The sequence below is a fragment of the Pseudomonas sp. NY15374 genome, assembly GCF_048068255.1.
Lineage (GTDB): Bacteria > Pseudomonadota > Gammaproteobacteria > Pseudomonadales > Pseudomonadaceae > Aquipseudomonas > Aquipseudomonas machongensis.
In genome coordinates this window covers 57,672-115,342 of record NZ_JBLUPZ010000011.1, presented here as the reverse complement: position 1 = coordinate 115,342, position 57,671 = coordinate 57,672, and the positions used below count along the sequence as shown (strand labels likewise).

48 protein-coding genes and 1 pseudogene (2 of these 49 cut by a window edge) are annotated in these 57,671 nt (G+C 62.9%); 18 read left to right on the top strand and 31 right to left on the bottom strand.

The window, feature by feature from the left end:
- Positions 1-422 carry the 3' portion of a protease HtpX gene (htpX, locus tag ACNFHO_RS21615; RefSeq protein ID WP_402763611.1) on the top strand. Its footprint begins 466 nt before the window's first position, so 422 of the gene's 888 nt are visible here — the last part of the coding sequence; the start codon falls outside the window, past its left edge; the stop codon is at positions 420-422.
- A gap of 74 nt (positions 423-496) precedes the next feature.
- Here the strand turns inward: htpX and ACNFHO_RS21610 are convergent, their stop codons facing one another.
- Positions 497-1,144, bottom strand: coding sequence for a thiopurine S-methyltransferase (locus ACNFHO_RS21610; RefSeq protein ID WP_416767311.1), 648 nt, complete (start codon positions 1,142-1,144; stop codon positions 497-499).
- A 102-nt stretch (positions 1,145-1,246) separates the two neighbouring features.
- Here ACNFHO_RS21610 and ACNFHO_RS21605 point away from each other — a divergent pair, with 102 nt between their 5' ends.
- Entirely contained in the window at positions 1,247-2,014 is a 768-nt protein-coding gene (locus ACNFHO_RS21605; protein WP_416767309.1) for a DODA-type extradiol aromatic ring-opening family dioxygenase, read from the top strand.
- 70 nt (positions 2,015-2,084) lie between these two features.
- Here the strand turns inward: ACNFHO_RS21605 and ACNFHO_RS21600 are convergent.
- Both ACNFHO_RS21600 and ACNFHO_RS21595 read right to left on the bottom strand, forming a co-directional pair.
- A pseudogene (locus tag ACNFHO_RS21600) lies at positions 2,085-3,798 on the bottom strand (DEAD/DEAH box helicase).
- 399 nt (positions 3,799-4,197) lie between these two features.
- Positions 4,198-4,953, bottom strand: coding sequence for a spermidine synthase (locus ACNFHO_RS21595; protein ID WP_416767308.1), 756 nt, complete (start codon positions 4,951-4,953; stop codon positions 4,198-4,200).
- A gap of 117 nt (positions 4,954-5,070) precedes the next feature.
- On the opposite strand from ACNFHO_RS21595, the gene ACNFHO_RS21590 reads away from it, so the two are divergent.
- Complete coding sequence (locus ACNFHO_RS21590; protein WP_416767306.1) at positions 5,071-6,417, top strand: class II 3-deoxy-7-phosphoheptulonate synthase; 1,347 nt, start codon at positions 5,071-5,073, stop codon at positions 6,415-6,417.
- Here the strand turns inward: ACNFHO_RS21590 and ACNFHO_RS21585 are convergent.
- On the bottom strand, positions 6,398-7,651 hold the full coding sequence (locus tag ACNFHO_RS21585; RefSeq protein ID WP_416767304.1) for a winged helix-turn-helix domain-containing protein: 1,254 nt from the start codon (positions 7,649-7,651) through the stop codon (positions 6,398-6,400). The two genes, ACNFHO_RS21590 and ACNFHO_RS21585, sit on opposite strands and share 20 nt — an antisense overlap.
- Positions 7,652-7,754: 103 nt before the next feature.
- Here ACNFHO_RS21585 and ACNFHO_RS21580 point away from each other — a divergent pair, with 103 nt between their 5' ends.
- Together ACNFHO_RS21580 and ACNFHO_RS21575 are read left to right on the top strand one after the other, a co-directional pair.
- On the top strand, positions 7,755-8,171 hold the full coding sequence (locus ACNFHO_RS21580) for a Spy/CpxP family protein refolding chaperone (protein WP_416767303.1): 417 nt from the start codon (positions 7,755-7,757) through the stop codon (positions 8,169-8,171).
- Between the two features lie 69 nt (positions 8,172-8,240).
- Positions 8,241-9,572 carry a sensor histidine kinase gene (locus tag ACNFHO_RS21575; protein WP_063543796.1) on the top strand — a complete coding sequence of 444 codons (1,332 nt, stop codon included), beginning with the start codon at positions 8,241-8,243 and terminating at the stop codon, positions 9,570-9,572.
- Positions 9,573-9,632: 60 nt separating this feature from the next.
- Here ACNFHO_RS21575 and ACNFHO_RS21570 read toward each other — a convergent pair whose 3' ends face one another.
- Entirely contained in the window at positions 9,633-10,190 is a 558-nt protein-coding gene (locus ACNFHO_RS21570; RefSeq protein ID WP_054893256.1) for an NAD(P)H nitroreductase, read from the bottom strand.
- Between the two features lie 177 nt (positions 10,191-10,367).
- On the opposite strand from ACNFHO_RS21570, the gene ACNFHO_RS21565 reads away from it, so the two are divergent.
- A complete protein-coding gene (locus tag ACNFHO_RS21565) occupies positions 10,368-11,822 on the top strand; it encodes a TrkH family potassium uptake protein (RefSeq protein ID WP_063543794.1) in 1,455 nt (484 codons plus the stop codon).
- Here the strand turns inward: ACNFHO_RS21565 and ACNFHO_RS21560 are convergent.
- Positions 11,779-12,834 (bottom strand): AraC family transcriptional regulator, encoded by a 1,056-nt coding sequence (locus tag ACNFHO_RS21560; RefSeq protein WP_054893258.1) that lies wholly within the window; start codon positions 12,832-12,834, stop codon positions 11,779-11,781. The two genes, ACNFHO_RS21565 and ACNFHO_RS21560, sit on opposite strands and share 44 nt — an antisense overlap.
- A 154-nt stretch (positions 12,835-12,988) precedes the next feature.
- Here ACNFHO_RS21560 and ACNFHO_RS21555 point away from each other — a divergent pair, with 154 nt between their 5' ends.
- Positions 12,989-13,300 (top strand): DUF962 domain-containing protein, encoded by a 312-nt coding sequence (locus ACNFHO_RS21555; protein WP_054893259.1) that lies wholly within the window; start codon positions 12,989-12,991, stop codon positions 13,298-13,300.
- A gap of 21 nt (positions 13,301-13,321) precedes the next feature.
- Here the strand turns inward: ACNFHO_RS21555 and ACNFHO_RS21550 are convergent, their stop codons facing one another.
- A complete protein-coding gene (locus tag ACNFHO_RS21550; protein WP_416767302.1) occupies positions 13,322-14,134 on the bottom strand; it encodes a UDP-2,3-diacylglucosamine diphosphatase in 813 nt (270 codons plus the stop codon).
- Positions 14,135-14,307: 173 nt separating this feature from the next.
- Here ACNFHO_RS21550 and ACNFHO_RS21545 point away from each other — a divergent pair, with 173 nt between their 5' ends.
- The gene (locus ACNFHO_RS21545) at positions 14,308-15,069 is read left to right on the top strand and encodes a helix-turn-helix transcriptional regulator (protein WP_063543790.1); all 762 of its coding nucleotides are present in this window, start codon (positions 14,308-14,310) and stop codon (positions 15,067-15,069) included.
- Between the two features lie 114 nt (positions 15,070-15,183).
- A complete protein-coding gene (locus tag ACNFHO_RS21540; RefSeq protein ID WP_112897738.1) occupies positions 15,184-16,074 on the top strand; it encodes a DMT family transporter in 891 nt (296 codons plus the stop codon).
- Here the strand turns inward: ACNFHO_RS21540 and ACNFHO_RS21535 are convergent, their stop codons facing one another.
- Positions 16,075-16,356, bottom strand: a complete 282-nt coding sequence (locus ACNFHO_RS21535; protein ID WP_112897737.1) for a SelT/SelW/SelH family protein — start codon at positions 16,354-16,356, stop codon at positions 16,075-16,077. It lies immediately after the preceding gene.
- A 68-nt stretch (positions 16,357-16,424) separates the two neighbouring features.
- Here ACNFHO_RS21535 and ACNFHO_RS21530 point away from each other — a divergent pair, with 68 nt between their 5' ends.
- Positions 16,425-18,611, top strand: coding sequence for a patatin-like phospholipase family protein (locus tag ACNFHO_RS21530; protein WP_063543784.1), 2,187 nt, complete (start codon positions 16,425-16,427; stop codon positions 18,609-18,611).
- Positions 18,612-18,692: 81 nt separating this feature from the next.
- Here the strand turns inward: ACNFHO_RS21530 and ACNFHO_RS21525 are convergent, their stop codons facing one another.
- Positions 18,693-19,130, bottom strand: a complete 438-nt coding sequence (locus ACNFHO_RS21525; RefSeq protein WP_054893265.1) for a MarR family transcriptional regulator — start codon at positions 19,128-19,130, stop codon at positions 18,693-18,695.
- Positions 19,131-19,310: 180 nt separating this feature from the next.
- The gene (gene recQ / locus ACNFHO_RS21520) at positions 19,311-21,458 is read right to left on the bottom strand and encodes a DNA helicase RecQ (RefSeq protein WP_151924192.1); all 2,148 of its coding nucleotides are present in this window, start codon (positions 21,456-21,458) and stop codon (positions 19,311-19,313) included.
- Positions 21,459-21,701: 243 nt separating this feature from the next.
- On the opposite strand from recQ, the gene ACNFHO_RS21515 reads away from it, so the two are divergent.
- Positions 21,702-22,289: a YecA family protein gene (locus tag ACNFHO_RS21515; protein ID WP_054893267.1), complete on the top strand. Its 588-nt coding sequence runs from the start codon at positions 21,702-21,704 to the stop codon at positions 22,287-22,289.
- Between the two features lie 9 nt (positions 22,290-22,298).
- Positions 22,299-22,661: a YbaN family protein gene (locus ACNFHO_RS21510; RefSeq protein WP_416767301.1), complete on the top strand. Its 363-nt coding sequence runs from the start codon at positions 22,299-22,301 to the stop codon at positions 22,659-22,661.
- A 30-nt stretch (positions 22,662-22,691) separates the two neighbouring features.
- Here ACNFHO_RS21510 and ACNFHO_RS21505 read toward each other — a convergent pair whose 3' ends face one another.
- Positions 22,692-29,846, bottom strand: coding sequence for a retention module-containing protein (locus tag ACNFHO_RS21505; protein ID WP_416767299.1), 7,155 nt, complete (start codon positions 29,844-29,846; stop codon positions 22,692-22,694).
- A gap of 479 nt (positions 29,847-30,325) precedes the next feature.
- Between ACNFHO_RS21505 and ACNFHO_RS21500 the strand changes: the two genes are divergently transcribed.
- The 3 genes from ACNFHO_RS21500 to ACNFHO_RS21490 all read left to right on the top strand — a co-directional run bounded on the left by ACNFHO_RS21500 (position 30,326) and on the right by ACNFHO_RS21490 (position 35,321).
- Positions 30,326-31,699, top strand: coding sequence for a TolC family outer membrane protein (locus ACNFHO_RS21500; RefSeq protein WP_054893269.1), 1,374 nt, complete (start codon positions 30,326-30,328; stop codon positions 31,697-31,699).
- Between the two features lie 76 nt (positions 31,700-31,775).
- Positions 31,776-33,911: a type I secretion system permease/ATPase gene (locus ACNFHO_RS21495; protein ID WP_416767365.1), complete on the top strand. Its 2,136-nt coding sequence runs from the start codon at positions 31,776-31,778 to the stop codon at positions 33,909-33,911.
- Between the two features lie 54 nt (positions 33,912-33,965).
- The gene (locus ACNFHO_RS21490; RefSeq protein WP_063543774.1) at positions 33,966-35,321 is read left to right on the top strand and encodes an HlyD family type I secretion periplasmic adaptor subunit; all 1,356 of its coding nucleotides are present in this window, start codon (positions 33,966-33,968) and stop codon (positions 35,319-35,321) included.
- Between the two features lie 24 nt (positions 35,322-35,345).
- On the opposite strand, the gene ACNFHO_RS21485 is transcribed toward ACNFHO_RS21490, so the two are convergent.
- The 3 genes from ACNFHO_RS21485 to ACNFHO_RS21475 form a co-directional block, all read right to left on the bottom strand.
- Entirely contained in the window at positions 35,346-35,945 is a 600-nt protein-coding gene (locus ACNFHO_RS21485) for a tRNA-uridine aminocarboxypropyltransferase (protein WP_414155025.1), read from the bottom strand.
- 284 nt (positions 35,946-36,229) lie between these two features.
- On the bottom strand, positions 36,230-37,795 hold the full coding sequence (locus ACNFHO_RS21480) for a methyl-accepting chemotaxis protein (RefSeq protein WP_063543770.1): 1,566 nt from the start codon (positions 37,793-37,795) through the stop codon (positions 36,230-36,232).
- A 140-nt stretch (positions 37,796-37,935) separates the two neighbouring features.
- Positions 37,936-38,829 (bottom strand): LysR family transcriptional regulator, encoded by an 894-nt coding sequence (locus ACNFHO_RS21475; protein WP_054893274.1) that lies wholly within the window; start codon positions 38,827-38,829, stop codon positions 37,936-37,938.
- 227 nt (positions 38,830-39,056) lie between these two features.
- Between ACNFHO_RS21475 and speB the strand changes: the two genes are divergently transcribed.
- Positions 39,057-40,007 (top strand): agmatinase, encoded by a 951-nt coding sequence (gene speB, locus ACNFHO_RS21470; protein ID WP_063543768.1) that lies wholly within the window; start codon positions 39,057-39,059, stop codon positions 40,005-40,007.
- A gap of 141 nt (positions 40,008-40,148) precedes the next feature.
- Positions 40,149-41,528, top strand: coding sequence for a sodium:solute symporter (locus ACNFHO_RS21465; protein WP_063543766.1), 1,380 nt, complete (start codon positions 40,149-40,151; stop codon positions 41,526-41,528).
- A 144-nt stretch (positions 41,529-41,672) separates the two neighbouring features.
- Here ACNFHO_RS21465 and ACNFHO_RS21460 read toward each other — a convergent pair whose 3' ends face one another.
- Together ACNFHO_RS21460 and ptrR are read right to left on the bottom strand one after the other, a co-directional pair.
- Entirely contained in the window at positions 41,673-41,801 is a 129-nt protein-coding gene (locus ACNFHO_RS21460; protein ID WP_256093825.1) for a PA1414 family protein, read from the bottom strand.
- A gap of 124 nt (positions 41,802-41,925) precedes the next feature.
- Entirely contained in the window at positions 41,926-42,819 is an 894-nt protein-coding gene (ptrR, locus tag ACNFHO_RS21455) for a putrescine utilization regulator PtrR (RefSeq protein WP_054893277.1), read from the bottom strand.
- 106 nt (positions 42,820-42,925) lie between these two features.
- On the opposite strand from ptrR, the gene ACNFHO_RS21450 reads away from it, so the two are divergent.
- Complete coding sequence (locus tag ACNFHO_RS21450) at positions 42,926-44,098, top strand: YbfB/YjiJ family MFS transporter (protein WP_416767295.1); 1,173 nt, start codon at positions 42,926-42,928, stop codon at positions 44,096-44,098.
- A 258-nt stretch (positions 44,099-44,356) separates the two neighbouring features.
- On the opposite strand, the gene ACNFHO_RS21445 is transcribed toward ACNFHO_RS21450, so the two are convergent.
- The 15 genes from ACNFHO_RS21445 to ACNFHO_RS21375 all read right to left on the bottom strand — a co-directional run.
- Positions 44,357-44,518, bottom strand: a complete 162-nt coding sequence (locus tag ACNFHO_RS21445; protein ID WP_416767293.1) for a hypothetical protein — start codon at positions 44,516-44,518, stop codon at positions 44,357-44,359.
- Between the two features lie 402 nt (positions 44,519-44,920).
- Positions 44,921-45,847: a DMT family transporter gene (locus ACNFHO_RS21440; RefSeq protein ID WP_416767291.1), complete on the bottom strand. Its 927-nt coding sequence runs from the start codon at positions 45,845-45,847 to the stop codon at positions 44,921-44,923.
- Positions 45,848-45,946: 99 nt separating this feature from the next.
- Positions 45,947-46,351, bottom strand: a complete 405-nt coding sequence (locus tag ACNFHO_RS21435) for a hypothetical protein (protein WP_054893282.1) — start codon at positions 46,349-46,351, stop codon at positions 45,947-45,949.
- 199 nt (positions 46,352-46,550) lie between these two features.
- On the bottom strand, positions 46,551-46,814 hold the full coding sequence (locus tag ACNFHO_RS21430; RefSeq protein ID WP_416767364.1) for a hypothetical protein: 264 nt from the start codon (positions 46,812-46,814) through the stop codon (positions 46,551-46,553).
- Positions 46,815-47,057: 243 nt separating this feature from the next.
- Positions 47,058-47,405, bottom strand: a complete 348-nt coding sequence (locus ACNFHO_RS21425; RefSeq protein WP_416767290.1) for a hypothetical protein — start codon at positions 47,403-47,405, stop codon at positions 47,058-47,060.
- A gap of 10 nt (positions 47,406-47,415) precedes the next feature.
- Complete coding sequence (locus ACNFHO_RS21420) at positions 47,416-48,504, bottom strand: hypothetical protein (protein ID WP_416767288.1); 1,089 nt, start codon at positions 48,502-48,504, stop codon at positions 47,416-47,418.
- Positions 48,505-49,094: 590 nt separating this feature from the next.
- A complete protein-coding gene (locus tag ACNFHO_RS21415) occupies positions 49,095-49,442 on the bottom strand; it encodes an immunity 8 family protein (RefSeq protein ID WP_416767286.1) in 348 nt (115 codons plus the stop codon).
- 8 nt (positions 49,443-49,450) lie between these two features.
- A complete protein-coding gene (locus ACNFHO_RS21410) occupies positions 49,451-51,616 on the bottom strand; it encodes a DUF637 domain-containing protein (protein ID WP_416767363.1) in 2,166 nt (721 codons plus the stop codon).
- A 26-nt stretch (positions 51,617-51,642) separates the two neighbouring features.
- The gene (locus ACNFHO_RS21405; RefSeq protein WP_416767285.1) at positions 51,643-51,885 is read right to left on the bottom strand and encodes a hypothetical protein; all 243 of its coding nucleotides are present in this window, start codon (positions 51,883-51,885) and stop codon (positions 51,643-51,645) included.
- Between the two features lie 266 nt (positions 51,886-52,151).
- A complete protein-coding gene (locus tag ACNFHO_RS21400) occupies positions 52,152-52,406 on the bottom strand; it encodes a hypothetical protein (protein WP_416767283.1) in 255 nt (84 codons plus the stop codon).
- Positions 52,403-52,804 (bottom strand): hypothetical protein, encoded by a 402-nt coding sequence (locus ACNFHO_RS21395; protein WP_416767367.1) that lies wholly within the window; start codon positions 52,802-52,804, stop codon positions 52,403-52,405. Before ACNFHO_RS21395 ends, ACNFHO_RS21400 begins: the two co-directional genes overlap by 4 nt.
- The gene (locus tag ACNFHO_RS21390) at positions 52,716-52,901 is read right to left on the bottom strand and encodes a hypothetical protein (protein ID WP_416767281.1); all 186 of its coding nucleotides are present in this window, start codon (positions 52,899-52,901) and stop codon (positions 52,716-52,718) included. Before ACNFHO_RS21390 ends, ACNFHO_RS21395 begins: the two co-directional genes overlap by 89 nt.
- Positions 52,902-52,976: 75 nt before the next feature.
- Positions 52,977-53,177: a hemagglutinin repeat-containing protein gene (locus ACNFHO_RS21385; protein ID WP_416767362.1), complete on the bottom strand. Its 201-nt coding sequence runs from the start codon at positions 53,175-53,177 to the stop codon at positions 52,977-52,979.
- An 81-nt stretch (positions 53,178-53,258) separates the two neighbouring features.
- Positions 53,259-53,504 carry a hypothetical protein gene (locus tag ACNFHO_RS21380; RefSeq protein WP_155738197.1) on the bottom strand — a complete coding sequence of 82 codons (246 nt, stop codon included), beginning with the start codon at positions 53,502-53,504 and terminating at the stop codon, positions 53,259-53,261.
- Positions 53,501-57,671, bottom strand: the 3' portion of a protein-coding gene (locus ACNFHO_RS21375) for a filamentous hemagglutinin N-terminal domain-containing protein (RefSeq protein WP_416767279.1). Its footprint extends 10,061 nt past the window's final position; 4,171 of the gene's 14,232 nt are visible here — the last part of the coding sequence; its start codon lies off the right edge, out of view; its stop codon occupies positions 53,501-53,503. Before ACNFHO_RS21375 ends, ACNFHO_RS21380 begins: the two co-directional genes overlap by 4 nt.

The window sequence follows — 57,671 nt, the reverse complement described above, 5'->3', positions numbered from 1 at the left end:
ACATGGTCACCCTGGCACTGGTCCAGGGCGTGGTGAACACCTTCGTGATGTTCTTCGCACGTATCATCGGCAACTTCGTCGACAAGGTGATCTTCAAGAACGAAGAAGGCCAGGGCATCGCCTATTACGTCGCAACCATCGTCGCCGAGCTGATCCTGGGCATTTTGGCCAGCATCATCGTCATGTGGTTCTCGCGCCGCCGCGAGTACCGCGCCGACGAAGCCGGGGCACGCCTGGCAGGCACTGGCGCGATGATCGCTGCCCTGCAGCGCCTGCGCTCGGAACAAGGTATGCCGGTGCACATGCCCGATACGATGAAGGCCTTCGGCATCAACGGCGGCCTCAAGCAGGGCCTCGCCGGCCTGCTGATGAGCCACCCGCCGCTGGAAGACCGTATCGATGCACTGCGTCGTCGCGGTTGATTCAACGCGGCAATTGGAAAGGGCGACTCAGGTCGCCCTTTTCTTTGCTCGTATTCTGGCCAGAAGAAGGCCGATCATCGCTGCAACCGATAGACCCGCTCCACCAGACTACCGACTCCCGCCTTCTGGAATTTGGGACTGTCCTCGATAATGTCCGGCGCCTCCAACTCGGCCACTTCTTGCCATCCAGCAAATCCGCGCCGGACTTCGTCATCCGGCACCGAGAACGGCGGCCCATCCAGACGCGACTGATCGTAGTCCAAGGTGACCATCAGCCCCTGGCAAGCAGCCGGCAGGCAGGCAGAAAGCAACTCAAAGTAACGGGTACGCAGCGCCTGCGGTAGTGCAATCACCGCAGCACGGTCATAGAGCCCCGCGCACTGTGCCAGATCTTCCGCCTGCAACGCGAAGAAGTCACCACACCACAACTCCACCAGGCCGCTGCGCCAAATCTCGAAGGCGCCATGGCGGGACACCTCGGCCTCAAGGCTGTGCTCCCGGAAGAAATCCGCCACCGCACGTTGCGACACTTCCACCCCTAGCACCCCATACCCCTGCCCCGCCAACCAGGCGACGTCCAGGCTCTTGCCGCACAAGGGCACCAGCACCTGGCTGCCGGGGGCCAGCATGGGCCAGTGTGCCTGCAGGTACGGGTTCACCTGCGACTGGTGAAAGCCGATCTGGTTGTCCGCCCACCGCTTGTGCCAGAACGCTGGCTCCATGACTCCTCCGATTTTTTCGATAGATAACTTGCAAAACTTATATTGGATGTCGATCGGTAACTGATCGAAGATGGCGGCATCTTAACCGCTCAGGACCCCGCCATGCTGCCTAGCCTGTTCATTTCCCATGGTTCGCCCATGCTTGCCCTGCAACCCGGCGCCAGTGGACCGGCACTGGCCCGCCTGGCGGCAGGCCTGCCGCGGCCGAAGGCGATCGTGGTGGTTTCCGCGCACTGGGAGAGCCAGGGACTGTCGGTGATGAGTGGCGCCCAGCCCCAGACCTGGCACGACTTTGGCGGCTTCCCTGCTGCGCTGTACGCCGTGCAGTATCCGGCCCCTGGCGCTCCCGAGCTGGCACGCCAGGTAGCAGGCTTGCTCGGTGACGCCGGGCTGCCCGCCCAGCTCGATGCACAACGCCCCTTCGACCACGGCACCTGGGTGCCACTGTCGCTCATGTACCCGGATGCTGGCATCCCGGTAATCCAGGTTTCGCTGCCCAGCCGCCAGGGCCCGGCCCTGCAGTTGCAGGTTGGCGAGGCCCTTGCCGGCTTGCGCGCCCAGGGCATACTGCTGGTCGGCTCCGGCAGCATTACCCACAACCTGGGCGAACTGGACTGGCATGCCGGGCCAGACGCCATCGAGCCCTGGGCACGCGCGTTCCGCGACTGGGTGGTCGAGAAATTGAAGGCAGAGGATAGGGCCGCGCTGGAAGACTATCGGCAGCAGGCACCTTTCGCGGTGCGCAACCACCCGAGCGATGAGCACCTGCTGCCCTTGTTCTTTGCCATGGGCGCAGGCGACAGGTTCGGGATCGTGCACCAGGGCTTCACGATGGGAGCACTGGGAATGGATATCTACAGGTTCGACTGATTTCATACACCCCAATCGGCAGGCAAAAAAAATCCCCGGCAAAGCCGGGGATTTTTCATTGCTGCAGGACTCAGTCCTCGCGATAGCGGCGCAGCTTCAGTTGCTTGCCGGCCACGCGGGTGTCCTTGAGCTTGGACAGCAGACGCTCCAGGCCCTCTTCCGGCAGCTCGACCAGGCTGAAGCTGTCGCGCACCTGGATGCGACCGATAGCGTCACGGGCCAGGCCGCCTTCATTGAGAATCGCACCCAACAGGTTCTTGGCGGCGATACCATCACGGGCACCCAGGGCGGTACGGCAACGCACGCGGCCTTCGGCCAGCGGCATCGGCGCGCGACGCTCGCGGTCACCGCGCTCGCTGCGCTCACCACGATCACTGCGCTCGCCGGTGCGCTCACGCGGCGTGTAGGTCGGCACCAGCGGTTGCTCGCGCTCGACGGCAGCCAGGTCCAGCGGCTGGCCATTGGTGGCCTTGCGCAGCAACGCGGCAGACAGCGCGCGAGCCGAGCAGCCCAGGTCGGCGGTCAGGCGGTCGAACAGCTCACCATGGGTGGCCTCAGCTTCAGCCACCAGCGGTGCGAGGCTTGCGGTCAGCTTCTTGATACGCGCATCCAGCACGGCCTGCGGGCCAGGCAGACGAGCCTCGGCAACCTTCTGCCCGGTAACACGCTCGATCACCTGCAGCATGCGACGCTCACGCGGCGTCACCAGCAGCAGTGCGCGCCCATCGCGACCAGCACGACCGGTACGGCCGATACGGTGTACGTAGGATTCCGGATCGTATGGCATGTCCACGTTGAACACGTGGGTGATGCGCGGTACGTCCAAGCCACGGGCAGCGACGTCGGTAGCGACGACGATGTCCAGGCGACCGTCCTTGAGCGAGTCGATGACGCGCTCACGCTGGTTCTGGGCGATATCGCCGTTCAGCGCAGCAGCCTTGTAGCCCTTGGCTTCCAGCGCGGCGGCCAGGTCCAGGGTGGCTTGCTTGGTACGCACGAAGGCGATCAGCGCGTCGAATTCCTCGACTTCCAGCAGACGCAGCACAGCCGGGATCTTCTGGTCGGCGTGGACCATCAGGTGGGCCTGCTCGATCGCGGTGACGGTCTGGGTCTTGCTCTGGATCTTGACGTGCTTGGGCTCGCGCAGGTGACGCTCGGCGATCGAACGGATCGACGACGGCAAGGTCGCGGAGAACAGCACGGTCTGGCGGGTGGCAGGGATGGCGTCGAAGATCACTTCGAGGTCGTCCATGAAGCCCAGCTTGAGCATTTCGTCGGCTTCGTCGAGTACCAGGTACTGAACGGTGGACAGCACCTTCTCGTCACGACGCAGGTGGTCGCACAGACGGCCAGGCGTGGCGACGACGATCTGCGCACCGTTACGGATGGCACGCAGTTGTGGGCCCATTGGGGCACCACCGTACACAGCCACCACGTTAACGCCCGGCATCTGCTTGGCGTAGGTTTCGAAAGCGGTGGCTACTTGCAGCGCCAACTCACGGGTTGGCGCCAGGATCAGGGCTTGCGGTTCGCGCTTGCTCACGTCGATCTTGTTGAGGATCGGCAGGGCGAAGGCAGCGGTCTTGCCGGTGCCAGTCTGCGCCTGGCCGATCATGTCATGACCGGCGAGGATGATCGGGATCGACTGTTGCTGGATGGCCGACGGCTCTTCATAGCCGGTGGCCAGAACGGCGGCAACGATGTTCGGATGAAGATCGAGAGCGGCGAATCCGCCGGTTTCCTGGGTCATGGGTCTGCCTCTATGTGCATCCGCAAAGACCCATGCTCCAAAGCTGCACATGCCTTGAAAGACCCGGAGGTCACCCAGGCAGCTTTGGCGGCGGGGATTTGCGAAAACGATTGAAAAAGAATTACGTGGGAAAGGTCCGCCTAGCGGACGTGCAGCCGAAGCTGGACTCGGAGGGTTTGCACCACCTGATTTTGAGGTCCGCTAAAAGACCGGCGCGTACTATATACGAATTCGCGTTGATCTGTGAGAACTTTTTCACAGGCAGCGGCCATTATAAGGCCATCATTTAATCGAAAACTGAAACGTTTTTTCACGAGCGGCGGCGACTGCTTCGCGGGTAAACCCGCTCCCACAGGGTCGGCGCCACGCTCAAGGGCAGCGCTGCCCCTGTGGGAGCGGGTTTACCCGCGAAGGGTACGCCGCAGCTTTACGATCAGCTCGCCGGCCGAACTTCGCGAATCAGGAAGTCCAGCGAATAGCCCAGCCGCGCTGCCAACGCCTCGGCCCGCGCCCGCAACCCCTCCAGATCCAGTGCCTGCTCCAGATCCGCCGGCACCAGCAGGATCACGTTGCCCTCCTTCACCGGCAGCTCCCAGTAATGCCGGTGATACAACCCACGCAACAATGCCGCACCCAAAGGCCGACCATCGTCGCCGGCCCACTGGTTGATCACCAGCCAGCCTCCCGGATTGAGCTGCTGCTGGCACTGTTCCAGAAAGCCCCAGGCCAGATGGCCTACGCCCGGGCCATGATCGGTATAGAGATCGACGAAGATCAGGTCGGCCTTCTCAGCCGTGGGCAGCAGCTCCAGGGCATCGCCAACGCGCACGTACAAGCGCGGATCATCGTCGAGCCCCATGTATTCCATGGCCAGACGCGGCACGTCCGGGCGCAGCTCGATGGCCTCGACATCCTCCAGCGGCAGGAACTTCAAGCAGGCCTGGGTCAGGGTACCGGCCCCCAGCCCCAGGAACAGCGCGCTCTCCGGCTGCGGATGGCAGAGTGCACCGACCAGCATTGCACGCGTGTAGTCGTACTCCAGCCAACTGGGGTCGGCGGTGAAGGTACAGCTCTGCTCGATGGCGTCACCGAATTCGAGGAAGCGATAATCCTCGACCTCGTACACACTGATGACCCCGTAGGCATCTTCCACCCGGGCCAGCAGCCGTTCTTCCCGCTCCGTCGCCATCGCCTGCCACCTGCACACACAAAAACCGGCATTGTCCGCCAATGCCTGCGGTGCAACAAGCGCGCTGCCAACTGTTACCATGGCAGCTACGCCTGAACCGACCACATCGAGCCCGTGATGAACCGACCCTGGACCCCCGACAGCTGGCGCGCCCTGCCAATCCAGCAACAACCGACCTACCCCGACGCCGCTCACCTGCTCAAGGTCGAGCAGACCCTGGCCAGCTACCCGCCGCTGGTGTTCGCCGGCGAAGCCCGCGAGTTGCGCCGCCAGTTCGCCGAGGTCACCCAGGGCCGCGCCTTCCTGCTGCAAGGTGGCGACTGCGCCGAGAGTTTCGCCGAGTTCTCCGCCGCGAAGATCCGCGACACCTTCAAGGTGCTGCTGCAGATGGCCATCATCATGACCTTCGCCGCTGGCTGCCCGGTGGTGAAGGTCGGGCGCATGGCCGGGCAGTTCGCCAAACCGCGCTCGGCCAACGACGAAACCATCGGCCAGGTCACCCTGCCCGCCTACCGCGGCGACATCGTCAATGGTATCGGCTTCGACGCCGCCAGCCGCGTCCCCGACCCTGAGCGCCTGCTGCAGGCGTACCACCAGGCCACCGCCAGCCTCAACCTGCTGCGCGCCTTCGCCCAGGGCGGCTTCGCCGACCTGCACCAGGTGCACAAGTGGAACCTGGATTTCATCGCCAACTCGGCGCTGGCCGACAAATACCATCAGCTTGCCGATCGCATCGACGAGACCCTGGCCTTCATGCGTGCCTGCGGCCTGGACAGCGCACCGCAACTGCGCGAGACCAGCTTCTTCACCGCCCACGAGGCGCTGCTGCTCAACTACGAGGAAGCCTTCGTACGCCGCGACAGCCTGACGGGGGACTACTACGACTGCTCGGCGCACATGCTGTGGATCGGCGACCGCACCCGCCAGCTCGACGGTGCCCACGTGGAGTTCCTGCGGGGCGTGCACAACCCGATCGGGGTCAAGGTCGGCCCAAGCATGAACACCGAGGATCTGATCCGCCTGATCGACGTGCTCAACCCGGACAACGACCCCGGCCGCCTTAACCTGATCGTGCGCATGGGGGCGAACAAGGTCGGCGATCACCTGCCCGGGCTGATCCGCGCCGTCGAGCGCGAGGGGCGCCAGGTGCTGTGGAGCTCCGACCCGATGCACGGCAACACCATCAAGGCCAGCAGTGGCTACAAGACCCGCGATTTCGCGCAGATCCTCGACGAAGTGCGGCAGTTCTTCCAGGTGCACCAGGCCGAAGGCAGCCACGCCGGGGGTATCCACATCGAGATGACCGGGCAGAATGTCACCGAATGCATCGGCGGCGCCCGACCGATCACCGAAGATGGCCTGTCGGACCGCTACCACACCCATTGCGACCCCCGGATGAACGCCGATCAATCACTGGAACTGGCCTTCCTGATCGCCGAAACCCTCAAGCAGGTGCGTCGCTGAGGGCCTGACGCAACGGCCCTGCCGACTCGCGCGCGCAATCCAGGCGCACCCGCTCCAGGCCCAGCCACCCCGCCAGCCGTTCCAGACTGCGGGCCAGGGCCTGGAAGCCCTCTTCATCCAGTCCCTGGACCTCCTCATGCACGGCATGCACCGCCAGCTCACCGCGTGCTCGCTCTGCACGCAGGTCCAGGCGCGCGGCGATACGGCCGTCGTGCAGGAACGGCAACACGTAGTAGCCATAAACCCGCTTGTGCGCCGGGGTGTAGATCTCCAAACGGTAGCGAAAGTCGAACAGCCGCTCGGTACGGGCCCGCTCCCAGACCAACGAATCGAACGGCGAAAGCAAGGCACTGGCCTCCACTCGCCGGGGAATGCGCGGCGTGCCGGCGCAGTACGCCGGCTGCTTCCAGCCCTGCACCGTGCAGTGTTGCAAGCGACCCTCGGCGAGCAGTTGCGCCAGGGCAGCCCGCGCCTGCGCAGGCGTGAGCCTGAAATAGTCGCGCAGGTCTTGCTCGGTCGCCACGCCCAAGGCCGTGGCGGCTTGCAGCAACAGTCCTTGCTGGGCTTCGCTGTCGGATAGCTCGGGCTGATCGAGGATCGCCGCCGGCAGCACGCGCTCCGGCAGGTCGTACAGGCGCTCGAACCCGCGGCGCCCGGCGACGGTGACCCGCCCGGCAGCGAACAGCCACTCCAGGGCATGCTTCTCCTCGCTCCAGTCCCACCATGGGCCGGCGCGCTCTTGCCGGGTCGACAGGCTTCCGGCGCCCAAGGCGCCCTGGTCACGCACCGCAGCCAGCACGCGGGAAATGACATCCTGACGCTCGCGGCCGAACTGCGCCAACTGCCGGTAGATACCCTCGCCCTGTTGCGCCCGCGCCATGCGCCAACGCATCAGCGGATAGAGCGACAGCGGCAGCAAGGACGCCTCATGCCCCCAATACTCGAACAACTGGCGCTGACGCCCACGGCCCCAGGCCAACTGGTCGAGCAATTCGGTCGGGTAGTCGCCCAGGCGTGAGAACAGTGGGAGGTAGTGCGAGCGCACCAGCGCATTGACCGAATCGATCTGCACCACGCCCAGACGCTGCAGCATGCGCTTGAGCGCAGCCGGCGTCGCGGCCTGGGGCTTACCGAAGCCCTGCGCAGACAGGGCCAGGCGTCGGGCCTGCTTGAGGGAAAGGCTGAAGGTCACGGCAAGAGCTCCACGGCAAGTCGGGTCACAGTGTAGCGCCATGACCGTCTTTACCCAGCCTTTACCCTGCCCTGACCGCCCTTGACCTTGATCTCCCTAGACTGGGCTCATCCGGTAACCACCGGCCTCAGAAAGGAGAAACACCATGCGCAAGACCCTTATCGCCCTGATGTTCGCCGCAGCCCTGCCGACCGTAGCCATGGCCATGCCAGACGGCGGCCCACGCGGTGACGGCCCGCATCACCGCGGTGACGCGCCTTTCGCGCCGCTTGACCTGACCCGCGACCAGCGCCAGCAGATCGGCAAGTTGATGGGCGAGCAGATGAAGCAGCGCCGCGACGTCACCGAACGCTACCTGGCCAAGCTGCCGGCGGCGGACCAGAAAGCCATGCAGGACGAGATCAAGGCCGGTCACGACAAGACCCAGAGCCAGATCCGTGCCCTGCTCAAGCCAGAGCAACAGAAGCAGTTCGACGAACTGCAGAGCAAACGCGCGGCAGACAAGGCTGAATGGCAGCAGTTCCAGGCCTGGAAAGCTGAAAAAGCCGCCAAGGCCCAGTAAGCTGTCCGACCGGTGCCCGGCTCGCGGTAATGCGGGCCGGGCCTTTCTCGTGTGTGGGAGGTACTCGTCTTGCGTTCATTGTTCTGGCGCATCCTGGCCAGTTTCTGGCTGGCCATCGCCCTGGTTGCGGGCCTGTCGATCCTGCTTGGCCACATGCTCAACCAGGACGCCTGGATTCTCAGCCGCCACCCCGGCCTGAACACCCTGGCCAGCCGCTGGGTACAGCACTATGAACAGGAAGGCCTGGAGGCATCGCAGCGCTTTCTGGAACGACGCAAGCAGCGCTACAAGATCGACGTCCAGGTGCTCGACGACAGCGGCGATGCCGTGGTGCCCGGAACCTTCCCGCGTCGCGCCGAAGACTTCGAGCGACGCCAGCACAACGACGAGCGGCGCCTGCCCTGGCGCCGCCTCACCGAGGAGTACACCAGCCCTGCCACGGGCGAAACCTACCTGCTGATCTACCGCATTCCCCACCCGGAGCTGATGGCCTGGCACCGTGAAAGCCTGATCTGGCCGCTCAGCGCCCTGGGAATCGCCCTGGTGGTGCTGACCCTGTTCAGCTTGCTGGTGACCCTCTCGATCACCCGCCCTCTCAGCCGCCTGCGCGGTGCGGTGCATGACCTGGGCCAGACCAGCTACCAGCAGAACAGCCTGGCGCGACTGGCGGTACGCCGCGACGAGTTCGGCGTCCTGGCCAACGACTTCAACAAGATGGGCGCCCGCCTGCAAAGTCTGATCGGCAGCCAGCGCCAATTGCTCCGTGACGTATCCCACGAACTGCGCTCGCCGCTGGCGCGCCTGCGCATCGCCCTGGCCCTGGCCGAACGCGCCGAGCCCGAACAGCGCCAGGCCCTCTGGCCGCGCCTGACCCGCGAGTGCGACCGACTGGAAGACCTGATCAGCGAAATCCTGGTGCTCGCCAGGGTCGATGCCGAGCAGGCGCATGCCGAGCCCGTCGATCTCAACGCACTGCTCGGCAGCGTGCGCAAGGATGCCCAGCTCAGCGTGCCGGAACAGGAAGTACGCCTGGAGGCCGAGCCAGGGCTGACCCTGCAGGGCTGGCCAACCTTACTGGAGCGGGCGGTAGACAACCTGGTGCGCAATGCGCTGCGCTTCAGCCCGGCAGGGCAGCCCATCGAGATTCGCGCCAGCCGCGAGCAGGAACACCTGCTGCTGAGCGTGCGCGACCACGGCCCCGGTGTGGCGCCAGAACACCTTGCGCAGCTGGGTGAGCCGTTCTTCCGCGCGCCGGGGCAGGACGCGCCGGGCCACGGGCTTGGCCTGGCGATCGCCCGGCGCGCGGCCGAGCGACATGGCGGGACGCTGGTGCTGGAGAATCATCCGCAGGGGGGCTTTGTCGCGCGGCTGGAGCTGCCGGTGGCCCAGGCAACGGCTTGAGCGTGCAAGAGCCGATGTGCCACGCGACTGGGCTGCGCAGCAGCCCAACACCCCCTCCGATCACTCGCCCCAGGCGCTGACGAACTCGGCCGTCTCCAGCACTGGCGGGGTACGCGGTTCATTGATCGGCGTGCCCAGGTACAGGTAACCGATCAGTTCTTCGTTCTCGGCCAGGCCCAGGCCTTTGTTCACATGGGCATCGAACGCCATGTCGCCGGTGCGCCACACCGCGCCGATCCCCTGGGCATGTGCCGCAATCAGAATGCCGTGGGCAGCGCAGCCTGCCGCCAGGCGCTGCTCCGACTTCGGCACCTTGAAGTGATCCTGTAGACGGGCAATGACCACGATCAGCAAGGGCGCGCGCAGCGGCATGGCCCGGGCCTTGTCCAGTGCCGCCTGGCTGGCATCGCCTTTGGCCTGCACGGCTTCGGCGAACAGCTCGCCGAGCTTCTCGCGCCCCTGCCCTTCGATGGTCAGAAAACGCCACGGCCGCAGCTGGCCGTGGTCCGGCGCACGCAGCGCCGCCTGGAACAACCCCTCGCGTTGGGCGGCATTGGGCGCGGGTTCAGTCAGGCGTGGCACGGAAACACGGTTGAGCAATGCGTCGAGAGCCTCCATCGGCTACCCTCCTGGCAGAAGAAATGTGCCGCCATTCTAAAGGACCTCGCGCACATGTGGAGTCGACTTGCCCGCGATCGCGATCAAAAGTCCGCCCCCCACCGCCGGGCACACGTTTACATCCCGCGACCCACAGGTAGAATGGCGCCCTTTCCGTTTCGAGTCAGAGCAGATCACATGGCGTTGCCGACCTTAAGGATCATTGGTTTCATCATCGGCATCTTCCTGATCACCCTGGCGGTGAGCATGGTCGTGCCCATGGCGACCCTGCTGATCTTCGAGCGCACCGGCGACCTGCCGTCGTTCCTCTGGTCGAGCCTGATCACCTTCATCGCAGGCCTGGCGATGGTCCTGCCGGGCCGCCCGGAACACGTGCACCTGCGCCCCCGCGACATGTACCTGCTGACCGTCAGCAGTTGGCTGGTGGTCTGCGTGTTCGCCGCCCTGCCCTTCCTGCTGACCCAGCACATCAGCTACACCGACGCCTTCTTCGAAAGCATGTCCGGCATCACCGCCACCGGCTCCACGGTGCTCAGCGGCCTGGACAACATGTCGCCGGGCATCCTCATGTGGCGCTCGATGCTGCACTGGCTCGGCGGTATCGGCTTCATCGGCATGGCGGTCGCGATCCTGCCGTTGCTGCGCATCGGTGGCATGCGCCTGTTCCAGACCGAGTCCTCGGACCGTTCGGAAAAGGTCATGCCGCGCTCGCATATGGTCGCCAAGTTCATCGTCGCGGTGTACGTCGGCATCACCGTACTCGGCAGCCTGGCGTTCTGGTGGGCGGGGATGAGCCCCTTCGACGCGATCAACCACGCCATGTCGGCGATTTCCACCGGCGGTTTCTCCACCTCCGACCTGTCGCTGGCCAAGTGGGACATTCCTGCGGTGCACTGGGTCGCGGTGGTGGTGATGATCCTTGGCAGCGTGCCCTTCACCCTTTACGTGGCCACCCTGCGCGGCAATCGCCGGGCGCTGATCCGCGACCAGCAGGTACAGGGGCTGCTCGGGTTGCTGGTCGCCACCTGGGTCGTGCTCGGCACCTGGTATTGGGCCACCACCGACCTGCACTGGCTCGACGCCTTCCGCCACGTGGCACTGAACGTCACCTCGGTGGTCACCACCACCGGATTCGCCCTGGGCGACTACAGCCTGTGGGGCAACTTCTCGCTGATGCTGTTCTTCTATCTCGGCTTCATCGGCGGCTGCTCCGGCTCGACCGCCGGTGGCATCAAGATTTTCCGCTTCCAGGTCGCGTACATCCTGCTCAAGGCCAGCCTCAACCAGCTGATCCACCCGCGCGCAGTGATCAAGCAGAAATACAATGGTCACCGCCTCGACGAAGAAATCGTACGCTCGATCCTGACCTTCTCGTTCTTCTTCGCCGTGACCATCTGCGTCATCGCCCTGTTGCTGTCGCTGCTGGGCGTGGACTGGATGACCGCCCTGACCGGCGCGGCCAGTACCGTTTCCGGCGTGGGGCCGGGCCTGGGCGAGGTGATCGGCCCGGCCGGCAACTTCGCCAGCCTGCCGGATGCCGCCAAGTGGATTCTCGCCGGCGGCATGCTGCTCGGCCGCCTGGAGATCATCACGGTGCTGGTGTTGTGCATGCCTGCGTTCTGGCGTCACTGACCACTGACGCCTCCAGGCGCGCGCGGTACTCGCTGGGCGTGACGTCGAACCAGCGGCGGAAGGCCCGGTAGAAATTGCTCGGATCGGCAAAACCCAGCAGATAAGCGGTTTCCAGCAGGGTCATGCCTGGCTGCGCCAGGTATTGCTCGGCCAGCTCGCGCCGGGTGTCGTCCAGCAGGGTCTGGAAGCTGGTGCCTTCCTCCTGCAAGCGCCGCTGTAGCGTGCGCTGGGACAGGTGCAAGGCCTGGGCCACGGTTTCGCGCTTGGGTTCGCCCTGGGGCAGGATACGGCACAGGGTCTGGCGCACCCGATGGGTGACGCGACTTTCCGAGAAGCGCGCCAGGTATTCGCCCGCAAATCGATCATGGAGAATTGCCATCGCTTCGTTGGCGGTGGGCAGCGGCGCTTCCATGTCGGCTCGCTCGAGCACCAGCGCATCGTGGGGAGCCCCAAATACCAGTGGCGCGCGGAACGCGACCCGATAAGGCTCGACATTCCTGGGTTGCGGCCCCTGGATCAGCACCCGGCGCGGCTGTACCGGACGACCACTGAGCCAGCTGCACAGCGACAGCGCGCAGGCCAGCGAGGCTTCCGAGCTGTGCCGGGTCGGCGGCAGGTGATCACCGTGGACGGTAAGAATCAGCGAATAGCCCTCAGGCCCGAGACGAAAGCTCAGGTCGGAGCTTTCGGCGATGATGCGCTGATAACGCACCAGTCGCTCGAAACCTTCGGCCAGCGTACGACTGGACATCAGCGCATAGCCGACCACGTGGAAGGACGCCGGCCGCACCACTCGCGCCATGTTCAGGCCAATGGCCTCGTTTCCCGACAGCTCCACCGCCAACTGCCAGAGGCGGGTCATGGCGTCCTGGGGGAAGCGCGCATCCGGATCATCGAGGGCGGCGAAGTCCAGCCCGAGCTGCTTGAACATGGCACGACAGTCGAGCCCTTCCAGCTCGAGCGCCTTGACGATCCCTGATGCCCAGCTGGCTGACGTGGTTCTTTCACTCATGACAGGCTTCTTGTGCTGACCGCTCCAGCGGTGAATCGAAAGGATATTCAATTGGCGCCAATTGTCACTGGTAGCCACTCCCAGTGACTCTAGACTCGAAACAGGCTCCACGCCGTGTATCCTGAACAAAAACGCACCTGCGGGAACACAGCCCATGAACAGCACAGCGCAGTTTCGCAGTTTTGCCGAATTCTACCCCTACTACCTCGGCGAACACGCCAACCCTACCTGCCGACGCCTGCACTTCGTCGGCACCAGCCTGGTCATCGCCCTGCTGGCCTACACCATTGGCAGCGGCAACTGGCTGCTATTGCTGGCCATACCGTTCGCCGGGTACGGCTTCGCCTGGGTCGGACACTTCTTTTTCGAGAAGAACCGACCGGCAACCTTCACGTATCCGCTGTATAGCCTGATTGGTGATTTCGCGATGTTCCGCGATATCTTGCGAGGCAAGATCAGTCTTTGAGAGGCCTGCGGCCGCGCCGCATTACGCTGGCTCGCGCAATGCCGCGACGCGCTCGGTCTCCCGCGCCTGAGCATCGGCCAGACGGTACAGCTCGATGTGGCCATCCCAGTGCTCGATCAACGCCGTGCACGATTCCACCCAGTCTCCGCAGTTGAGGTACTCGACCTCGCCCACCTTGCGGATCTCGGCGTGGTGAATATGCCCACACACCACGCCCTGCAACCCCCGGCGTGTGCACTCATGGGCAATCGCATCCTCGAAGTCGCTGATGAAATTCACCGCACCCTTGACCTTGTGCTTGAGGTACGCCGACAACGACCAGTAGCCATACCCGTAGCGGGCACGCCAATGGTTGAGCCAGCGATTGAGCACCAGGGTGAATTCATAGGCGCGGTCGCCCAGAAACGCCAACCAGCGGTGATAGCGGGTGATCACATCGAACTGGTCACCGTGCACCACCAGCAGGCGCCGACCATCGGCGGTAAGGTGCTCGGCCTCGTCGACCAGTTGGATGTTGCCCAGGATCAGCTTCGAATAACGGCGCAGGAACTCGTCGTGGTTGCCGGTGACGTAGATCACCTCGGTACCGCGCTTGCTCATGGTCAACAGGCGACGAATCACATTGGTATGGGCTTGCGGCCAATAGATACCGCTACGCAGCTTCCAGCCGTCGATGATGTCGCCGACCAGGTAGACGCGGTCGGCCTGATAGCCCTTGAGAAACTGCGACAAGTGCTCGGCCTGGCAATCCCGGGTGCCCAGGTGCACATCGGAGATCCACAGGGTGCGCACCCGCTGCTTGCGTGACGGACGGACAAGTTCGGCATGTGTCATGGGGCGGCCTCCGGCGCTGTTTGCAGGAGACTGGCAGGTGCGCATGACAGATCGGTGGCAGTCGTGTGACGAGTGGTCGGGCGCGGATTGCGCACTGTTTACCTTTCGCGGCTAAAACCGCTCCCCCTGCGCGGCACTGCGATACACTGCTCCCCTGCCCCAAGGATGCTCCCATGGTCGGTCCGATCCTGTCCCTGCGCCATTACCGCGACGAGTTGCTCGCCCACAGCCACGAACACCCGCAACTGGTGTTCGGCCTGCGTGGGCACCTCGATTTCGAGGTACAGGGCCGAGGCACGCGTATCGACCGCCAGGGGCTCATCGTGGTCCCCGCTGGTTTTCACCACACCTGCGCCAGCGACGCGGGCAGCCACTGCCTGGTGCTGGATATTCCAGGCGAACACTGGCTGCGCGAACAGATGGGCGGCCACGCCGAGGCCAGCCACCGCCTGCTCGAACGCCCAGCGGCGCTGCTGCTCGACGGCCGCCAGCAGCAACTGGTGGACTGGCTCGCAGCGAGCGCGGTGGACGATCCGCTGATCAGCCGCCAAGGCGCACTCCTGCTGCTGGCCAGCCTGAACACCGCCGCCGCCCCCACCACGCCCAGCAAACGCCTGCCCTACGCAGCCTTCGATGCACATATCGAGCGTCATGCCGCACACCCTCTGCAAGTCGCCGACCTGGCCAGGCTGGCCGGTTTGTCAGGTGCTCGTCTGCACGCACGCTTCGTCGAGGAATGCGGCATGACACCGATGGACTACATCCGCCAGCGGCGTTTGCTCAAGGCGCGGCAACTGATCGTCCTTACCTCGCTGCCGATGGGCGAAATCGCCGCACAGGTGGGTTACAGCTCGCAGAGTGCGTTTTCGGCGGCGATATTGCGGGCGTTCGGCCTTACGCCGCTGGCGCTGCGACGAGAGTCTGGCGACAACTGACGCCAGGATGACGACAGAATCTGTTCTCCCCCGGCTCTACACTGTGCCTGTGCCAGCCTGTGGGTAAGGTCTACCCGCGCAAGTGCCAGCAAAGATCTCGAGCAAGGACTCACCATGAACCACCGTACTGCCCTCGGCGCCCTGCACATCGGCGCGCTGTTCTTCGGCCTCACCGGCGTCTTCGGCAAACTGGCCGCCAGTGCCACGCCCTCGATCATCGTCTTTGGCCGCGCACTCTTCGCGGTGCTCGCCCTGGCCCTGTTCGCCGGCCTCGCCCGCAAGGGCTGGCAGCGACTCAGGGCTCAGGACCTGGGGCGCCTGCTGCTTGGCGGCATATTGCTGGCCGGGCACTGGGTGAGCTTCTTCATCGCCGTGCGGGTCGGCGGCGTTGCCATCGCTACCCTCGGCTTTGCCAGCTTTCCAGCGTTCACCGTGATCCTCGAAGGCGTGCTGTTCCGCGAGCGCATCCGTCGCAACGAAGCCCTGCTGGTACTGCTGGTAAGCATCGGCCTGGTGCTGGTCACCCCGGCGTTCAACCTGGCCAGCGAGGCTACGGGCGGCCTGCTTTGGGCCTTGCTTTCGGGCCTGCTGTTCTCGCTGCTGTCGCTGACCAATCGAGCCGGCTCCGGCCGCGTGCCTGCGGTACAGGCTGCGCTGTGCCAGAACCTGGTGGTCGGTGTGTGCCTCCTGCCCTTCGCCTTGCCGGGGCTCGGCGCGGTGAAGCCCATGGACTGGCTCTGGATCGCCCTGCTCGGCATCTTCTGCACCGGGGTGGCGCACAGCCTGTTCGTCGCCAGCCTGGCAGTGATCAAGGCCCGCACCGCCTCGGTGGTGTTCGGCATGGAACCGGTCTACGGTATCGCCGTGGCCTGGATGGTGTTCGCCGAGACGCCCACCCTGCGCATGCTCGCTGGCGGAGCGCTGATCATCTTCGCCATCGTGCTGTCCAGCCGCCTGTCTGCCGAACCACCGTCAAGGAGGGAACGCCTGGCCGAAGGCGCATGATCAACGGTCGTTGTGGCCCAGGTCTCGCTGCGGGTCGATCTGGTCACGCACCCGCTGCTTGAGCACCTTGGCCTCGGGGAAGCCACCATCGAGCTTGCGCTCCCAGATCTGCGCGCCGTCGCAGGTGATTCGAAACACCCCACCGGTGCCCGGTTCCAGGGCCACTCGCGCAAGATCGTCGCCAAAGGTGCTGAGCAGCTCCTGAGCCAGCCAGGCAGCACGCAGCAGCCATTGGCACTGCGTGCAATACGTGATGACAACTTCTGGCTTGGTATCGGCCATGTGGAGACAGTTCCTGGTGAGTGAGCCGCTTATACTAGCGGTCTTTGCCCATCGCGTTGAGACTCACGATGCATCATCTGCTGTTATGCCTGTTGCTGGCGCTCACCTCGTTCACCGCCCTGGCCGTGGAGCCGCCTCGGCCCAAGGTCGGCCTGGTGCTGTCGGGGGGTGCTGCCCGCGGCCTTGCGCATATCGGCGTGCTCAAGGCCCTGGAGGAACAAGGCGTGCACATCGACGCCATCGCCGGGACCAGCATGGGCGCGGTGGTTGGCGGCCTGTATGCCTCCGGCTACAGCATCGAGGAGCTCGAACACCTGGCCCGTACCCTCGACTGGCAGCAGGCACTTTCCGACGCTCCGCCGCGCAAGGATGTGCCGTTTCGCCGCAAGCAGGACGACCGCGATTTCCTGGTCAAGCAGAAGCTGAGCTTTCGCGATGACGGCAGCCTTGGCTTGCCGCTGGGGGTGATACAGGGCCAGAACCTGTCATTGCTGCTGGAAAGCAAGCTGGCCCACACCGCTGACATTCGTGACTTCGACAAACTGCCGATCCCGTTCCGCGCCGTTGCCACCGACATCGCCAGCGGTGAGAAGGTGGTGTTCCGCCGTGGTCACCTGCCTCAGGTGGTGCGCGCCAGCATGTCGATTCCGGCAGTGTTCGCCCCGGTCGAGCTCGATGGGCGCCTGCTGGTGGACGGTGGCATGGTCGACAACATCCCGCTGGATGTGGTGCGCGAAATGGGCGTGGACATGGCTATCGTCGTCGATATCGGCACCCCGCTGCGCAGCCGCAAGCAACTGGCCACGGTCGTGGACGTGCTCAACCAGTCGATCACCCTGATGACCCGGCGCAACTCCGAGGAACAACTGGCCAGCCTGCACCGCGACGACATCCTGGTACAGCCAGCACTGGCAGCCTTTGGCGTGACCGACTTCGGCCGTGCCCAGGACATGATCGACGCCGGCTACCGCGCCACCCGCGCCCTCGACGCACGCCTGGCGGTGCTGCGCCAGGCTGGCGGCGACAGCCAGTTGGCCGTGGCACGCTCTGCGCAACAGCGCACGCCCATCATCACGGCGATCAAGGTGGAGAACGATTCAAAGGTCAGCGATGACGTGATCCGCTACTACATCCGCCAGCCCCTGGGCGAGCCGCTGGAGCTGGAGCGCCTGCAAACCGATATGGGTACCCTCTACGGCCTGGACTACTTCGACCGGGTGCAGTACCGCGTGGTGCACAAGGGCGAGGAAAACACGCTGGTGATCAACGCCCGGGGTAAACGCGGCGGTACCGACTACCTGCGCCTGGGCCTGAACCTGTCCGATGACATGCGCGGCGACAGTGCCTTCAATCTGGGTGCCAGCTATCGGATGAACGGCATCAATCGCCTGGGCGCCGAATGGCTGACCCGGGCACAGATCGGCGATCAGCAGGAGCTCTACAGCGAGTTCTACCAGCCGCTGGACGTCGGCTCGCGCTACTTCGTCGCCCCGTACCTGTCGCTCGGCTCGCAGAACATCGAAGCGACCCTGGACAACGACCCGGTGGCCGAGTACCGCCTGGAACGCTACGGCTTTGGTCTGAACCTGGGTCGACAGATCGGCACCTACGGGGAAGTACGCCTGGGCGTAGGCAAGGCCTGGGGTGAGGCGGAAGTGCGCATCGGCGACCAGGACCTGCCAAAGGTCAGCTTCAATGAAGGCTTCTACGAACTGAAATACTCCTTCGACACCCTCGACAACGTGTACTTCCCCCACAGCGGCGAAGACATCGGCCTGACCTTGCGCAAGTACGACCGCTCGCTGGACTCGGACAGCGACTACCGACAGTGGCAGTTCAACATCGACAAGGCGTTGAGCTATGGGCCGAACACCTGGGTATTCGGCGGCCGCTATGGCCGCACCCTGGACGATACCGAGGTGGTGACCTCCAGCTTCGTGCTTGGCGGCGCTCGGCAGCTATCGGGCTTTCGCCAGGACTCGGTGTCGGGGCAGAACATCAGCCTGATGCGCGTGGTCTACTACCGTCGCCTGACACCGCGCGCCTACCTGCCGCTGGACTTCCCGCTGTACCTGGGCGGGTCGCTGGAGCGTGGCCGCGCCTGGAACAACGACAACGAGTTCGACAGTGGCTATATCAACGCCGCGAGCATCTTCCTCGGGCTGGACACGCCGCTTGGGCCGCTGAACATCAGTTATGGCGCCAACACCGAGCACCAGAAGGCGGTGTACCTGAATCTGGGACACACCTTCTAGAGCGTACGAAGGCGCGACAAAAAAACGGATAGGGCGTGAGCCACTATCCGTTTTCTTGTACCGCCAAGCGTGGTGCGGGGGTCAGGACTTCTCGAGATTGCCCAGAATCTTCGCGTGCACACGCATGCACACCTCCAGATCCGCCTCATCAACGCCCGTGAAGAGTTCGGCGCGAAGGGCATTGGCAATGGTTTCGATCTGATCGATGAGCGGTTTTGCAGGCGGGCACAACAGGATCTTCTTCGCCCGCCGATCTTCCATGACCGCTTGGCGCCGTACCAGCCCCTGACTTTCCAGGCTGTCGAGCAGACGCGCCAGGGTCGGGCCTTCGACGCCGACACTCTGCGCCAGCTCGCGCTGGGTCGGCGATTCGTCGAAACGGGCCAGGTGCAGCAGCACCAGCCAGCGGGCCTGGGACAGGTTCAGCCCAGCCAGGCGGCGGTCCAGTTCGGCGCGCCAGCCCCGGGACATCTGGGCCAGCTGCATGCCGAAGCGGTGTTGGTTGTCGGTCAGGGGCATAAGCAACTCGATCGATAGAACTAATTATTAGTCAGCTAATCATGCCCCGGGGTATCAGGCAAGGCTCGACGAGTGGGAAAGGTCCGATAATCGACAAAAAGAATGACAAAGGTCAGGAATGGCCGGGATACCCGGCGTTGTCAGCGGCACCCTACGCTTGCGGCAACAGGCACTGCTGCCTCAAAGCTCGAACTCCGCCGCCAGCGCCGCCCGCACGCAATACAGCACCCCTTCCGGCACGCGTTGGCCAAACTGCGGAGCGATGGCCGAAACCGGCGGCAGTTCACCCTCCCCGTCGAGGAATGCGTCCTGCACCTCCATCATCAATTCTTCTGGCAAGTCCAGCGCCTGCTCCAGGCTCAGCTCCTGGCGCCCGATGGCCTCGGCCAACAGGCTGTAGACGTTCTTCTCGCTGCAGTTCAATTGCCCGGCGATCTGCGCCGGAGTCATCCCAGCGCGGGCCAGGCTGACCAGTTCGTGCCGCAGGTCGAGCACCACCTTCGGCGCCTCCTCGGTGCCGCCGGCGCCGTTGAGTACTTCCAGGAACGCCTGGCCATAGCGCTCCAGCTTGCGCGCCCCCACGCCGCTGACCTGGGCCATGTCGCTGAGACTGGTGGGCTGGCTGCGCAGCATCTCGAGCAACGTCGAATCGGGGAAGATGACATAGGGCGGCACGCTGTGCTCCTCCGCCAGCTTGCGGCGCAGTGTGCGCAGCGCTTCCCACAGCTCGCGCTCTTCGGCACGCACCAACTGGCTGGCTGGGCTGCCGCCGCCACTGCCCGAGGACTTGGCCACGGTCTGCGGCTTGAGATCGCGACGCAATTGCAGGTTCACTTCGCCGCGCAGCAGTGGCCGGCAGGTGTCGGACAGACGCAGGCCGCCATAACCCTCGAGGTCGATGTCCACCAGGCCGCGGGCAACCAGCTGACGGAACAGCGATCGCCATTCGTGCTCGCCCAACGCCTTGCCGACCCCGAACACCGACAGTTTCTCGTGACCGAAATTACGTACCTTCTCGGTATCCTTGCCCAGCAGGACATCGACCAGATGGCCGACCCCATAGCGCTGGCCAGTGCGAAACACGGCCGACAGCGCCTGACGCGCGGGCTCGGTGGCATCCCAGGTCTGCACATTGTCGACGCAGTTGTCGCAATGGCCGCAGGGCTGCTCGAGCACCTCATCGAAGTAGGCCAGCAGCGACTGGCGCCGGCAGCGCGTCTCTTCGCACAGCGCCAGCATCGCGTCGAGCTTGTGTTGTTCGATACGCTTGTGACGCTCATCGCCTTCGGAGTTCTGCAGCATCTGCTTGAGCATCACCATGTCCTGCAGGCCATAGGCCATCCAGGCATCGGAAGGCAGGCCATCACGCCCGGCCCGACCGGTTTCCTGGTAATAGGCCTCAAGCGACTTGGGCAGGTCCAGGTGAGCGACGAAACGCACGTTGGGCTTGTCGATGCCCATGCCGAACGCGATGGTGGCGACCATGATCAGCCCTTCCTCGTTGAGGAAGCGGTGCTGGTTGGCCGAGCGGGTCTCTGCAGCCAGGCCAGCGTGATAGGGCAGTGCCGGGAATCCCTGCTCGCAGAGGAAGGCGGCGGTTTCATCGACTTTCTTGCGCGACAGGCAGTAGACGATGCCGGCGTTGCCGCGCCGCTCGCCGAGAAACGCCATCAGTTGCTTGCGCGGCGACTCCTTGGGCACGATGCGATAGAAGATGTTGGGCCGGTCGAAGCTCGACAAGAAACGCTCCGCGCCCTGCAGATGCAGGCGCTGGACGATTTCCTCACGGGTGCGCATGTCGGCGGTGGCGGTCAGGGCAATGCGCGGCACATGCGGGAACAGTTCGGCAAGCTGGCCCAGTTGCAGGTACTCGGGGCGGAAATCATGCCCCCATTGCGACACGCAATGCGCTTCGTCGATGGCGAACAGCGCGATATCCAGGTCGCGCAGGAACTCCAGCATGCGTGGCTGCACCAGGCGTTCAGGCGCCAGGTACAGCATCTTCACCTCACCGCGGCGCAGGCGCCCAGCGAGGTCGCGCTGCTGCTCGGGGCTGAGCGTCGAGTTCAGCGCGGCCGCGGCCACCCCCAGCTCGTCGAGCGTGGCGACCTGGTCGTCCATCAACGCGATCAGCGGCGACACCACCACGGTCAGGCCCGGACGCAGCAGGCCTGGCACCTGGAAACACAGCGACTTGCCACCACCGGTGGGCATCAGGACCAGTGCATCGCCCCCGTTGGCCACGCATTCGATGATCGCCGCCTGGCGACCTCGGAAGCTGTCGTAGCCGAAGATATCCTTGAGGACGCGCTGAGCCTGTTCGAGCATTTGCCACTCCAAATCGCCGTACCATCCTGGACACAGGCTGGACGATAAATCCGCCGCGCGCACACCGAATGCGTAAGCGGTTTTTGCCGGGCTGCGCAGAAACGCCAGCTGGCTTGAAAAACCGCGGAGTATACCCGACTGCCCTGCTCTGCGGCAGGCTACGGTGACAGACGTTCCCTTTGCCCCGCCAAGGCTGCAAGGTGCTAGAATTCACTATCGTTTATTCCCCAAGGTAGCCCTGTAATGTCCTTCGCCGAGCAACTGACCCGCCTGCAAGCCTTCCTCGACGCCGACGAGCTGCACGAGGAAGCACTGGACTACGTCGCCGCACACGGCTACCTGACCGCGTTGTCGATCTGTGCCGAGGACGTCCCCGAGCGCGAATGGATCGACGCGCTTTTCGCCGAAGAACCTCACTACGCCAGCGAAGCCCAGCGCACCGAGATCGAAGCGACGCTGGTGGCCCTCAAGGGCCACATCGCTCGCCAGCTGGCCAGCGACGAAGAGTTCGACCTGCCCTGCGAGCTGGACCTGACCGACGAGCCGGACGATTCCGACCTGCGCGGCTGGTGCATCGGCTTCATGGAAGGCGTGTTCCTGCGTGAAGAGGCCTGGTTCGAGAACGCCGAAGAGGAAGTCAGCGAAATGCTGCTGCCGATCATGGTTGGCTCGGGTCTGTTCGACGAGCAACCTGAGTTCGCCGACATCGCCAGCAACGCCAACCTGCAGGACGACATGGTCGTGCAGATTCCCGAGGCACTCAGCGCGCTGTTCCTGCTGCTGCACGCGCCGGACGAAAAACCAGCCCTGCTCAAGCCGCGCCACCACTGATTCACAGTGGTGCGCTACCTGCTGCTGGCCGTCGGCTGGCTCAGTGTCGAGCTGGGGGTGCTGGGGATCTTCCTGCCGGTGTTGCCCACCACCCCTTTCCTGCTGCTGGCGGCGGCCTGTTTCGCCCGCAGCTCACCACGATTCCACGACTGGTTGGTGAACCACCCCAGGCTCGGACCGTGGATTCGCGACTACCTCAACGGCGACGGTATCCCGCTCAAGGGCAAGGTCTACGCCATCGGCCTGATGTGGGCGAGCATCGGGCTGTCGTGCTATCTGGTGCCGCTGTTCTGGGCCAGGGCCTTCATGCTCACCAGTGCCGTACTGGTCACCCTCTACATCCTCAAGCAGAAGACCCTGCGCCTGCCCTGAACACGCGCCTACAGAAGGCAAGCCCGGTCGTCACACGGTATCCACCTTCAACGAATGATCGTTGAGCATGCCGTTGATGACGGTCGCGGTATCGAACCCCGCCGCGATCATGCCTCCCGCTCCCGCCGTCACCCCGTAATGCTGGGCCAGGTCGACACCGGCAAGATCGATGGTCTGGGTCGCCGCAGCGCCCGCCACGCTGCTGACCTCGATGGTCGAGACCACATTGACCCCACTGCCACTGATCTTGAAGTGCAGGTAGTCATCCAGTGACGCCGCCGTGGCGTTCTCGCCCTGCAGCAATTGCGACAGGTCGAGCCGGTCGCTGCCCGGCGTGAAGTCGGTCACCCGGTCGTGCCCGGTGTCGCCTTTCTGCCAGACGAAGGTATCGTTGCCGCTGCCGCCGGTGAGTGTGTCGTTGCCTGGCCCGCCAATGAGGATGTCGTTACCGCCACCGCCGATGAGGATGTCGTCCCCCAGGCCACCGCTGAGCACATTGTCCCCATCGTTGCCGATCAGCGTGTCGTTGTAGTCCGAGCCGATCAGATTCTCGATGCTGACCAAGGTGTCGAGCCCCGCACCGCCGGTGTTCTGCGCACCGACATGGCCGAGATCGACCGTCACCCCGGCAGTGGCCGACGCGTAGCTGGCGGTGTCATTGCCTGGCCCACCGTCCAGCAGGTCGTTGCCGGGGCCACCGATCAGCAGATCATCTCCCTCCCCGCCGTACAGGGCGTCGTTCCCCACCCCTCCCACCAGCACATCGTGACCGGCACCACCGTTCAAAGTGTCATCGCCATTGCCCGCCAGCAGTACATCGTCGCCCGCCGTGCCCTGCAAGGTGTGACCTGCCTGATAGGTGATGTCCACCGCCCCGGAGGCGCTGCCACCATGGTTGTCGCTGAGCGTGTAGCTGCCCTGGTAGACCTCGTTTTCGGCATGGCTGTAGTCGATCACCAGGCTCAGCTTGTAGTTCTCCGCCGCCTTGCTGTTGCCCAGGGCGTTCTCGCTGTTGATCACATGAATGCTGTACACACCGTCGTGGCTGGCCGTGAAGCTGCCACCGTCGGCGATGGGCTGGTAGTTGCCATTGGCATCCTTCCATTCCAGCATCAGGTTGCCTGCCGGGCGGTCATGGTCGAGGCTGAGGCTTTCACCCTTGCGCAGGGTTACGGTCAATGTGTCCTCATCATTGGCATTGCCGGTGCTGATCGAACCCAGGTAGCCAGCAATCACCAAGGCCGCCGTCATGGAACCCGAAATCGCAGTGAAGTCACTGCGCGCCAGGTCCTTGAGCTGGTTCTCGGGCTTGTTGACGGTGCCGTCGAACTTGAGCGTCTGCACCTGGCTGCCCACCGTGAAGCCCGCGCCTTTGTCGGCAAAGCCCGTGTTGAAGGTGATGGGCGCAGCGCTCAGGTGGTCGTGATCCGCATCGCTGTCATTGGCCAGCAGCGCCTCGGCCGGTACGGTGACGCTGGCACCGGCGATGTTGGTGATGATGTGGTCGGCCCCCGCCACCGGGGCGCTGTTGCTGTTGATCTTCACCACCAGGCTGGCACTGCTGGTGTCGCCATCGTTGTCGCTGACAGTGAAGCCGAATTTCTCGACCTGGCTGCTGCCGCTGTCCTTTGGCGGCGTGTAGGTAAATTCGCCGGTGTCCATGTCCACCAGCAGCGTGCCACCGAGCGCTGTCTTGATCGACAGGGTATTGCCGGTGGTGTCGAAACTGGCCTTGTCCGGGCCACCGGCGACCGTATAGCCGCCCTGGCCGGCGTTGGCTTTCGGGTCGAAGGTGTAGGTGGTGCCATCGACCAGCAGCGCCTTGATGAAGCCGCCATCGGCACCGTAGTGGCCACCGCTCATAAGGCTGCCGGTAATCGGCGCACCTTGTACCGTGCCGGACAGCACCGCGCTGAGCTGGCTCAGATCGGTGACCACCACCGAGTCGGTGTCGACATGGCTGCTGCCATCGTAGGCCAGCGGGTCGAGGTTGGCCTGGTTCACCCCGGTGCCGAGGCCAATGGCGTAGGACTTGATCCCGTTGTTGTCGAGGAAGCTTTCCCAGGCTGTTTCGCGCACGGCGGTCATCGAATGGCCGTTTGTGGGCACGCCGTCGGAGAAGAAGTAGCTGATGTTCTGCGCCCCCGCGATCTTGCCGCTGGTGACAAAGGCTTCCTGCGCCTTGGACGCGGCGGAGTCGTAGTAGGTCGAACCGTCTGCGCTCAGACCGGCGACGATACTCTTGGCCTCGGCGATCGACACCCAGACCGGCGTCTTGACCCAGGCCCCGGTGGCGAAGGTGACGATCTGCACCTTGATATCGCCCATGTCGTCGTACTTGTCGAGCAAGGCGTTGATCGCCTGCTTGGCCAAGGCCAGACGGCTCAGCCCCTGCACACCAGAGTCAAAGTTCATGCTGCCGGAGACATCGATCACCAGCAGGATATTGGAGTCCACCTGGCCGGGCGTGATGCTGCGCTCGGCGCACACGGCCTTGGGCACATCATCGACGATGGAAATGGCGATGCTGCTGGTGACACTGTTGCCCAGTGAATCGGTGGCCTTGTAGGTGAAGTACTCGACGACTCGATTGGCGCCATCGTCCGCCCCACCCGGCGTTTTCGGTGCCGAGGTCAGGGTGTAGGTGTAGGAGCCGTCGGCGTTGATCTGGATTTGCCCGAACTGGCCGACAGCATTGCCCACCAGGCTATAGGTCAATGCACCAACACCCCCGCCGACCGATCCCACCAGGCTGCCGGAGGCGGTTTCCGCCGTTGAGTGCGGGTCGCTGCCCGTGACCGTGCCCGCCGCCAGGTCGTTACCGTCCTTGACCAGGTCGAGCGCTTTCTCGTACACGGTTACGTCACGGTCCTCACAGGCCACCAGCTTGCTGTCCTGCACATTGATGGTGATGGTCGTGGTGCTCTCGTCACCATCGGCATCGCGAATGGTGTAGACGAACACGTCGCTAGCGCCGGCCTTGGACACACTGTCAGGGTTGGCGTGATAAGTCGCATTGCCCTGGGCATCGAGGGTCAGGTAGCCGTACTGGCCCATGACCTGGCTGCCAAGCTGGCCAATTGCCGAAGTCGAAGTATCGGAGCCTGCGCGCACGCCGACCACATACTGACCATCTGCCCGTACATCGGCACCGACAATGTCGTTGTCCAGCACATTGCCGCTGACCACACCACCTTCAGTCACGGTGGCCACATCGCAATGGGCCTTGGGTACGTCGTCGACGATGGTGATGACGATGGTGCTGGTGGTCGAGTTACCTACGGCGTCCGTCACTTGATAAGTGAAGGACTCGGTCAGGCTGTTCGCGCCATCATTGGCGTTGCCCGGCGTTTTCGGTGCAGAGGTCAGGGTGTAGGTGTAGGAGCCATCGGCATTGAGCTGGATCTGCCCATATTGCCCCGTGGCGTTGCCCACCAGGCTGAAGGTCAGTGCGCCCACACCCCCACCCACCGAGCCCGCGAGGCTGCCGGATGCAGTTTCCGCTGTCGAGTGCGGGTCGCTGCCGGTGACATTGCCTGCCGCCAGGTCGTTGCCATCCTTGTTCAGGTCCAGTGCTTTTTCATACACCTTCACTTCGCTGTCTTCGCAGGCCACCAGCTTGCTGTCGTGCACGTTGATGGTGATGGTCGTCGTGCTATCGTCGCCGTCGGCATCGCGGAGGGTGTAGACGAACACGTCGGTAGCGCCGGCCTGGGACACGCTGTTGGGGTTGGCGTGATAGGTCGCATTGCCCTGTGCATCGACGGTCAGGTAGCCGTACTGGCCCATGACCTGGCTGCCGACCTGGCCAATCGCCGAAGTCGAGGTGTCGGAGCCGGCACGCACGCCGACCACGTACTGGCCGTCCCCCCGCACATCGGCGCCGACAATGTCGTTGTCCAGTACGTTGCCGCTGACCACACCGCCTTCAGTCACGCTGGCCACATCGCAGTGCGCCTTGGGCACATCGTCGACGATGCTGATGACAATGGTGCCAGTAGTCGAATTACCCAGCGAATCCTTCACCTGGTAGGTGAAGGACTCCGTCAGCGTGTTCGCGCCGTCGTTGACGTTGCCCGGCGATTTCGGCGCCGAGGTCAAGGTGTAGGTGTAGGAACCATCGGCATTGAGCTGAATCTGCCCGTACTGTCCGGTGGCGTTGCCCACCAGGGTGAAGGTCATCGCCCCGATACCGCCACTCACCGACCCGGCCAGCGAGCCCGAGGCCGTCTCGCCTGGGGAATGCGGATCGCTGCCGGTGACGGTACCCGGCGCCAGATCATTGCCATCCTTCACCAGGTCCAGCGCCTTCTCGTACACCGTCACGCCGCCATCAGGCGTCGCGACCAACGAGCAGTCGTGGATATCAATGGTGATGGTGGTGGTGCTCTCGTCACCGTCGGCATCGCGGAGGGTGTAGACGAACACATCCGTGGCACCGGGCGGCGTGACGCTGTCGGGGTTGGCGTGATAGGTCGCGTTGCCCTGGGCATCGAGGGTCAGGTAGCCATACTGACCGACCACCTGGACGCCCAGTTGGCCGATGGCCGACGTGGAAGTGTCCCCGCCTGCGCGAACCCCGACCACGTATTTGCCATCGGCCACCACATCGGCACCGAACACATCGTTGACCAGTACGTTGCCACTGACCGTGCCGCCCTCGAAGACATTGGCAAAATCGCTGTGTGCCTTGGGCACGTCGTCGACGATGGTGATGACGATGGTGCTGGTGGTCGAGTTGCCCAGCGAATCCTTCACCTCGTAGGTGAAGCTCTCGGTCAGACTGTTCGGCCCATCATTGACGTTATCCGGCGATTTCGGCGCCGAGGTCAGCGTGTAGGTGTAGGAACCATCGGCATTGAGCTGGATCTGGCCATACTGGCCCACCGCGTTGCCCACCAGCGTATAGGTCAGGGCGCCAATGCCACCGCTCACCGAACCCGCCAGGCTACCGGAGGCGGTTTCGCCGGTGGAGCTCGGCGCACTGCCGGTGACAGTACCCGGCGCCAGGTCATTACCATCCTTCACCAGATCCAGCGCCTTCTCGTACACCGTCACGCCATCGTTAGGCCCGGCGATCAGCGAGCAGTCCTTGACGTTGATGGTGATGGTGGTGGTGCTTTCGTCACCGTCGGTGTCGCGAATGGTATAGACGAACACATCGGTGGCGCCGGCCGGCGCCACGGCATTCGGGTTGGCATGGTAGGTGGCGTTGCCGGCGGCATCGATGGTCAGGGTGCCGTACAGGCCACCGATCGCGGTGTTGAGATTGCCGATGGCCGAGGTCGAGGTATCGGACCCCGCCCGCGCGCCCACCACCACATTGCTGGTGCCAGCCTGGTCGGCGCCCAACTGATCGTTGAGCAGCACATTGCCGCTGACCGTGCCACCTTCCACCACGCTGGCCGAATCGGGCTGCGCCTGGGGCACGTCGTCGACGATGTTCACATCCAGGGTGGCCGTGGCGCTGCTGCCATCGGTGTCCTGGGCGATCACGCTGAAATGCTCGCTCAGGCTGTTGGTGCCCTCGCCCACGGGATGGCCTTCGTTACCGAGCAAGGTGTAGCTGTAGCTGACCACGCCGGTGGTCGGGTTGTAGCCGGTGATGGTCAGGGTGTTGCCCAGCGCGGTCGTGATCGACTGCGGGAAGCCCGCCACCAGGCCGCCGCTGACCACGCTGATACCGCCGACCGTCAGGGTCTGCAGGCCGTCCGGTGCACTGACGGTAAAGCTGCCGCTCTGGGTCAGGGCGGTGTTGTCCGGCGCACTGCCGTTGCTCAAGTGCTTCTCGTAGACCGTCAGTTCACCGCCCTTCACATCCAGACCACCGAGCGTTACCGGATCGTCGAGGTTGGTGATGTTCAGGGTCAGGGTCGCACTGCTGGTGTCACCGTCCGCATCCTTCAGGGTGTAGGTGAAGGTCTCGACGCCATGTCCGCCACCGTTGAGGTTCTTGAAGTCCGCATCCTCGGGGTTGAGCGTGTAGGTGTAGGAGCCGTCCGCAGCGAGCACCAGGGTGCCGTAGGTTCCGACGTAGGTACCGGCTACCACGGGGCCGCCGACCACCCGATCAGCGCCCTGGACGTCGTTGTCCAGCACGTTGCCGGTAAGTTGGGTGTGCTGCTCGGTGGCAGTGACCGCATTGGTGTCGTTGACCGCCGTGGGCACATCGTCGCGAATGATCACGTCCAGCGAACCACTGGCCACATCGCCATCCGTGTCGCTGACCAGCACCGGGAAATGCTCGCCGAGTTCATTGCTGCCCGCTCCGTCCGGATGCTGCTCGGCGCCGGTGAGGGTGTAGCTGTAGCTGACCACGCCCGTGGACGGGTTGTAACCGGTGATCGTGAGGATGTTGCCAAGGCCCGTGGTGATCGACTGGCCCACGCCGGTCACCACCCCGGCAGTCACCACGTTGATACCACCGACGCTGAGGTTGAACACACCATCCGGCGCGACCACGGTGAAGCTGCCGGACTGGGTCAGGGCCGCCGGGTTGCTGGCCGACCCCAACGGCAGGTTCGCTTCGTTGAGAGTCAGTTCGGCGGGGCTCAGGTCGAGCCCGCGCAGGGTCACAGGATTGTCCGGCGGTGTGACAGGCGGATTTACAGGCGGATTTACAGGGGGATTGATCGGGGGAATGGCCGGAGGACCGAACGGCCCTGCGTTGTTGTCGACATCCAGGGTACCGATGTAGCGGTTGGCCAGTTCCGGAATACCGTTGAAGCCTGCGGTGGGGAAGCCGATGGTCGGATCGACCCGCCCGGCCACTTCGGTCAGCAACACGAAGCTGTGCCCGCCGCCCAAGGCCCCGGGCGCGCCATTGGCGCCAGGCCCGGCGGCGGGTGCCTCGCCCTCCTGCGTCGGGTCGGCACCTGCGGCAATGGCTTGTTGCAGGCGCTCGACATCGCTGAGCTGCGCCTGGCTGGGCAGCGTATCAGGGGCATGTACGTGGGGAGCTCGGTTGGCCAACAGGTCCGGGGTCATCTCCAGGCTGCTGCCTCGTCCCAACGTCAGCTCGGCGCCGTTGTGCAAACGTACGGCCACAGCACCGGCGGCCCCGGTTTCCAGTTGCTCGCCAGCGAACAGGCGGTCGCCCTCCACCAGCAGGCGCTTGGCACCATCGCTGCCCACCGCGAATACCTGGCCTATGACCTTGCTGACCACGCCAATTGATTTAGCCATGAACGCACGCCTCCCCTGCCGATTGGCTTTCTGCAGTGGCGGACAGGCCAGGTAATGCGGGAAGCGATCCTTTGCGGGTCTCGCGTCTGTCACAAGGGTGAGAAATCGCCTTCACCAAGACAGCTCAACACGTGCGGTAGTGGTAATTGGCCATTATTCTAATGCCAATTTTTTGTCGCCAAAATCCGCCGTTGTTGTCCTCTCCAGGGTCCTTAGCTGCAAAAAATCTGGAACTTTCTCAGAAGCCCGGAAATCAGGTACTGCAGCCGATTTACCCGAGCGCTTGAATAGAACAATGTCTCGGTTTGCTTAGACCGCATAAGTTTTTTTTCGCATAGACCTTATGAAAAAATCTTCTTAGCTCGCCCGTTAAATGTTCTTAGCTCTGTTGTTACAAACCTGAAACGGTTTCAACTCAATTTTTCGTCATTTTTTTGGCGAATAGCAGGATCTTTTTAAAGACCAGGGAGAAGTACCCCATGCGCGTGTTAACCCCCATCACCAGTGCGATTCTGTTGGCCATGGCCTGTGCCAACGCTCAGGCGATGTCGATCACCGAGGCTGTCCAGAGCGCCGTGGACTACCACCCTCAGATCAGCTCCAATCGCAACAGCAAGCTGTCGGCCGATGAGGATGTGAAGTTCGCGCGCGGAGGCTACTTCCCCACGGTCGATCTGGTGGCCGGCTATGGCCGTCAGCGCTCGGACAACCTCAATACGCGGGGCATCAACCCCGACGGCACGCGCAATCACAACAAGGAAACCCTCAACTACACACAGTCCGAACTGCGCCTGCGGCAAATGATCTTCGACGGCTTCAACACCGCCAACGAAGTCGGGCGTACCGAATCGGTGGCCACCTCGCGCGCGTACTACACCCAGGCCATCGCCCAGGATGTCGCCCTGCGCGCCATCGAGGTGTACCTGGAAGTACTCAAGCGCCGTGAGCTGGTGACCCTGGCCAAGAACAACCTGCAGGCGCACCTGCGCGTCAACGACCAGATCGGCCTGCGCAGCGAACGCGGTGTCGGCAGCACCGCCGACCTCGACCAGTCCCGCGCCCGTCGCGCCCTGGCGGAAAACAACCTGGACACCGCCGAGGTCGACCTGGCCGACGCCGAGGCCAACTTCTACAGCGTCATCGGACGTCAGCCCGACGAACTGGAAACGCCGACCTCGATCAAGATCCAGATGCCCAGCACCCTCGACGAAGCCCGCCAGGGCATGCGCGAGAACAACCCGTACCTCAAGTCCGCCCAGGCCGATGTCAACGCGGCGGAGAAACAGTACGAAGTGGCCAAGTCGCCGTTCTACCCACGCCTGGACGCAGTACTGGCCACCGGCGCCAACAACAACCTGGGCGGCGAGCGCGGCCACAGCAACAACGACTGGCAAGCCGGCGTCGAGCTCAGCTACAACCTGTTCCGTGGCGGCAGCGACAAGGCGCGCCTGCAGTCCGATGCGCACAAGATCAACCAGGCCATGGACATCCGCAACAACGCCCTGCGCGAGCTCACCGAGAACCTGAGCCTGGCCTGGAACGCCATGAACAACGCGCGCAAGCAGACCCCTAGCGCCCGCGAATACGCCGAGACCACTCAACGCGTACGCGGTGCCTACCAGGACCAGTTCGGCCTGGGCCAGCGCACCCTGCTCGACGTGCTCGACAGCGAGAACGAGCTGTACAACGCCAACCGCCGCTACACCGAGGTGCGCTACACCGAAGAATTCTCCATGTACCGGGTGCTGGCGACCATGGGCGAGTTGCTGAGCAAGCAGCGCATCTCACTGCCACCGGAAGCCATCGCCAAGACCGACGTACGCAATGAGGCGCAGTTGCCCGACATGCGCTAGGCCCTGCATCAGGCGGCTGTAGACCTCTGCAGCCGCCTCCCGTCCACCGCGGCAGGAGTAGGCCATCGTGACCAGTATGCAAAGCACGCAGCCCACCCTGGCTGCGGATGATCCGTTGCTCGATGGCCTACTGATCCTGTGCAAGGTTCATGGGTGCCCGGCCAGCCGTGCCAGCCTGTGCGCCGGCCTGCCGCTGGCCGACCAGCGCCTGAGCCTCGAACTATTGCCCCGCGCCGCCGCCCGCGCCGGCCTGCAGGCACGCGTACTGCGCCGCGAACTGAGCGCCATCAATACACTGAACCTGCCGGTACTGTTGCTGCTCGGCGATGGACGCAGCGCCGTGCTGCAACGCTGGAACGAAGATGGACGGGCGCTGATCCTGCCGTGCGAGGCCGACGGTGGCGAGCAATGGGTCGAGCGCCAGGCGCTGGAGCAGGCCTACAGCGGTCAAGCCCTGTTCGCCCGCCCGCGACATACCCTTGAAGACCTGCGTACGCCACTGCTGCCACGGGTCGAAGCCTGGTTTCGCGACACCCTCAAGCATTCGCGGTCGCTGTACAGCGATGCCCTGCTGGCCAGCCTTCTGATCAACCTGCTCGGGCTGATGGTGCCGCTGTTCGTGATGCAGACCTACGACCGCGTGGTGCCCAACCAGGCCCTCTCGACCCTGTGGGTGCTGGTCATCGGCCTGTTCATCGGTACCGCCTTCGAATTGGTGCTGCGCATGGTCCGGGCACACCTGCTGGACCAGGCCGGAAAGAAGACCGACCTGATCCTGTCGGCCACGCTCTTCGAACGCATCACCGGCATGGCCATGAAAGCACGTCCGGCCAGCATCGGCGGCTTCGCCCAGAGCATCCACGACTTCCAGGGCCTGCGCGAATTCCTCACCGCCGTGACCCTGACCAGCATCATCGACCTGCCCTTCGTGGTGCTGATGTTGCTGGTCATCGGCCTGCTCGGCGGCTGGCTGGTGGTTATCCCGCTGGTCGCCTTCCCCCTGGCGGTGGGCGTGGCGTTGTTCATCCAGATACGCCTGCGAGACACGGTGCAGAAAAGCCTGAGCCTCGGCGCCGTGCGCCAGGCCTTGCTGATCGAAACCCTTGGCGGCCTGGAAACCCTCAAGGCCTGTGGCGCCGAAAGCGAGCGCCAATACCAGTGGGAACACACCAACGGCGCCATCGCCCGTCTCGACGCCCATGCCCGCAACCTGTCGGCCCTGGCCAGCAACGGCACGCTGTTCATCCAGCAGTTCTGCGGCATGGCCACCATCGTCGCGGGGGTCTATTCGATCATCGCCGGCAGCCTCAGCGTGGGCGCGCTGGTCGCCTGCTACATGCTCGGCAGCCGGGTGCTGGCGCCGCTGGGCCAGATCGCCGGGCTGATCACCCGCTACCAACAAGCACAACTGACCATGCGCAGCACCGACGCACTGATGAGCTTGCCGCAGGAGCGCCAACCCGGTCAGCAGGCGCTGGAGCATACGGTGCTGCAAGGCGGCCTGGGCATCAGCCACGTGACGTTCCGCTATCCCGGTCAGGTCGCCGCGGCACTGAACGATATCAACCTGTCGATCAAGCCCGGCGAGCGCATCGGCATCATCGGCCGCAGCGGTTCGGGCAAGAGCACGCTCGGGCGATTGTTGATGGGGTTTCATCACCCTGACGAAGGCCAGGTGCTGCTGGACAACCTTGACCTGCGCCAGCTGGATATCGCCGACCTGCGCAATCAGCTTGGCTATGTCGCCCACGACATGCCCCTGCTGGCAGGCAGTCTGCGCGACAACCTGACCCTGGGCGCACGCCACGTCAGCGATGCGCGCATGCTCGAAGTCGCCGAGCTGACCGGAGTCAGCGAACTGGCCCGCCAACACCCGCAGGGCTTCGACCGCCCGCTGGGCGAGCGCGGCCAACTGCTCTCCGGCGGCCAGCGCCAGGCCGTCCTGCTGGCCCGTGCACTGTTGCTGGAGCCGCCGATCCTGATCCTCGACGAACCCACCAGCCACATGGACAACAGCAGCGAAGACCAACTGCGCCAACGCCTGCTGGCCTGGGTGCCCGGCAAGACCCTACTGCTGGTCACCCACCGCAGCTCGATGCTCAGCCTGGTGGATCGGCTGGTGGTACTGGACAACGGCAAGGTGGTGGCCGACGGGCCGAAGGACGCGGTGATCGACGCCCTGCGCAAAGGCCGTATCGGCGCAGCCCTGTAAACGACGTGAAGGACGGCGCTGCCACAGGCACCGTGGTTTTCATCGGAGGTAGACATGCCCCTCAGCCATAGTGTGCGCAGCCAGCTCTCCGGCGCCGACAAGCATGCCGAGCGCGACTACATGCCGGAGCTGGCAGGTGCCACCCTGCAGGACTCGCCGCGCCTGTCGCGCATCACGGTGTGGCTGGCAGCAGCGCTGTTGCTGGTGGCCCTGGTCTGGGCAAAGTTCGCCGTGCTCGACGAGGTCACGGTCGGCGAAGGCAAGGCCATCCCCTCGAGCAAGGTGCAGGTGATCCAGAACCTCGAAGGCGGCATCGTCACCGAGATCTTCGTGCGCGAAGGGCAGATGGTCGACAAGGGCGCCACCCTGCTGCGCCTGGATGACACCCGTTTCAAGTCGAACAAGGGCGAGAGCGAAGCCGACCGTTATGCCCTGACCGCACAGGTCGAGCGCCTGTCGGCCGAGGCAGAAGGGCGCCCCTTCGCGCTGTCGGACGAAGTCCGCGCCAAGGCACCGCAGGTGGCCGAAGACGAAATCGCCCTCTATCAATCACGCCAGCGCCGGCTCGCCAGCGAGAAGCAGACGCTCAACGAACAACTGCGGCAGAAGACCCAGGAACTCGCCGAATTCCGCTCAAAGGTCGAGCAGTACCGTTCGGCCGTTGGCCTGCTGCAGCAGGAGCTGGACATGTCGTCACCCTTGGTGAGCAAGGGCGCCATTTCGCCGGTGGAGATCCTGCGCCTCAAGCAGCGCAGCGTCGAAGCCCGCGGCCAACTGAACGCGACCAACCTGGCCATCCCTCGCGCCGAAGCGGCCATCGCCGAGATTCGCAGCAAGATCCAGGAGTCCGATGCAAGTTTTCGCTCGGACGCCGCCAAGGAGCTCAACGACAAGCGCACGGAACTGTCGAAGATCACCGCCACCAGCATCGCCATCGACGACCGGGTCAACCGCACCACCGTGGTGTCGCCGGTACGGGGCATCGTCAAGCTGCTCAAGGTCAACACCATCGGCGGCGTGGTCCAGCCCGGCAGCGACCTGGTGGAGATCGTCCCAATCGAGGACAACCTGCTGATCGAAGCCAAGGTGCGCCCGCAGGACGTGGCGTTTCTGCATCCGGGGCAGGTGGCGATGGTCAAGTTCAGTGCCTACGACTACACCATCTATGGCGGGCTCAAGGCCACGCTCGAGCTGATCAGCGCCGACACCGTCACCGACGACAAGGGCAATGCGTTCTACCTGATCCAGGTGCGCACCGAGAAAAACCATTTGGGCGGGGACAACAAGCCGCTGCTGATCATCCCGGGGATGACCGCGACAGTGGACATCATCACCGGGCAGAAGAGCGTGCTGGATTACCTGCTCAAGCCGGTGATGAAGGCCCGGACCGAGGCGATGCGCGAGCGGTGAGGGTCTTGGGATTGGTGGTGACCATCATTCTCCCCCATGATTCCGAGCAAAGGTCTCAGCCCCCATGGCGCTGATCTGCCCCTCGATCAACGCCTCGAACGGCCTGAGCAATTCATCGAAATTCGCTGGCTGTTCCAACACATTCAACGCCTGCACCACCGCTTCGATGGTCGACACCGCACCTGCCTCCGGCGCCTTGCGCAGTCGGTAGCGCGAGGGCTGGAGCTGGCCGAGCGTCACCCGCGGAAGTTCCTCGAGCAGCGGGTTGAGGTACAGCAACTTGCGTGCCTTGCGCCAGGTCCCGTCTGGGACGATCAGCAGCAACGGCAACGCATCGCCTTCGCCATAGGCCGACACCACCTCGGCCTGCTCGCCCGGGAACAACAGCACCGGACGATAGCCGGGAGTGGCCAGCAGTGCGGGCAGATCCTCGAAGACCTCAGCAATCAACAGTTCGGCATTGCGCAGCCCCAAAGCCGCCAGGCGGGCGGTGTTCAGGGCGTGGCTGGTTTCACTGGGGTGCTGCAGCAGGACCACGCGGGTGCGGCTGTCGAGTGATGGGATCAGTGGGCAGAGGCAATGGGCGAGCGGGCGCTGGCAGCGCTCGCAGCGGGGTCTGGGCATGGGGGTCTCCGTTGGCGGAGGGATTTTGCCATATGCCGGGGCTATATGCCGGAAATCGGGGCCCGCCTTGCGGGCCATTCGCGGGACAAGTCAGGACGCCGAACCGCCGCTCCCACAGGACAGCACCACGCGCCTCGAATGCGGCGCTGTCCTGTGGGAGCGGGCTCGTCCCGCGATGGGCCGAGCAGCGGCCCCAGGATCTGTGCAGCTACACAGGATGCAGGGGCTGCTACAGCAGATCGCAGTACCTGGCAGGAGCAGGTTTGTCGGCGTCGCCATCCCCTCTAACGATTGAACCGCTCCGCCAGGCTATGCAGGTACTCCGCCATCCGCTCCAGGTCCTGGCTGATCTCGGCGCCCTGCTTCGCCTGCCCAGCGCTTTCGTCGCACAGGTGGGCAATGCGCACGATCTGCTGGTTGATATCCTCCGCCACATGGCTCTGCTGCTCGGACGCAGTCGCCATCTGCTGGCTCATACCGGTAATGCGGCTCACCGCCTGGACGATGCCTGTCAGTGCCGACTGCACCGCCTCGACGCTGTGCACGCTGTCGCGGGAAATCTGCTCACCGCGGCTGGCGCTGCTCACCGCACGCTCGGCACCGGCCCGCAGCGAGGCGATGATCTGGTGGATTTCCTCGGTGGAGGTGCGGGTGCGCTGGGCCAGCGAACGCACCTCGTCGGCCACCACCGCAAAGCCCCTGCCCTGCTCCCCGGCACGCGCCGCTTCGATTGCGGCATTGAGCGCCAGCAGGTTGGTCTGCTCGGCGATCGAGGTGATCACATCCACCACACTGCCGATCGACTGGGTCTGCTCGGCCAGGGCATTGACCGCCTGGCCGATGTCGTTCACCGCCTCACTCATGCTGCCCATGGCCCGCAGGCTCTGCTGGGCCAGGTCACTGCCCTGCTGCGCAAGCTGGTCGGCATCGCCGGCCGCATGGGCGGTGCTCTGCACGTTATGGGTGACCTGCTGGATGGTCGCCGCCATCTGCGCGATGGCGGTGGCCGACTGGTCGGTTTCGCTGCGCTGCCGGTCGAGCATCTGCGCCTGGGCATCAGACAGTTCCGCTGACTGTGCGGCCCGAGACTTGACCCCAACGCCAGCGTCCACCAGCCGCGTGAGCGCAGTCTGCAGACGTGCCTCTTCGCTGATGATCGCCAGGTCGAGCTGGCCGCGCAGACCGGGGTTGTCACTGTAGGTCAGGGCAACCAGCGGGCTGGTGAAGGCCTTGGGATGCTCGGCCAGGGTACGGCGGATGGCCTGGTTCTGCCGGTGCTCGATCAGGTACCAGGCACTGAACAGGCTGACCATCAGCAGGCCCAGCGCCGCATAGGGCGGTAGCCACAGGTAGCCTGCCGCCGCAATCAGCCCGGCACCCACCAGTGGCCAGCCAGTCCCCAGGCCATGCGCCAGCCGCGCCGCCCAGGGCACTGGCGAGCGTTCGGCCCGCAGGCGTGCGTATAACGCTTCGGCACGACGAATCTGTTCGCGGGTCGGCACCGAACGCACCGATTCGTAGCCACTGATGCGGCCGTTCTCGTAGACCGCCGTGACATAGGCGCTGACCCAGTAGAAATCGCCGTTCTTGGCGCGGTTCTTCACCACCCCCATCCACGGCTTGCCCTGCTTGATGGTTTCCCACATATGGCCGAACACCGACGGCGGCATGTCGGGATGGCGCACCAGGTTGTGCGGCTGCCCCACCAACTCGTCGTAGGTGAATCCGCTGATTGCCACGAACGCATCGTTGCAGTAGGTGATCCGGCTGTTCAGGTCGGTGGTGGAAATCAACCGCTGCTCGCTGGAGAACGTTCTTTCATGCTCGGTTACGGGCAGATTCGTGCGCATCTCGGGCGGTCCTTGCTTGTGTAGATGAGAGGGAAATTTCATCAAAGCAAGTAAAGGTTTAGCAGAGCTTTTTCACGTGCGAGATCAGCATTTGTAAGAAAAGTTCCCGACCTGACGGAATGTGTTTTCGGCAATGCCGATCAGCCCACATTCAATTGCGACTTGAGCAGGTCGCGGAAGGTCTGGATCAACGGTTCGCGGCTGCGCCCACGCCGGATGATCAAAGAGAATGGCGCCTGGTAGCCGAAGGTAGACGGCGATAACACCCGCAGATCACCTTTGTCGGCCCAGGCCTGGGCATAGTGCTCGGGCAGGTAACCGATGTAGGCACCGGACAGGATCAGGATCAACTGCGCCTCCATGCTTTCCACGGTCGCGGCGCTGTGCTTGAAGCCGTGACGAGCCAGCTCCGCCTGGCTCCAGTAACCGCGCCCGACCATGCGCTGCTGGGTGATGACTTGCGCCGGAATGCGCCGCTCGTTGAACAGCGGGTGGCGGCTGCTGCAGTACAGCCAGTGCTGCTCGCGGTACAACGGCTGGTACACCAGGCCGCTCATGCGCGAAGAAAAGGCGCCGATGGCCAGGTCCAGGCGGTTGTCCTGCACACCCAGCTGCAGCTCGTAAGGGCTGGAAACCGACAGGTGCAAGTGCACGGCCGGGTGCTCCTGGCTGTAGGCGCCGATCGCCTCGGCCAGGGGCAGCGCGCGATCGCCGACGGTGGAGTCGATCACCCCCAGGTTGAGGGTGCCGCGCAGCTCACCCTTGAGCGCCGCAGCGTATTGCTCGAAACCATCGAGCTCGCCCAGCAGGCGCAAGGTCTCCTGGTGGAACAGCTCACCCTTGCTGGTCAGGCTGAAACCACCACGGCCGCGGTGGCACAGCACCAGGCCCAGGGCACTTTCCAGCTGGCTCATGTAGGTGCTGATGGCCGACGTGGAAAGGTTGAGGTCACGCTGGGCGTTGGCGAAACCTTGGTGACGCACCACGCTGACGAAGATGCGCAGCAGTTTCAGGTCGGGCAGCGATGAGGCCATGGCGCACAGGTTCCGCAGAGTGGAAATCCGTCAGAGTCTACCGCGCCTTCGTCGCGATAGTTCAGAAATTCCTGAAGTAAGTATTTGTCGGTAGCGATTCTTCCGGCGCACTACCTTGCGCAGACTTGGCCGAAATGTCCCTGGTCGCCGGCGCCTTCGCGCTTGCCGAGCGTGCCGCGACACAGGTTCGAACAAACAGAACAATCGACCGACTGATGAGGCCCACCGTGGACAAGATTCTCCACCAACCACTGGGCGGCAACGAAATGCCGCGTTTCGGCGGCATCGCCACCATGCTCCGCCTCCCCCACCTGCAAAGCGCCGAAGGCCTGGACGCCGCCTTCATCGGCGTGCCGCTGGACATCGGCACCTCGCTGCGCTCCGGTACCCGCTTCGGCCCGCGGCAGATCCGCGCCGAATCGGTGATGATCCGCCCGTACAACATGGCCACCGGCGCCGCCCCGTTCGACTCGCTGTCGGTCGCCGACATCGGTGACGTGGCGATCAACACCTTCAACCTGCTCGACGCCGTACGCATCATCGAAGAAGCCTACGACGAGATCCTCGAACACAACGTCATCCCCATGACCCTGGGTGGCGACCACACCATCACCCTGCCGATCCTGCGCGCCCTGCATAAGAAGCACGGCAAGATCGGCCTGGTGCACATCGACGCCCACGCCGACGTCAACGATCATATGTTCGGCGAGAAGATCGCCCACGGCACCACCTTCCGCCGCGCCGTCGAGGAAGGCCTGCTGGACTGCGACCGCGTGGTGCAGATCGGCCTGCGCGCCCAGGGCTATACCGCCGATGACTTCAACTGGAGCCGCCGCCAGGGCTTCCGTGTGGTGCAGGCCGAAGAGTGCTGGCACAAATCGCTGGAGCCGCTGATGGCCGAAGTGCGCGAGAAGGTCGGCGGTGGCCCGGTGTACCTGTCGTTCGACATCGACGGCATCGACCCGGCCTGGGCGCCAGGCACCGGCACCCCGGAAATCGGCGGCCTGACCACCATCCAGGCGATGGAAATCATCCGCGGTTGCCACGGCCTGGACCTGATCGGCTGCGACCTGGTCGAGGTCTCGCCACCGTACGACACCACCGGCAACACCTCGCTGCTGGGCGCCAACCTGTTGTTCGAAATGCTCTGCGTGCTTCCCGGCGTAGTGCGTCGCTGATCACCTGAAACACCTGCAATACCCAGGCAGGAGCCGTGGGACAGGGCCATAGAGGCCCGCCAACACTCGATGAGGAGCGCCGGACGCGGTGAGAGCGTCCGAGCGATCGATCTCGCATAATAAAGATAATCGGAGACACCCATGGCCTTGGACATCATTGTTGTACTGATCTACGCCGCTGGCATGCTCGGGCTTGGCTGGTACGGCATGCGGCGCGCGAAGACCCACGAAGACTACCTGGTCGCCGGACGCAATCTCGGCCCGACCCTCTACATGGGCACCATGGCCACCACCGTGCTCGGCGGTGCATCCACCGTCGGCACCGTGCGCCTGGGCTATGTCCACGGCATTTCCGGTTTCTGGCTGTGCGCGGCCCTGGGCCTGGGCATCATCGCCCTGAACCTGTTCCTCGCCAAACCGCTGCTGCGCCTGCGCATCTTCACCGTGACCCAGGTCCTGGAGCGCCGCTACAACCCGATGGCGCGCCAGGCCAGTGCAGTGATCATGCTGGCCTACGCGTTGATGATCGGCGTGGTCTCCACGCTGGCCATGGGCACCGTGCTGCAAGTGCTGCTCGATGTGCCGTTCTGGATGGCCTTGCTGTTCGGCGGTGGCGTGGTGGTGGTCTACTCGACCATCGGCGGCATGTGGTCGCTGACCCTCACCGACATCGTGCAGTTCGTCATCAAGACCGTGGGCCTGATGTTCATCCTCCTGCCGGTGTGCCTGTACAAGGCCGGTGGCTGGGATGCACTGGTGGCCAAGCTGCCGGCGGCGAGCTTCCAGCTCACCACCATCGGCTGGGACACCATCATCACCTACTTCCTGATCTACTTCTTCGGCATCCTGATCGGCCAGGACATCTGGCAGCGTGTGTTCACCGCACGTGACGAGAAAGTCTGCCAGCGCGCTGGCACCGCCGCAGGCGTGTACTGCGTGATCTACGGCCTGGCCTGCGCGCTGATCGGCATGGCCGCCCACGTGCTGATGCCAGACCTGGCCAACCCGAACAACGCCTTCGCCGAGATGATCAAGACCACCCTGCCCGACGGCATCCGTGGCCTGCTGATGGCGGCGGCACTGGCGGCGATGATGTCGACCGCAAGCGCCGGCCTGCTGGCGGCGTCCACCACCCTGACCGAAGACCTGCTGCCCAAGCTGCGTGGTGGCAAGCGCTCGAGCCTGGGCGTGAACCGCCTGTTCACGCTGCTCACTGGCGTGGCCGTGCTGGTGATCGCCCTGGCGGTGAACGATGTGATCAGTGCCCTGACCCTGGCCTACAACCTGCTGGTCGGTGGCATGCTGATCCCGCTGATCGGGGCGATCTTCTGGAAACGCGCGACCACCCCGGGCGCAATCGCCAGCATGTCGCTGGGCTTTGCCACCGCGCTGTTCTTCATGTTCAAGGACGGCCTGGATGCCAACTCGCCGATCTACTACAGCCTGGCGGTGGGCCTGGTGAGCTTTGTCGTGGTCAGCCTGATGTCGCGTAAACCGACGGCGGCGGTGAACCTGGCCTGATCTCCAGAGTGGGCTTGGATGAGCAAACCCGCCTCCTTCTGTAGGAGCGGGCTTGCCCGCGAAAGCCCCCCCACAAATCCCTCTGCAAAAACGCAAAAGGCCGCCGCATCCCCCAAGGATGCAGCGGCCTTTTTCCTGCGCTAATCAGCGCCGACGCGGCTGGCGCTTGCGCTGTTCTTCGTCGGTGGGGATCGGTACCGGTTGCAATGGCGGCGGTACCAAGCCAAGGGCGACGGCAAGGTCGTGGAGCCAGTTGTACATGCGCTTGTTCATAGTGCCCCCTTCACGGGTCAGCCTTGCGGCAAATCAGTCCTGCGATGCTTCATACAGATCATAGTCCCATGTTCTGTACATCGCCTGCGTCTAACCTTACAGATATGGGCGATTTTGCCGCAGATCAAGCGGAAACGCCGTACTCCGACAGCCGGTTTACTGTTTCACCTTGTTGCAGGTCGATCCACGCCTGCAAATTCGCCCCGCACATACCCTGGCGCCACATCAGCCAGGTCTCGGCATGATCGAACGGCGCCTGCAGCGGATGCGCGCTGACCCGCTCGCGGCCCGGCAGGCTGTCGAGCATCGACTGCGACATCATCGCCACCCCCGCCCCCGCGATCACGCACGCCAGCATGCCCTGGTACGACTCGATCTCCATCACTCGCCCCATTGGCGTGTGGTCGTGCGCATACCAGGCCTCCAGACGCATGCGGTAGGCACACCCCTGGCGGAACGTGAACACCGAACGCCCGGCCACATCACGCGCACTGTGCACCGGTGGATGCTCAGGGCTGGTGATCAGCACCAGCCGTTCCTCGCACAACGGCACGCCATCGAGCCCGGCCAGCCCCGGCGGGCCATCCACCAACGCGGCGTCCAGGCGGCGCTCGAGCAGGCCCTGCAACAACTCGCCACTGGGCGCGGCCTGCACCTGCAGGTTCACTGCCGGATAGGCCTGATGGTACCGCGCAAGCAACGCCGGAAGCTGGATGGCCGCCGTGCTGTACATGGTCCCGATGATGAAGTCCCCGGCTGGCTGACCGCCCTGCACCGCCGCCATGGCTTCATCGCGCAGTACCGAAAGCCTGTGCGCATAGTCCAGCAACACTTTGCCGGCCGGCGACAGTTGCAAGCGCTGACGCTCGCGCAGGAACAACTCGACGCCCAGCTGCTCCTCGAGCTGACGCAGGCGCGTCGACAGGTTCGACGGCACCCGGTGCAGGCGCTCGGCGGCGCGAGTCACTGAACCCTCCTCGGCGACGGCCTGGAAGATTCGCAATTGGCTGAAGTCCACGACATTCTCCAAAACAGAACAACTTTATCATCATTATTCAATTTTATTGAAAGTCAAGAACTCCTAACCTGCCATCCATCGTTTACCACTGCGCAGGAGTCTTACCATGTCGCCCCTACTGCAACTCATGGCCAGTGCCGTCGCACTGATGATGGCCATGGGCATCGGCCGCTTCGCCCTGACCCCGCAGATGCCCCGCCTGATTGCCGAGGGCCAGTTCGACCTGACCGCAGGCGGCCTGGTGGCCGCTGCCAACTATCTCGGCTATTTCATGGGTGCCGTGGACGGCATGTTCGCCCGCCACCCGCACCAGGTGCGCCTGCGCCTGCATGCCGGGCTGTGGTTGTGCGTGCTGCTGACCCTGGCCTCCTGGGCTGCCAACGGATTCTGGAGCCACCTGCTGCTGCGCTTCGGCACCGGTGTGGCAAGCGCCTGGGCATTGGTGATGCTGACCAGCCTCAGCCAGCACGTGGCCAGCAGCCATGGTCGCGCGCGACTCGGCGCCTTGGTGTTCGCAGGCCCAGGCGTGGGGATCGCCGTCACCGGTTTCCTCGCGCTCGGTGCGCACCTGCTCAGCCTCGATTCGGCGGCGCTGTGGTTGGTGTACTCGGTGGCCGCGCTGGTGATGCTGCTGGCTGTGCTGCCGTGGCTGCCGCGCGCCCATCTGCTGACGCCCGCGCCCAGCACAGCAGCAGCGCAGGCTCATCCACGCCAGGGCGGCATCGCCCGTCTGGCGGTGGTCTATGCGTTGTACGGCATCGGCTACATCCTCCCCGCCACCTTCCTCTCGCAGATGGCCAGCCAGCAATTCCAGGGGCAGTGGCTTGCCGACCTGTTCTGGCCCGGCTTCGGCCTTGCCGCAGCGCTTGGCGTGGTGATCGTCAGCCTGCGCGGCCCGGGTCGCACCAGCGTCTGGCTGACCGCCACACTCTGGCTGCAAGCCTTGGGCGTGCTGGCCTGCCTGCTGGGCGGCGGTATCGGACTGGGGCTCGGGGTACTGCTGTGCGGTGCGCCGTTCCTGGCCTGCATGCAGTTGGTGATGCAGCGTTCGCGAGAGCTCGCGCCCCACGCCACCCAGCGCAACGCCGGCCTGCTGACCGCCTGCTTCGCCCTCGGCCAACTCAGCGGACCCTTGCTGGCCGCGCTGAGCAACCACTTCAGCGGCGGGCTGCAACCCGCACTGTTGCTGGCGGCTGCAGGGCTGGGGGTCGCCGGGTTGCTGGTGGCGACAAGCAGGTCGGATCAACGCGCCGCAGAGCAACTGGCGACCCCTGTATAGGAGCAGCTGTCTTGCTCAAAACCTAAAGACCAGCCCAATCCCTGTGGGAGGGGCGGTTCGGCGCCCCGACTTGCCCGCGAACACGGGCGTAGCCCGTGCCAGGCAGCGCGATATCTTTTTCGCGGGCAAGCCCGCTCCTACAGGGTCGAGGCGGTTTCATAGCCGGGCTATGGCCTCAATGCACCGAGTTACGCCCAACCTCCAGGTCGTTCAGCAACGCCTTCGCCATCGCGCTCAGGTAGTGCAGTGCGGTGATGCTCACCGGGTCACCTGTTCCTGCTCGCTCAATTCGCGGACACAGCCAAGGATCACCGACACTTCTTCCAGCACCCGCTCGAAAGGAATGCCAGGCTGTACGCGGTACATGTCCAGGAAAGTCGCCACACCAGCGGTGGTGTAGCCATCGGATAGATCAGTCATGGTCACGTTTCCTCACTGTGGTGTGGGGAACGTGCGTAAGGCGGGGTGGATCGGGGACGAGCTTTTTCATGGGGTCAAATCTCACGTCTGGTCAGAGATATCACCACCCCACTCTTTCTCACGGAATTAGGGTGGCAACCGTGCACGGAGTGAGAAACCGAGGACGTGAGAGCCCGGCCGGACCGAAGCCCGTCCGCACACGGCTGCCATAAAGAAGTGCCGCTGCCACGTCGTCGGGTTTCTCACGCCCGGTCGCCAAATGACGACCCGGCGAAGTTATCCCTGACGCATTTCCACGACAATTAAGACGCTTCCGCAAGCCGCGTAGGATAGATCCTAACGACTCAAAACCTGACACCGGCGCCCGAGAATTAGGAAAAATCAGACACGCTACAGCCCGCCTTACCCCACCACCCGGCGCAACTGCCGCCGCACCCAAGGCTCGGCACTCACCAGCACCACACCACCGAGCACCATCAGCGCCCCCACCACGAAGTTCACGCTCAGCGGCTCATCCAGCAACAGCACCCCGAACGTCACCCCGAACAACGGCGTGATGAATGAAAACACCGCCAGGTTCGACGCCAGGTATTGGCGCAGCAACCAGAACCAGGTCAGGTAACTGAAGAACGACACCACCAACCCCTGGAACAGCACGCTGCCCAGTGCCAACGGCGTGAACGACACCGCACCGATCTGCCCGCTGAACAACGCCATCAGCAGCAAGCCGACGAAGCCCACCATCAGTTGGTAGAACAGCGTCAAGGTCGCCGGCGCCTCCGACAGCCGCGAAGCCCGCACCACCACCGTGGTCGCACCCCACATCAGCCCCGCCAGCACCGCCATGGCATCGCCGAGCAGCACCCGCCCATCGAGTTGACCCAGCGACAGCCCGCCCGCAAAGGCCAGGGCGATCCCGGCAAACGCCAGCGCAATCCCCAGCCACTGCAACAAACGCAGACGCTCGCTGGGCAACATGAAGTGCAGCCCCAGCGCGGTGAACACTGGGGCCGTGTAGAGAAATACCGACATATGCGCCGCCGAGGTCAGCTTCAGCCCCTCGGCGATGAACAGAAACTCCAGCCCGAACAACGCCCCGGCCAGCAAACCCGCGCGCCAGGTGCTGCCCAACTGCGCCCAGCCGCCCCGCCAGCACATCAGCAGCCCGACCAGCACCGCAGCGATGCCGGAGCGAAACGCCGCCTGCATCACCGGCGCGATATCCACGGCAGCCCATTTGATCATCACCTGCTGGGAGCCCCAGATCAGGCACAACCCCAGCATCACCTGCAGGGCAAAGGCGTCGGTGTTCTTGCGGGCCGCGCTCATGGGCGGGCCTCGTAGCGGGTCAGGGGCATGGGCAACGCTCGGCAGTCGGAAAATGGATCCATTGCCGATTATCGGTGCGCCCGCCCCGCTGATACCAGCCTAAATCGCACCTGGTGTGATCTGCGGCTTGCTCGAGACCTGATCGAAGGTGGACTCATCCAGCGCATCTGCCTGCTGATCCAGCTTCAAGCGTGGGCTGTCCGCTCCTGGAATCGCGCTGTCGATGAGGCTGAGCAGGCGCGAGCCGCGCTCGGTGAGCACGAAGTTCTCACCATTGCCGCCATCCTCTTCAGGCCGGCTTTCGATGAATCCGCGCTGGAACAGCAGCTTTTCGTATTCACAGGCGCGGGTTTTCAGCTGATCCAGATCGCCCACCGGCTGGCCTTTGGCGGCCATCGCCGCAGCATGCTGCTCGGCGTAGGGGCGTGGCGTGAAGCTTTGACCTGCGCCGTTCTGCACCTCGTGCAGCAAGCGTTCGATCAGGTCCCAGTCGTAGGTGCTCATGGCAGTGGCCTCTTGCTGTGGACGGTGGGTACACGGCATGGGACCGGAGGCGTTGGAGGTCCGTTCAAATCATTGACAGTACACGGTTGGAACCGGCTCGGGGCCTGCGAACAGGTATCTACGGCACTTCAAACCTGCTCACGGGTTACAGCTCCCCCGAACTCGAGACAAGTCTTGTCTCCAGAAACCTCAAAACAAATCAACGCGGCTCATCTGAGCTGTGCTGAATAGCCGAAAGCTGCGCCAGCCGCGACAAAGCACGGCCATAACCCGTTAGCAGTTGCTTTTGCACCGAGTTAGTCCGAAATCTCGTCCACAAATGGCTCAACTGCGACCTGTTAATTCCAGATGGAATATCTGGACCAGAGTTCATATTAATAACCGCTACATTCTTCTGATGGAAACTCTGAATCACTTCCGCAATAGAACCACCCTGAGTCTGCAACATATGATGGAAGTTTATTTCCCCCCATCTGTTCCATATGGTGCCAACCCATTCTCCATAAGCTGTTTATTGATTAATCCAGTTTGCGAATCAACCCTACCTGGGTCAATCAAGTCATTCCGCTGATAAACCTTATTCCTGTTGTACTGGATTGGCTCTTGAGACCAATATTTTCTCTGCTGCCCAAAGTAAGTGCCGGCCTCTTTTGCAAGGCTTGCAGTTGCTTTTGCACCAATCTGGCAGCAAATTAAAGGATCACAGTTACGTTTTACGCAATGTCCACCACCGACAGTTCAAATCAGGTTCAAATGTAACCACAGCTTCTGAAATTGAATCACAGATATCAAAGACAACACGGACTCCCGCCTCTGAACCATCACGCACGACTTCGATAGACTTCACGTTTTCTGAAGAAATGATAGCTAGCTCCTGCTTGGCGAGTTTCAACACAACCTGAAAGGACTCCATAACCGCGCTAAAAGAAAAATCTATTTCAAGATCGCTATTTTTGGATTCCACTTTATAACGGCATAAAGCCAAACTTTGGTCGACCTCAATAGGTTCGATACCAAACTCCTCCAAAAAATCATCCTCGCTAGGAAATTCCATTACTGCATCCTCAGTGAAGTGGTATGAGCGTGCTCAGTTTACGAGTTCCATCATCGAGAAACTGGAACGTGCTCTGGAAGTTAGCAGCCTTGCCCGACGGCCCCACGAATAACGACTCTTTAACCTCGAATTTTCCGTACTGGTTTGAGAACGTGTTTATCACATTACCTTCGGTTTTAGCCGAAAGCGCCAAGTGATCCGTTAACATCTGGCGACCAGCAGCATTGTCAGGAACACCAAGCCTCTTCATTTCCAGCGCAAGCTGATTCGAACGTGGAGCGTTATGGGAGTTACTGGCTACTCTGCCAAAAAGGTAATCAAACTTACCAGGCGCAATTTCGATACCTTTTGCCCCCCCCCCCGCCTTCCCAGCCGCAATCTCCCGCTCCGCCGCCGCCAACCCTGCAAGGTTCCCACCTTCCTTGGGCACCAACGCCGACTCGCTATAGAAATACAGCTTTCCATCCGGCGCGACAAACTCAAAATTGCCCGTGCGCAGGTTCACTACCGCCGTATACCCCTCCGGCGCCACCACGTTCGCACCAACCCCTGAACCATCGCGGTAATACGACGGCAACCCCGGCACCTGCCTGCCCGTCGCGCCGCCCACCGCTTCGGCAATGGCCTCGCGCTCGGCCACCGTCTTGCTCACCTGCCCCAGCTTCCCGGCTTTGCCGACCGGTACCAGGTTCATCACGAACTTGGTCTGCCACTCCGCTTCCACCCGCGCCGCAGCCGTAGGATCGCCCTGCAGCCGATACAGGGTCGCCTCGGCGCGCATGTCCTGCCATTCCTGCACCACCGCTTCAGGATGACTCAAGGAGTTGATCAACTGGTGAGACACCTGCGAGGCGGTGTTCTGGGTGTCGGTCAGCAACCCCTTGCCCAGGCCATACAAGCCTTTGAGCATGTCCCCCAGCGCCGTGCCTACACCCGCCACCGAACCCAGCGTTTCTGCCGTGGGGTCGTACTTGCCGAAGTTCAGGTTATTGGCGTAATACGCGGCGTACTCGGGGTCCCCCCCAGGGCGCAGGAACTCGCGATTCTTGGTGGAATCATTGAACTCGGCGCTATGCGTGCTCGCATAGTCCTTGAGCAACGCTACGGTATGCTGCGCGGTGTACTGCGGAGCAGAATATGCTAGACAACCATCCACTTAAATACCAACGACTCCACCAGAGTCTGGCACGTTTAGGATGCGCTCGGCTTCGTCGCCGCTGGGAATATGCTTCGGCAAACGCTGCTCCATCCTCGATAGATTGAGGTCGGACGCCGGGTTGTAAAGAATACGGTTGGTTTTGGTCAGCCACTTGAACCATACCCGAATCGGCGTGATGCGCACTGTTTGCGCTACGTGCTGACAGCGCTTCGCCTCGGCTTTTCGATATAAAAAGATGCCGCTGGTAGCAATCTAGGATTGGTCGGGTAATCTCTTGTGGCCGGGTCAAACCGCGCTCTGGTCAGCAGCAGGAAACCACTGTGCGTAAACGTGGCCCCGCTCCGAAATGGCAACAGCAACTGGAAGCTATCGACCAGCCACCTAAAAGCTAACAGAAATTAGTTACGCAGATGCTGGTTGCCCTGATCGCTCAGGCCACGACCAAGGCGAGCAGCGAAGGGGGAGGTTTTGCAGTAAGCAGATAAAACAACACCGGCGCAGCGCCGGTGTTAGATAAATAATCCTATTGATTAGGATTGATAATCATCAAATTCCCAGGAAAATGCCTTCCCTAGCTTTATCACAATAGTTTCCCAACTGTCCCCCTCGCAGCGACTCACATATTCATGAATCAATCCATTAATAGTCGAAAGATCATATTCTCGAACAATTAATAGACCTCTCCCCCAACGAGGCTCCCACATTGTCTCCTCTAGCCACTTTGGAGTGCAAATTAAAAGCTCAAAATCATCTGCCCCTTGCGTGCAGTCAAGCCCAATTTGAATACGAAGACTCAAAGAAAAGTTGTCTAACTTTTCGGGAGCGTAGGTCGCGACATCAAAAACATCATTAGAAACACCTTTTATAACAGCACGCATCATTCCTCCTAGTCAGCCACATTCAGATGCCCGTTACTTACTTTTATGCGCTGACCTGTTATCGGGTTGATGTTATAATTTTCAAAATTGGCTTGCACACCTGTCGTTGCAAAAGATGAATTTTTAGATGTTGGCGGCCTATATACACGAGTACCGTCTGCGCTAATAAAACCAAGCCCATCACTTGTTTTTGTTGCCCCATCTCCAACCCAGATCTTACCCAACTGATTAGCTTCGGAAGATGTGCCTTGGCCTATAGAGAAGTTCGGATTTTTCGTTCCACTGCCGTTCACAGCCGCAGCCAATCTTGCATCCTGAGCAGCAATACTCCTCAGGTTTTCTTGTATCAGTTGATCCTTCAGCTTTGGATACAAGGCCGCATTTTCAGCGCCGGAGGCTGCGCCTTTTGCCCCACCCCCCGCCTTCCCAGCCGCAATCTCCCGCTCCGCCGCCGCCAATCCCGCAAGGTTCCCACCTTCCTTGGGCACCAACGCCGACTCGCTATAGAAATACAGCTTTCCATCCGGCGCGACAAACTCAAAATTGCCCGTGCGCAGGTTCACTACCGCCGTATACCCCTCCGGCGCCACCACGTTCGCACCAACCCCTGAACCATCGCGGTAATACGACGGCAACCCCGGCACCTGCCTGCCCGTCGCGCCGCCCACCGCTTCGGCAATGGCCTCGCGCTCGGCCACCGTCTTGCTCACCTGCCCCAGCTTCCCGGCTTTGCCGACCGGTACCAGGTTCATCACGAACTTGGTCTGCCACTCCGCTTCCACCCGCGCCGCAGCCGTAGGATCGCCCTGCAGCCGATACAGGGTCGCCTCGGCGCGCATGTCCTGCCATTCCTGCACCACCGCTTCAGGATGACTCAAGGAGTTGATCAACTGGTGAGACACCTGCGAGGCGGTGTTCTGGGTGTCGGTCAGCAACCCCTTGCCCAGGCCGTACATGCCTTTGAGCATGTCGCCCAGCGCCGTGCCTACACCCGCCACCGAACCCAGCGTTTCTGCCGTGGGGTCGTACTTCCCGAAGTTCAGGTTATTGGCGTAATACGCGGCGTACTCGGGGTCCCCCCCAGGGCGCAGGAACTCGCGATTCTTGGTGGAATCATTAAACTCGGCGCTATGCGTGCTCGCATAGTCCTTGAGCAATGCCACGGTCTGCTGCGCGGTGTACTGCTTGCCCGCCTCCCCCACCATAGGCACGTCACCATTGGCGCGGCTCACGTCGAGGCTGTCCGCCATTGGCGCCAGCGCCTGGCCGAGGTGCGCCAGGGTACTGGCGTCGATGCTCCTGCCATTGGCGGTAATCGCCTGCCGCCACTCGTTGTCGGTGTAGTAGGCCAAGGCTTCGGCCATGCGCCGCTCCGCCTCGGCGGGGCTGATACCTAGCTCCTGGGCGAGTGCAGGTGCCTGCTTCTTGATCTGGACCACCTCTTTCGGATGCGCCTGCCGGTTGTAGCGGTCGGCCATCTGGGCGATCCAAGCACCTTTCTCGACGTCGCCGTTGACCAGCCCCGCCGCAGCGAGGCCGGTGAGTTGCGAGAAGGTATCGCGCAGCGCAGGCTGCTTCTTGTAGAGCTCCTCCAGCGCCCCCGCCATGGCGGCGTTGGCCCCGGCAGCCGTCGCTCCGCTGGCGAAGTCGCCGCCGGAGGCCACAGAAACGGCGCCCCCTGCCAACGCGTGCAAGGCTACACGGCCTGCGCCACCTTCCTGCCACAACGCGATAGCGGCGGCATCGCTGCGGCTTTCTGCGTCGGCCAGGTTCTTCGTTGCGAGGTTGCCGATGGCATTGAAGGCCGAGGCTGCGACGACGTTGGACGCCTGTGACACCAATGCGTCGAGCAGGTTGTCGCTCAGGCTCCCACCGTTCACCACGGTCTTGATCGCACCCGAGGTCACACCGATCGCACCGGCCCGCAGGCCGAAGCCACCTATGCCTTCGAGCTTGCTCAGGTCAAAGCCATAAGTACGGCTGAAGCCTGCATTGTCGCCGCTGAACTTGGGATCGATGTAGCCAGCGGTGACGCCGGTCACCAGGCCGGAGATCACCGCGCCCTTCAGGCTGTCGCTGCTGAAGGTATCCTTGACCACCAACCCCAGGTTGCCGCGGTTGTTGATGGCGCTGATCGCCGCATTGCTGGTCAAGCCGGTCAGCCCGGCCGTCACCGCCGCATTGGCCCAACCAATCCCGCTCAGGGCAGCGCCGGTACCTGCTGCCCAGGCACCACCAGCGGTGGTCGCGGTAACGGGCTGGCAAGCGTGATCGGCGTGCTCGCCCAAGGCTGTGCAGTGGACCAGTGCAACCCGTCTGCGGCCCCTCCTACCTGGCTCGACGTGCCTTGGCCGGCGGCCACTTCGCCGCTGCGGCTGGGCAGTTTACCCGGCCCTTGGGCCTGATCGATGGCGGCCACGCGCACGCGCGACACTTGAAGCAACCGACGGAGCTCCGAGGGCGAAACCAATCTTTGAATTTATTAAGCCCAATTGAATCAAGGGCAATAAATTTCATCTCACCTTTTCGATACGACACATTCGAAGTCTTTAGCTTTCCAAGCCCTTGAATTACATCACGCTCTATTCTTGCGCCTATAAGCGAACTGATCCGACCAAATACACAATTGGCATCCTAGATAAATTTAGACCCCCACAAATTCCGCCCCTCTAAAGCCCAGACAACCCCAACACAACCACAAATTAAAAATCAGTCGCTGCGCTTTTTTTTAACCTCTGCCACCTTTGACCTCACCCATATCCCTAAAGCGACTGGAACCCCGCAAGACAACCCAACAAGAATAGACTTATGAATATCCTCCCAACCAAATACCCAATAATCAAACTTATAATAACCAATAATCGCCCCCACAAGATGCGCCAATATGCCAATTACAAGAAAAAGCAATACAGAATACACCAACAACATAGCCATCAATAAAAACCCAACTCTTTCCAGCTTCACTTTTTATCCCCTACAGAACTGATTTTTCCCCCGATGACTTCGGAAAACACAGAACCAACTACGTTGCCGTATATATCAGCTTCTTCTCCGACAACTGGCTTTAACTGACCAGACACTACTTGACCTCCTTTAAAACCCATCAAGCCACCCAGAGCTGCGCCCAGAAGTGAGTACGTCGGATCTTCACCCTTGATCAAACTTCCTAAATAAGACCCACCCGCCCCAGCACCGAGAGTGAACCCTAACCCTCTGCCTTGAGTGGCCCCTCCAACAGTAGCGGCAATTGATGCATCCACGTAACTAAACGGCTTATCGGTGGATGGCTGATAACCGATATTTGCTCCGCCGGAAATTGCCGCACCTGATACGACACCTGCAACACCGGTCGCTGGCGCCACTCTCCTGATGCAGGTCCTTGACCGCCTCGAACGTCATCGCGCCGCCACCGTCAATGGTTAGGTCATTACCCGAGGCAAGCTTCGCCCCCTGGTACAACTGATCGCCGCCGCTCTTGAGCGTCAGGTTGCCACCGCTGCTAACTTCGCTGCCCAGCGCCTTGACGTCGGTGACTTAGTCGCGCTGGGTCTGCTTGCTGCCCCAGCCGTCTTTCTTGCTCATGTCGTACAGCGAGCACTGGCTGTCGTTGGCCGCAGCAGCCAGGGTCAGGTCGCGGCCGGCCTGCAGGGCCAGGTCGCGGCGTGCCTCGACTTCGCTGACAACCATGCTCAGGTCCTCGCGTGCTGTGGCGGTGAGGTTGCCGCCTGCGCTGATCTCGCTGCCGTACTACCCGCACGCGCCAGTTTTCATTGAGCCATATAGGTCAAGAAAATTCATGAGCAGCGATTATAAAGATCAACGCCCACGACCATCCTTCATATATGACAAAACACAAATTCCAACCCCAACCGGCACTGCATATGCAATCGCACCGGGAAGCTCTCCAGGAACATCAGACCAACCAAAACTCCACACTCCAAAATTGTAGTAATTAATTGACGAACCTAAAAACCTTGAAGCAACACCAACTAAAAAAAACGCACCTATTAGATATATAAATAGCAAAATGAACGCTTGCAACCTTGATCGAGGCTTAATCACTTCCCATCTCCTAACGAACCTATCTCACCACTTACTTTTTCAGACGCGAAGGCACCGATGGCGCTTCCAGTCACCTCTGCGGAGTTCTTGAGGTATGGCCTAAGCTTTCCTGTTACCGTCTGACCAGTTTTTAGACCTGCTACACCGCCTAAAGCCGCTCCGAGGAGAGAGTATGTCGGCGACTCGCCTTTGATTAAACTACCCAAATAAGCTCCAACCACTCCTGCACTTAGGGTAAAACCTGCCCCGCGACCTTGAGTTGCACCACCCACAGTGGTAGCAATGGCGGCATCCACATAACTAAACGGCTTATCCGTAGACAATTGATAGCTAATGTTAGCACCACCGCCAATGACACCGCCCATCGCTGCGCCAGCTAGTCCTGCCGGAGGCGATAAAGCCGTGCCCAACACAGCTGGAGAATACACCCAACCAGCTACATAATCATGGCCCGGGCCTTTGTACCCATCGCTTCTAGCCAAGGACTGGAGCGCATCAGAAATCTGCTCGGGTGTCTTGCCTTGCTCAGCCATATATGCTCCTAAGCTAGCAGCTTCCGCCCCCCAACTTCCCCCGGGATGTAAAAAGTCATTATAGCGCTGAGCGTTTCCAGCCACCCAACTGGCGGTTTCAGGGTTCCCATTACCCAGGGCTCCTGCCAAAACCCCAATAATCTGGGCGGTCGCCACCTTGAACTGGTCGTCCGTAGCAAACCGTGAATCGAGATACTTACCTAGACCTGCACTTGTAGCCGCCGTGAGACCCTGCGCTGCAGCACCTGCCAGTGCCCCTGTTTTGAAGTCTCCTCCCTTGGCGGATGACAGCGCACCACCCAAGACTGCGTGCATTAGGATTTTTTGTGCAGAGCCAGGACTGACGTTGAGATAATCAGCCAAATCACCGACCTGTTTATTACCGAAGGCCGCCGCCAAATCCAATCCTTCAGACACAGCAGCAGCCCCAAGATTATCTTTGAAGCTGCCTCCATTTATCGCTGTGTTCACACTGCCAGCGACCAAAGCGTGCGTGCTGCTACGAAGGATGTTCTGGCTGACCGAATTCCAATCCAACATACCAGAGCTATACCCTGGATTATTGATGCCATTGGCACTCAGAACCAACGGGCCGTCGGGATTCCACCCCGCAACTGCTGTGTCTATTCCACTCAAAATTCCGCTTGTCACCATCTGCGTAGCGTATCCCTTTATGGCCTTGCTGCTGGTTGCCGCTTTTAGGCCAGCACCGATGTCTCCACCACCGTTTATGGTTCCTACTGCAAAGTTACTGGCCATGGCACCTGCAAGAGGACCAAGGTAGACGCTCGCGACAATCGAAATAATCAGGGCGGGCGCTGCTCCCAGTCCTGAATTTTTGTAATCCCAGCTGTCGTGAATTTCTTTTACTACGCGCCAATCCACTTGTCCGCTGGCCTCGGCCTGCTTGATCCACGCCAGCTGGGGTTCTGCTCGGACCATTGCATCAATCGTTTGGCTGACGGTGTTTTGGTCAATTTGCTTAATATCAATATTTATTTTGCCAGCGGCCCGAATCGCCAATTCCCCCTGGGTTACCATCAAGGTCTGGCGCAGCGTCTCATCCGTACTTCCCTTACCTTGGGCGCTGTTCCACGCCAGGTTCGACTTGCTCTTCTCGTGACTCTCCTGATGCAGGTCCTTGACGCCCTCGAACGTGATCGCCCCACCACTGGCCAAGGTCAGGTCTTCACCGCTATCAAGCTTCGCCGCCTGATAGCGCTGGTCGCCGCCGCTCGCCAGCGTGACAGCGCCTGCCGCCGAGACTTCGCTGCCAACATGCCGCACATCGGTGACTTCGTCGCGCTTGGTCTTCTTGCTGCCGAAGCTGCCTTTGCTCTTCTTGTCGTACAGGGAGTAGTCGCTGTCCGCCTCGGCGAGCAACGACAGTTGCTCCCTGGCATACAGGTACGCCTCGTCCCCGGCACTCACGCGGCTGGAAATCAGCGCCAGGTCCTGGCCAGCGGTCAGCGCAACATCACCTCCTGCCTTGACCGAAGTACCGACCTGGCTGACGTGGTCTTCCTGGCGGGTGACTTTCTTGGTCTTGCTGTAGAAGTTCGACTCGTTGGCCGCCGAGGCCAGGGTCAGGTTCTCCAGTGCATCGACCGCAACATTGCGCCCGGCCTCCAGGGTGCTGGCGATGGCGGTGAAATCGCGACCGGCACTCAAGGCCAGGTCGCCGCCTGCGGTCACCTGCGAGCCGTATTGCTGCGTGGTCTGCGTGCGGTAGTTGGAGCCTATCTGCGTGCTGTCGACCTGCTGCGCCGAGGTGATCAGCAGATCGCGCCCGGTGCGGATATCCAGGTCGGCTCCAGCACTCAATACACCGCCACTGTTGATCAGGTCGCGACCAGCATGAATCGAAAGGTCATTGGCTGCCTCGATACGCGCGGCACTGTCGACGAAGTCAGCACGCTTGCTGTACGCACCGGCACCGCTGGCATGGCTGCTGACGCTGCGCTCGTTGACCACATCGCCGCTGAGGCTGGTGAGGCTGACGTCGCGGCCGCTGATCAGGCCGCCGGCGCCATTGACGATGCGGTTGCCAGCCAGCAGGTCCAGACGGCTACCGGCCTCGATCAGGCCGCTGTTGTCGAGGTCGTGGCCGGCGCTGGCGGAGAGGTTGTTGCTGGCCCGCAAGGTGCCGCTGTTGTCCAGGTTCTGGCCGGCGACCAAGGTCAGGTCGTTGCCGGCGATCAGGGCGCCGTTGGGCGCCAGACGGTTGTTGGCGTGGGCCAGGTACAGCACCGGCACCAGCACCTGCTCGCCCATCACCTCGTGCTGTTCAAGCCAGACGATGTCGTGGGTCAGAGCGGCGACCTGCTCGGCGCTGAGGCTGACGCCGACCTGGAGGTCGAGCTGGTTCTTGCTCGTCAGAGCGTTGTCCATCAGGTGGCGGTACAGGGCCTCGCCGTCGGCCTGGCCATCGATGAATTGCTGACCGGTGCGGGCGACCACCGCCTGCTGGATCAGACGCTGCTCGTAGAAGCCGTCGCCCAGGCGCTTCCAGCTCTGGTCAGGGTCGTAGCCGAGGTTGCCAAGCAGATAGTCCGAACTCATGAACTGCTTGAGGTCGGTGAGTACCGGATTGGTCTCGATCAGGTACTTGTGCGGCTGCGGGGTGCCAGTATTGGCCGGAACCCCCTGCACCCGCGGGATGCTCTGCGCCGCGGGCAGTGTCATGGCGGTGGAGACGGTGCTGGCGACGGTCGGGAGGGCCTGCTGGAGCGTCGGCGCGGCCACCGACGTCATTGCCGGGAGGCTGGTGTCGCGGGCAACGATGGTCTCGGTGGAGGGCTGGGCAAGCGTGATTGGCGTGCTCGGCCCAGGCTGTGCAGTGGACCAGTGCAACCCGTCGGCGGCCCCTCCTACCTGGCTCGACGTGCCTTGGCTGGCGGCCACTTCGCCGCTGCGGCTGGGCAGTGCACCCGGCCCCTGGGCCTGATCGATGGCCGCCACGCGCACGTCGGTGGCGCCCGGGTCCAGACCAGCGGCCTGACGCTGATGCGCCTGCAGGGCGCGGTCGCTGCCAGCGACGGCGGCCAGCTCGGCGAGGTCGACGCTGCGGCCCTGCACCAGCGGCGTGGGCTGCTGGCGCTGTTGCAGGTCGATGCTCGCGCTGCCCAGTTGCCACTGGGTCGGGACGCTGGACGTAGCGCTGGCCTTGGCCTGGTTGGCAGCCTGGGCGCTGAGGCGGAACAAGCCGTTCTGACCGGTAGGCAGGCTGAAGCCGGGCAGGCTCAGCGGGTTGACCTGCTGCTGGGCGAGGTCAGGCGGCAGTTGCTGATGAATCGTGACGATGGTCGGCTGGGCCCCGCCGGAGACCGTAGTGTCCGAAGACCGCTGGCTGATGGATGACGCGGTGTTCTGCACCACGATGTTGCTGATGTCGTTGCTGGCGGTCAGCCTTGCCTTGCCACCGGCCTGGATGATCGCAGGGGCCACGGGGGCGCCACCCTCGACCTTGATCTTGTCATCGATCCCGATGAACACACCCGGGTCGAACTTGTCGACCAAGGCCTTGAACGCCACCGGATCGAACGGCCCAGATTGCGGATGGGCCTGGTCGTAGGCGGCCACCGCATCGATCATTTCGTAGAAGTAACGACCGGCGATCTTCACGTCCTTGCCG

Bases quoted from the DNA above. Each gene is read 5' to 3' on its own strand.
- ACNFHO_RS21555 (WP_054893259.1), top strand. From the start codon at position 12,989: ATGAACAGCACAGCGCAGTTTCGCAGTTTTGCCGAATTCTACCCCTAC.
- ACNFHO_RS21495 (WP_416767365.1), top strand. From the start codon at position 31,776: ATGCAAAGCACGCAGCCCACCCTGGCTGCGGATGATCCGTTGCTCGAT.
- ACNFHO_RS21535 (WP_112897737.1), bottom strand. From the start codon at position 16,356: ATGGCCGATACCAAGCCAGAAGTTGTCATCACGTATTGCACGCAGTGC.
- ACNFHO_RS21415 (WP_416767286.1), bottom strand. From the start codon at position 49,442: ATGCGTGCTGTTATAAAAGGTGTTTCTAATGATGTTTTTGATGTCGCG.
- ACNFHO_RS21490 (WP_063543774.1), top strand. From the start codon at position 33,966: ATGCCCCTCAGCCATAGTGTGCGCAGCCAGCTCTCCGGCGCCGACAAG.
- ACNFHO_RS21435 (WP_054893282.1), bottom strand. From the start codon at position 46,351: ATGAGCACCTACGACTGGGACCTGATCGAACGCTTGCTGCACGAGGTG.
- ACNFHO_RS21440 (WP_416767291.1), bottom strand. From the start codon at position 45,847: ATGAGCGCGGCCCGCAAGAACACCGACGCCTTTGCCCTGCAGGTGATG.
- ACNFHO_RS21450 (WP_416767295.1), top strand. From the start codon at position 42,926: ATGTCGCCCCTACTGCAACTCATGGCCAGTGCCGTCGCACTGATGATG.
- ACNFHO_RS21480 (WP_063543770.1), bottom strand. From the start codon at position 37,795: ATGCGCACGAATCTGCCCGTAACCGAGCATGAAAGAACGTTCTCCAGC.
- ACNFHO_RS21565 (WP_063543794.1), top strand. From the start codon at position 10,368: ATGGCGTTGCCGACCTTAAGGATCATTGGTTTCATCATCGGCATCTTC.
- ACNFHO_RS21460 (WP_256093825.1), bottom strand. From the start codon at position 41,801: ATGAACAAGCGCATGTACAACTGGCTCCACGACCTTGCCGTCGCCCTT.
- ACNFHO_RS21485 (WP_414155025.1), bottom strand. From the start codon at position 35,945: ATGCCCAGACCCCGCTGCGAGCGCTGCCAGCGCCCGCTCGCCCATTGC.
- ACNFHO_RS21530 (WP_063543784.1), top strand. From the start codon at position 16,425: ATGCATCATCTGCTGTTATGCCTGTTGCTGGCGCTCACCTCGTTCACC.
- ACNFHO_RS21585 (WP_416767304.1), bottom strand. From the start codon at position 7,651: ATGGCGCTACACTGTGACCCGACTTGCCGTGGAGCTCTTGCCGTGACC.
- ACNFHO_RS21545 (WP_063543790.1), top strand. From the start codon at position 14,308: ATGGTCGGTCCGATCCTGTCCCTGCGCCATTACCGCGACGAGTTGCTC.
- ACNFHO_RS21610 (WP_416767311.1), bottom strand. From the start codon at position 1,144: ATGGAGCCAGCGTTCTGGCACAAGCGGTGGGCGGACAACCAGATCGGC.
- ACNFHO_RS21500 (WP_054893269.1), top strand. From the start codon at position 30,326: ATGCGCGTGTTAACCCCCATCACCAGTGCGATTCTGTTGGCCATGGCC.
- ACNFHO_RS21465 (WP_063543766.1), top strand. From the start codon at position 40,149: ATGGCCTTGGACATCATTGTTGTACTGATCTACGCCGCTGGCATGCTC.
- ACNFHO_RS21525 (WP_054893265.1), bottom strand. From the start codon at position 19,130: ATGCCCCTGACCGACAACCAACACCGCTTCGGCATGCAGCTGGCCCAG.
- ACNFHO_RS21570 (WP_054893256.1), bottom strand. From the start codon at position 10,190: ATGGAGGCTCTCGACGCATTGCTCAACCGTGTTTCCGTGCCACGCCTG.
- ACNFHO_RS21580 (WP_416767303.1), top strand. From the start codon at position 7,755: ATGCGCAAGACCCTTATCGCCCTGATGTTCGCCGCAGCCCTGCCGACC.
- ACNFHO_RS21425 (WP_416767290.1), bottom strand. From the start codon at position 47,405: ATGGAATTTCCTAGCGAGGATGATTTTTTGGAGGAGTTTGGTATCGAA.
- ACNFHO_RS21560 (WP_054893258.1), bottom strand. From the start codon at position 12,834: ATGAGTGAAAGAACCACGTCAGCCAGCTGGGCATCAGGGATCGTCAAG.
- ACNFHO_RS21590 (WP_416767306.1), top strand. From the start codon at position 5,071: ATGAACCGACCCTGGACCCCCGACAGCTGGCGCGCCCTGCCAATCCAG.
- ACNFHO_RS21595 (WP_416767308.1), bottom strand. From the start codon at position 4,953: ATGGCGACGGAGCGGGAAGAACGGCTGCTGGCCCGGGTGGAAGATGCC.
- ACNFHO_RS21515 (WP_054893267.1), top strand. From the start codon at position 21,702: ATGTCCTTCGCCGAGCAACTGACCCGCCTGCAAGCCTTCCTCGACGCC.
- ACNFHO_RS21540 (WP_112897738.1), top strand. From the start codon at position 15,184: ATGAACCACCGTACTGCCCTCGGCGCCCTGCACATCGGCGCGCTGTTC.
- ACNFHO_RS21475 (WP_054893274.1), bottom strand. From the start codon at position 38,829: ATGGCCTCATCGCTGCCCGACCTGAAACTGCTGCGCATCTTCGTCAGC.
- ACNFHO_RS21605 (WP_416767309.1), top strand. From the start codon at position 1,247: ATGCTGCCTAGCCTGTTCATTTCCCATGGTTCGCCCATGCTTGCCCTG.
- ACNFHO_RS21505 (WP_416767299.1), bottom strand. From the start codon at position 29,846: ATGGCTAAATCAATTGGCGTGGTCAGCAAGGTCATAGGCCAGGTATTC.
- ACNFHO_RS21445 (WP_416767293.1), bottom strand. From the start codon at position 44,518: ATGACTGATCTATCCGATGGCTACACCACCGCTGGTGTGGCGACTTTC.
- ACNFHO_RS21550 (WP_416767302.1), bottom strand. From the start codon at position 14,134: ATGACACATGCCGAACTTGTCCGTCCGTCACGCAAGCAGCGGGTGCGC.
- recQ (WP_151924192.1), bottom strand. From the start codon at position 21,458: ATGCTCGAACAGGCTCAGCGCGTCCTCAAGGATATCTTCGGCTACGAC.